The sequence below is a fragment of the Xanthobacter sp. SG618 genome (assembly GCF_012932745.1).
In the GTDB taxonomy this organism is placed as follows: Bacteria; Pseudomonadota; Alphaproteobacteria; order Rhizobiales; family Xanthobacteraceae; genus Xanthobacter; species Xanthobacter flavus.
Genome location: NZ_JABBHL010000001.1, coordinates 1,010,508 through 1,064,819, shown reverse-complemented (window position 1 = coordinate 1,064,819; position 54,312 = coordinate 1,010,508). Strand labels below are relative to the sequence as shown.

The following is a 54,312-nucleotide window of genomic DNA, read 5'->3' as shown; positions in this document are numbered from 1 at the left end:
GGCGATCACCGGGCCGGAGGTGGAGCGGAAGCCCACCCCCATCTCGCGCGACATGATCTGCGCCAGCGTGGTCTTTCCGAGGCCGGGCGGCCCCACGAACAGCACGTGGTCCAGCGCCTCGCCGCGCGCCCGCGCCGCCTTGATGAAGATTTCCAGATTGGCGCGCGCCTGCGCCTGGCCGACAAACTCCGACAGGAGTTGCGGGCGCAGGGTGGAATCGGCGGCATCATCGCCGCGCTTTTCGCCCGAGAGGAGGCGGGTGTTCATGACGAGAGCCTTGCGCTCCTCGGGACCAGCGACTCGCGCGACTGTAGTGCCTGCCGGCCGGGTACGGAAGGGGAACGGACCGGCCCGGCGTGATCTGGATTAATGCGCGCGCGGGCCGCACGTGGAAAGCTGCCGCCTCCACCTCAGGAGGTCGCCATGGGCCGTGCCATGAAGGAGCTTCCGCTCGCGGAGGTCTATAAGCTGATCGAACCGGGGCCGGTGGTCCTGCTCACGACGGCGGCGCGGGGGCGGGCCAACGTCATGGCCATGTCCTGGCACATGATGGTGGAGTTCACCCCGCCGCTGATCGCCTGCATCGTCTCCTCCGCCGATTTCAGCTTCAGGGCGCTGCGCACCACGAAGGAATGCGTTATCGCCATTCCCGCCGTGGCGCTGGCGGAGAAGGTAGTGGCCGTGGGCAACTGCTCCGGCGAAGAGGTGGACAAGTTCTCCACCGTCGGGCTCACGGCCGTTCCCGCGGCGCTGGTTCGGGCGCCGCTGGTGGCCGAGTGCTTCGCCAACCTTGAATGCCGGGTGGTGGAGACACGCCTCGTCAACCGCTTCAACCTGTTCGTGCTGGAAGTGGTGAAGGCGTGGCGCGACCCGGCGCAGAAGGCGCCGCGCACCATTCACCATCGCGGCTACGGCACCTTCTCGGTCGATGGCGAGGAAGTGAAGATCGCCTCGCGCATGCCCTGATCGGCCTACTTGGCCAGTTCCTTGAGCCCGAGGCGGATCAGCGTCTCGGTCTTTGCGTCCTCACCGGCCGAGCGCAAAGCGGCGGCGATGGCGGCGTTGGCCTGGGGCGCGCCATAGCCGAGATTGACGAGGGCGGACATCGCATCTGCTGCCGCGCCTCCGGCGACCGGGGCCGCCGCCGGGGCGCCGCCGATGTCGGCGAGGGAAACCGAGCCCGCGCCGAAGCCGGGCATCTTGTCCTTCAGCTCGGTGATGATGCGGGTGGCGACCCGTGGCCCGACGCCCGGGGCGCGCGCGACGGTCGTCTTGTCGCCCAGCGCGATAGCCTGCGTCAGCTCCGAGGCGGTGAGGGTGGAGAGCACCGCCAGAGCCGTCTTGGTGCCGATGCCCTGCACCCCTTGCAGCAGGCGGAACCAGTCCCGCTCCGCCGCCGAGGCGAAGCCGAACAGGCGGATCGCATCCTCCCGCACATGGGTCTCGATGAACAGCGCCGCCGCCTCGCCCGCCCGCGGAAGGGCGGAGAGGGTGCGGCCGGAGCAATGGACGAGATAGCCCACGCCGTGCACGTCGATGATGGCGTGGTCCTCGTTCAGTTCGTCCACCACGCCTTTGAGCTTCCCGATCATGTGCGACCCTTCAGCCCGTGGCTGCGGTGAAAAAGACGAAGGTGGCGAGCGCGCCGAGGCCGGTGCGAACCATATGCAGCTGCCCCCAATTGGCGATGAGCCGGCGCGTGTGCGGCCCGGCCTCTTCTTCCCGCGCGCCCATGAGCGCCCGGTTGGTGGGCATGATGCCGACCAGCGTGAACGGCCAGTTGGCGAGCATCAGCACCGCGCCGGCGAGCCAGCGCCAGTCATTGTCCGTGGCGAAGGCGGCGGCGCCCAGCAGGGCGCCAGCCAAAGCCAGCGTCGCCTGCATGGCGAAGCCGCGCCGATAGGCCGGCTTCCATTGGGCCAGCGCCGCGCCATCCGGCAGCATCAGCCGCGCCGGCTGCTCCACCGCATTGATATAGAAGGCGGCGCCGGTGAAGACGGCCGCCGTGACGAGCGCCAGCTGTCCATAGATCATGGCGAGCATCCCCTGGGGTCGCCGGGGAGTTTACAGCGCCGCGCGCGCACGCGCAGCCGCACCGCGATGGTGGGCGTGCGTGATGGCGATGGCGAGGGCGTCGGAGGCGTCGTCGGTCTCGGGCGTCGCCTTCGGCAGGAGGATGCCGATCATCATGCGCACCTGCGCCTTTTCGGCCCGGCCGGCGCCCACCACGCTCTTCTTCACCAGCAGCGGCGCGTATTCGGCGACAGGCAGCCCCATCTGCGCCGGGGCCAGCATGACGACGCCGCGCGCCTGGCCGAGCTTCAGGGTCGATGACGGGTTCATGTTCACGAACGTCTCCTCCACCGCCGCCTCGGCCGGGGCGAAGCGCAGGAGAACATCCACCAGACCGCGATGCAGGAAGGCCAGCCGCTCGGCCATCTCGCCCGCCTCGGGGGGGAGGATGGTGCCGCAGGCGACGAAGGAGAGGCGCGAGCCCAGCACGTCGATGACGCCCCAGCCCGTGCGGCGAAGGCCCGGGTCGAGGCCGAGGATGCGAATCGCGTTCAGGTCCATGGGGCCAAGGTGCGCCAGCGGGCGAACCGGGGAAAGGGGATGCCGGGAGACCGGCACCCCATCCCTCAGCGCGTGGTGCCGGCGGAGCTTGCGACCCGCGTCGCAGCCTTGGCCGGGGCGGCACCGGCCACCACATCGGGGGCCTGCTCCTGCCATTCCGGCTTGATGGTCACCGTATTGGCGGCGGCCACCGGCGTCGCGGGAACGAAGGCGGTGGAGGCCTGCTGGGCCTTGGCCAGCACGGCGGGATCGGCGTCGCGGCTCAGGATGTCGCGCTTGCGGGCGCTGTCCTCGTCGCCCTGACGGGCGGCGAGATCGAGCCACTTCCAGGCTTCCGCTGCGTCGGCGCTCACGCCGAGGCCTCGGGCATAGATGACGCCCAGATTGTACTGGCTGTCGCGATGGCCGAGATCGGCGGCGGAGCGGAACCATTTGAGCGCGCCGGCCCAGTCCGGCTTGCCGTTGAGGCCCGGCAGGGTGCCCTCGGACAGAAGCATGGCGAGAGCGTGCATGGCCCGCACGTTCCCCTGCTCGGCGGCCCAGGTGTAGAAGCGTCGCGCCTCGCCCATGTCCTTGCCGGCCGACTCATAGAGTGCGCCAAGCCTGAGGGCGGCCGGGGCGGAGCCCCGCTGCACCGCATAGCCGAGCCATTTGGTGGCGGCATCGAGATCGACGTCGGTGCCGCGACCTTCCGCATAGCGGCCGGCGACGAGGAAGGCGGCGGCGGGATCGCCGTCGCGGGCGGCTGTCTGCAAGGCTGACGGGCCGATGGCCGGCGGCAGTTCGGTCGGGGTCACCCCGGCGACGGCGGGCGCGGCGAGCCGGCGCAGGGCTTCGGTCAGGCCGGTGACGATCTCCGGCCCGTTGCGCACGGCCATGCCCACGCTGAGGCCGGTGAAGACGGTGGTCGCACCCGCAATCAGGGCCACCATGGCAATGTGGCGGCGCCGCGCGAACAGGCTGGCGAACACACCCGGCGTGTGCGGGCGGCGTTCGCGGGCCTTCTCGGTCTTGCGGGGACGCTTCTCGACGCGCGGACGCTCCTCCTCCGCTTCCTTTGCGTGCGCGGGGGGCGTGCCCCAGTCGACGCGGCGGTTCGGGCGCGGCCACGGCACATCGCTCGCGGCGGCGCGAAGGGTGCTTTCAAGCGGATCAGCCTCGGCGGCGTCGCCTGCGGGGCGATGTGGCGGCTGCGCCGCGGCATGGTCGGCGCGGGCCTGGGGTGCCGGCTGGTACTCCGGCTCCTGGTAGGCGGGCTCCTGGTAGGACTGGGGCTGGGGAGCCTGCTCATAGAGAGGCTCCTGATAATATCCCGGCTCCGGATATGCCGCCTCTTGATACGCGGCTTCGTGTGCCGGCGCCGTCCGGGGGGCATAGGTGCCGTCCCCTTCCTGCGCGAGGGCGACGGAAATGCTGTCGAGCTGCTGCTCCAGCTCGGTGGCGTAGAGCTCGCCGGCCCGGCGCTCCATCTCGTCCTGGCGGGCTTCGAGAGCGGCAAGACCGCGCTTCAAGCCGAGCACGGCGGAACCGTCCGGATGGTCCGACACCTTGGCCGCGACGGCTGCGGCGGCCTCATTGGCGACCGAGCGGGTATCCTCGCGGACATTGCGGACTTCTTCGCTGAGGCGCCGGAGGCCCGATTCGATCTCGTCGAGCCGGCCAAGCCGGTCATGGGCCTGACGCAGCTGGTCCGACAGGCCGGACAGGTGCCGCTCCATGGCATCGACGAGCGGATTGCCCGACCGGCCGTTCTCCTCCGCCGCGGCGAGACGCGCCGTGATGGCGCCGAGCCGCTGAGAGATTTCAAGGCCGAGCGCCGGCGAGACGCTCGCCGCCTGATCGGAAATCTGCCCGGACATCTGATCGAGCCGGGCGTGGACGCCGTTGAGCGATTCGAGAAGGGAGGTGCGCAGGTGTTCGCTTGCCTGCGCATCGCCAGCGCGGCCGCGCGCCTCCACCTCGGCGAAGCGCCGCAGGAGGGCATCGGCATTGCGCTCGAAATCGCCGGCCGCCTCGGTGAGACGCCGGGCTGCCTGTTCGCCGGCGAGGGCGACGCCCTCGGCGCAGGCGCCGAGCCGCTGGGCCAGCTTCGCCATGGCGTCCTGTCCCTGCGGACTGGTGACGAGGCGCTGCACGAGGTCGCGCATCTCGTTCATCTGGCTCTGGAGGCGGGCGACTTCCACCGGGTCCACGGCGCGGGCGCCGAGAAGGTCGATCTTGCGGCCGAGGGCATCGATGCCCGATTCGACCACCTTGAAGCGTTCGCCAAAGCGCTCGTTGCGACCCACCTGGCCCAGGCTGTCGCGGATGGAGGCGAGCTCGTCGAGGATTGCCTGGTCCGCCCCATCTCGCGTTGCGCCCGCCTCGCGCAGGTCATCGACGCGGCGGGAGAGAAGGGTGATGGCGCGGTCCATCTCGGTGACGGCCCGCTTGGGGGCTGCCGTCGCCAGACGCTCACGCAGGATGCCGATTTCTCCGCGCAGGGCCTCGATGGCCGAGGCGGGGAGATCGAAGACGTCCCATGCGGGGACGTCCGGATGATCGGCCTGCGCATGGGGATCGAAGCCGTGATGGCTTTCGAAGCCCGGGCGTGTCCGGGCCGTGCGCTCAAAACGCTCCATTCCGGCCTCCCGCGGGGCGAACGGACGACCTTGAGGTGTCAAAGTACCATGCCCCGATTCGGTGATGTCCTCAGCTCAGAATCTGGGATCAAGGTAAATTGCCGGTTAATCATGCGCGCCGCGGTGCGGCGGGGATCTGGCGGTTACGGGCGGCACAGGTGGACGCTCTCGCCGGGTCGAGAGTGCATTGCGGCGAAATCTGGCCGCATCTTCCGTCGCGATTTTCATTGCCTGCAGACCGGGTAGCGCGCCCCTACGTCCGGGCTATCTGTTCGGCACCCTCCGCTGCGGCAACCTGAGAGAGCTTAAGCGGTACTGTTTGAGCAACAAGTGCGTCTGCCTAAGTCTATGATTTTATAGACTTGTAACTGTTACTTTCCCCTACGGTAGCCCCTAGAACCTCCCCACGGCAGCGGCGCGACGGTAGGCATAGTGGCGCTGCGGCACCTCGGGCTTCGGGCTGATCATTTCCAGCCCGCCGAGACAGCCGGTTCCGCTCTTGGGGAGCGCACGTGACGTGCGTGGGGGAGCGCGGCGACCACGACATGATCGTCACCGGCCATCGTCCGCGCCACGGACTGTATGGCGATAAGGGGAATAGAGGCATGGACGCCAACACGTTCGAGAAGACTTTCGACCACGGACTGGGATCCGTCGTTCCTTCGCAGGCCCATGTGGCTACCGAGGGCTACCGCGAGGGCGTGGTCTTCACCATCGGCGACCTCTCCCGCGAGTTCGGGATCACCCTGCGCGCCCTGCGCTTCTACGAGGACAAGGGCCTCATCTCTCCCCGCCGTGATGGCATGACCCGGCTTTATTCCGAATCCGATCGCAAGCGTTTGGCTGTGATCCTGAAGGGCAAGCACCTCGGCTTCACCCTCGGGGAGATTCGGGCTCTGGTCGCGGCCCATGAAGGTGGCGAGACCGAGCTGTCTCTGTCGCGCGATCGCTGCCTGTCGCAGATCGCCCAGCTCGAGCGTCAGCGCGGCGAGATCGACACCGCCATCGCCGAGCTGAAGTCCATGGCCACGGCGTTCGCCGCCTGAGGCCGAAGGAGAGGCGGTGATGCCGCCTCTCAAGAGACCTGAATGCGAGCGGCCCGGCCTTGCCGGGCGCTCATTTTATAAAAAACCGGGGCCGGATCAGGCGCTCAGCTTCGCCAGCAGAGCGTCGGACAGCTCGAAATTGGCGGTGACGGTCTGCACGTCGTCATTGTCCTCGAGGGTCTCGACGAGGCGCATGAGCTTCTCGCCGGTCTCGTCGTCCACCGCGACGGTGTTCTGTGGCCGCCAGATGAGGGCGGCCTTGCTCGGCTCGCCGAACTTCTGTTCCAGCGCCCGCTGCACTTCGGCCAGGTTGTCCGCCGCGCAGATCACCTCGTGGCCATCCTCGCTGGAGGACACGTCGTCCGCGCCGGCCTCGATGGCCGCTTCCATCATGGTGTCGGCGTCCGCCTTGTTGGCGGCATACTCGATGCGCCCCACACGGTCGAACATGAAGGACACCGCGCCGGTTTCGGCGAGGTTGCCGCCCGACTTGGTGAAGTAGGAGCGGACTTCCGACGCTGTGCGGTTGCGGTTGTCGGTGAGCGCCTCGACGATCACGGCGACGCCGCCGGGGCCGTAGCCCTCATAGCGAATCTCGTCGTAATTCTCGGTATCTGCACCGGACGCCTTCTTGATGGCGCGGTCGATATTGTCCTTGGGCATGTTCTCGGCGCGGGCCGCGAGGATGGCGGCGCGCAGGCGCGCGTTCATGTTGGGATCCGGCAGGCCCATCTTGGCCGAGACCGTGATTTCGCGCGCCAGCTTGGAGAACAGCTTGGAGCGCATCGCGTCCTGCCGCCCCTTGCGGTGCATGATGTTCTTGAATTGTGAATGCCCGGCCATGGCCACCGTCCCGTTGTGCGGACCCGCCCCGCGCCCCGCGCAAGCGGCGCCGCCCGGACCGATCCTGTTGACTGGATCGGGCCTTATAGGCGGCCCGACGGGAAAAGGGCAAGGAAGCGGGTGCAGCATGGCGCGGCCGCACGTTTCCTGCCGCTAGGGCAGGGGGCGTCAGTCCCAGAAGGTCGGCCGGGACGGCTCCAGGCCGGCGCCGAGGCGCACGGCCGCCACCTTCACCGCAAGGCCGGTCCGGTCGTCCGTCTCCACCGCAACGCCGGACAGCGCCGCCGGGCCGGACGCCGGCTCGAACCGGCCGGAGGCGAGCTTGCGGGTGAAGCGCCGCAGCGGCTCTTCCTTGTCCATGCCGATCACGCCGTCATAGGCACCGCACATGCCCGCGTCGGTCATGTAGGCGGTGCCGCCGGAGAGGATGCGGTAATCGGCGGTGGGGACATGGGTGTGGGTGCCCACCACGAGGGAGGCGCGGCCGTCACAGAAATGACCGATGGCCTGCTTCTCGCTGGTGGTTTCGGCGTGAACGTCCACCACGATGGCATCCACCATCTCGCCCAGCGTGGCTCCGTCCAGCGCCCGGTCGAGCCCGGCGAAGGGATCGTCGAGCGGGTCCATGAAGATACGGCCCATGACATTCAACACCAGCACCCGCGCACCGTTGCGCGCCTCCACCAGCGTGGCGCCGCGGCCGGGGGTGCCGGGCGGATAGTTCAGCGGACGGACCAGGGCGGGGGCGCGCTCGATAAAGACGAGGGCGTCGCGCTGGTCGAAGGCGTGGTTGCCGAGGGTGATGGCGTCGGCGCCGGCGGCGCGCAGTTCGTCATAGATCGCCTCGGTGATGCCGAAGCCGCCGGCGGCATTCTCGCCATTCACCACAACGAGATCGAGGGACCATTGGGCGACGAGGCCCGGCAGGTGCGACACGACGCATTCGCGGCCCGAGCGGCCGACGACATCGCCAAGAAACAGAATGCGCATGAACTTTTCCGGCAGGCACGAACGAGGGGCAGCGGGCGGGCGTCAGGGGCGCGCCGTCACGCTGAAAGATTCCCTTTCCGTTATCATCATGTCCACCGGCTCGTCATGGGGTTCGGCGGGAACCTCTTCGAGCTCCTGGCACGCAAAGGCATAGCCCAGAGCCCACACGGGGCGTCGGACACGAAGCAGGGCGAGCGTGCGGTCATAGAAGCCGGCGCCGTAGCCGATGCGGTAGCCGCGCCGATCAAAGGCGGCGAGGGGCACCATCAGCACGTCAGGAACGACTTCCTCGGCATCGGCGGGCGGCTCGGGGATCCGGAAGGCGCCTGCGGGGATCAGCACGTCTTCGGCCCGCCACAGCCGGAACAGCAGCGGCTGGTCGCGGCCGAGGATGACAGGCAAAGCGAGGCGGGCGCGCCGGGCGCGCAGCTCGGCCGCAAGCGGGGCGGTGTCGATCTCATCGCGGAAGGCACAGAAGAGAGAGACAGTCAGGCCGGAGACGTCGCCCAGGGCGGCGGCGGCATGGCGCGCCGCGGCTTCGGACGCTGCGCGGCGGGCCTCCGGCCCCATGGCCGCGCGCCGTCCGAGGGCGAGGAGGCGCAGGCGCTTCTTTTCGGCGGCCAGACGTTCGCCGGCCGCATCTTCAGAGGCCATGTCGTTTGAAGCGTGTCGATGAAGGAAAGACGTGCGGAGCCACAAAAGCCGTCGGAGGTCGATCCCGGGAAACCTACAACGTAGGTGGGCGCCATATGTCCAAGCCCGGAGGCGAGGTCAGGGACAGCTCCCTTAAGGATCGATAAGGCCCCGGGGAAAAGTCTCCTAACGAGCCCCGCAGCCCCGCATTGCCAATGTAGGGACGAAAGGGGCGTGACGCCAGTCCCTTCGGCCCGAAGCTTCAGCCCATCCCCACCGTTCCGCGCTCCTTGGGCGCAAGCTCCGCCACAAGGCGTTCGATGCGTTCGGCCACGGCGTCGATGGTGCGGGCCACCTCTTCCTCGCTGGCCTCGATGCGGGCCATGGCGGAGGCGCGGGCGTCGCGCTGACTCTCGATATCGCTCTCCAGCGCCCGGATGCGGCCGCGGGCCGAGGCGAGCTCGTCCGCGATGGTGATAGCGGCCATGACCACGAGGCGCTGGTCGCCGATCTCGCCGAACGCACCGCGCAATTGCGTGATGCGGTCGTCGATGTCCCGGGCGAGGCGGATGAGGTGTTCTTCCTGCCCCTCGTCGCAGGCCATCCTGTATTGCCGGCCCGCGATGGTGACGGAGACGTGCGGCATCGCCTCAGCCGCCGTGGGTCGCGAGCACGTCGCGAATGGTGCTCATGGCCACGTCGAGGCGGCGAATGATCTCGCGCCCCGCTTCTTCCACCTCGCCGGCCTCCGCCTGGGCCACGTCCAGTTCGGCGGCGAGACGGGCGCGGTCGTTACCGAGGGCGTGGAACTGGGCCAGCAGCGCCTCCTGATGGCGATCGGCGTCGCGCCGGCGATCGATGGCGTCGGTGAGCGCATCGAGCGCGGCGTGGAGGCGCCGGGTCGCCGCCTCAATGGGGGCGTCCTGCAGCGGCGGGCGTTGCTTCAGCGCGTACATGAGCAGACTTTAGCCGAGTCGGACGGTCGGCGGAACGCCGCTCTTTCCAGTCTGTCAACATGAATGCGGCGCCCTGAGGAGGCAACCCGCAACCGGGGCGCGAGAGCGATGTTGCGCTGCACCGTGTCCGAAGCGCGATCTTGCGTCGCCGCGACGATGCAGCGCGCCCAGTGGTGTCATGCCCGCCTTGACGCGGGGAGATGAGGCAGGTTTGACAGCGCGGTGAGCCTTGGTACAAGGCGGCTCAAATGCCGGACCCTGGGTCCGGGCGGGCCGTGCCAGCTTCGCCGACGGACCCAAGCGCCGGGCCCGTGAACCCCTGAGTGCCTCTAGCCGGCCGGCTGCCGAGAGCGCCGGCACCGGAGATACGGGAATATGTCCAGCCGCACGAGCGACAGCATCACGAGTCACGACCGTCTGGCCAACGCCATCCGGTTTCTCGCGATCGATGCCGTCGAGGCCGCCAATAGCGGCCATCCGGGCCTGCCCATGGGGGCGGCGGACATCGCCACCGTGCTGTTCACGAAGGTGCTGAAATACGATCCCTCGCGTCCGTTCTGGCCGGATCGCGACCGCTTCGTGCTCTCCGCCGGCCACGGCTCCATGCTGCTTTACTCGGTGATGCATCTCGCCGGGTACAAGAAGGTGACGATCGACGAGATCAAGCGCTTCCGGCAGCTCGGCTCGCTGACGCCCGGCCATCCCGAGAATTTTGTCACCGAGGGCATCGAGACCACCACCGGCCCGCTCGGGCAGGGCATCGCCACCGCCGTGGGCATGGCCATGGCCGAGCGTCTGCTCGCCGCCCGTTTCGGTTCGGATGTGGTGGACCACTACACCTACGTCCTCGCCTCCGATGGCGACCTGATGGAGGGCATCAGCCAGGAGGCGGCCGACCTCGCCGGCCACCTGAAGCTCTCCAAGCTCATCGTCATGTGGGACGACAACAAGATCTCCATCGACGGCCCCACCTCCATCTCCGGCTCCACCAACCAGCTCGCGCGCTTCGCCGCCTCCGGCTGGGCGACGGCAGCCGTGGACGGGCATGATCCCGAGGCGATCCTCGCCGCGCTCGAGGCCGCCAAGGCCTCCGACCGGCCGACCCTGATCTCCTGCCGCACCACCATCGGCTTCGGCTCGCCCAAGAAGGCGGGCTCCGAGAAGGTTCACGGCTCGCCGCTCGGCGCCGAGGAAATCGTCGCCACCCGCGCCGCCCTCGGCTGGGAAGCGCCGGCCTTCGTGGTGCCCGAGGATGCGCTCAACGGCTGGCGCGCCGCCGGTGCCGCCGGCCGTGCCGCCCGCGAGGCGTGGGAAGCCCGCTTCGCTGCCCGCCCGGCCGAGGAGCGGACCGAATTCGAGCGCCGGGTCGCCGGCACGCTGCCCGCGGCGCTGGAAGGCGCCATCGTCGCCGCCAAGGAAAAGGCGGTGAAGGACGGCGGCGCGGTCGCCACCCGCAAGTCGTCCGAGATGGTGCTGGACTTCATCACCCCGGCGGTGCCCGAGATGGTGGGCGGCTCGGCCGACCTCACCGGCTCGAACAACACCAAGGCCAAGGGCGCGAAGTCCGTGACGCCGGACGACTTCTCCGGCTCCTTCATCCATTACGGCGTGCGCGAGCACGGCATGGCCGCCGCCATGAACGGCATGGCGCTGCACAAGGGGCTCATCCCCTTCTCCGGCGGCTTCATGGTGTTCTCGGACTATTGCCGCCCGGCCATCCGCCTCGCGGCGCTCATGGGCGAGCGGGTGATCCACGTGCTCACCCACGATTCCATCGGCCTCGGCGAGGATGGCCCGACCCACCAGCCGGTGGAACACCTCGCGGCGCTGCGCGCCATTCCCAACCTCCTCGTGATGCGCCCCTGCGACACGGTGGAGACGGCGGAATGCTGGCAGATTGCGCTACAGTCCACCGACAGGCCCTCGGCGCTCATCCTGTCGCGCCAGAACCTGCCGATCCTGCGCACCGACGCCACGGCCGTGAACCGGTCGGCGGAAGGCGCCTACGAAATCCTCGCTGCGTCCGGGCCGGCGCAGGCGAGCCTGTTCGCCACCGGCTCGGAAGTGTCCTTGGCGGTTGAAGCCGCCAAGCTGTTGGAGGCGCAGGGTGTTCCCACCCGCGTCGTCTCCATCCCCTCGTTCGAACTGTTCCTCGAAAGGCCCGCCGCAGAGCGGGCGAAGGTGATCGGGGACGCTCCGGCCAAGGTTGCGGTGGAAGCCGCGATCCGCATGGGGTGGGACGCCATCGTCGGTTCGAACGCCGCCTTCGTGGGAATGACATCGTTCGGCGCCAGCGCGCCCGCAAAGGAGCTTTACGCCCATTTCGGCATTACTGCCCAGCAGGTCGCGGCGCGCGCGCTCGACCAGCTCCGGCAGGCCTGAGGTTCGGCGCACGGCGGGCGCGAGAGGACCGCGCCGCGGGTGAACCGCAGGCGCGCAACGCAATTCAGGGAGGCCGGGCTTCAAGCCGGCTCAGGAGGACCCAATTATGAGCGTCAAGGTGGCCATCAACGGTTTCGGTCGCATCGGTCGCAATGTGCTGCGCGCCATCATCGAATCGGGCCGCACCGACATCGAGGTGGTGGCGATCAACGACCTCGGCCCGGTGGAGACGAACGCCCACCTCTTCCGCTTCGACAGCGTGCACGGCCGCTTCCCCGGCGAGGTCAAGGTCGCCGGAGATACCATCGACGTGGGCCGCGGCCCCATCAAGGTCACCGCAGTGCGCAACCCCGCCGAGCTGCCCCACAAGGAGCTGGGCGTGGACATCGCGCTGGAATGCACCGGCATCTTCACCTCGCGTGACAAGGCTGCGGCGCACCTCGCCGCTGGCGCCAAGCGCGTGCTGGTCTCGGCCCCGGCCGACGGCGCGGACCTCACCGTGGTGTTCGGCGTGAACCACGAGAAGCTCACCAGCGAGCACCTCGTCGTCTCCAACGCCTCCTGCACCACCAACTGCCTCGCCCCCGTGGCCAAGGTCCTCAACGATGCCGTCGGCATCGAGAAGGGCTTCATGACCACCATCCACTCCTACACCGGCGACCAGCCCACGCTGGACACCATGCACAAGGACCTCTACCGCGCCCGCGCGGCGGCCATGTCCATGATCCCCACCTCCACCGGCGCCGCCAAGGCGGTGGGTTTGGTGCTGCCCGAGCTGAACGGCAAGCTGGACGGCACGTCCATCCGCGTGCCCACGCCCAACGTCTCGGTGATCGACCTGAAGTTCGTCGCCAAGCGCGCGACCAGCAAGGAAGAGATCAACGAGGCGATCATCGCCGCGGCGGCGCAGGAGCTGAAGGGCATCCTCGGCTTCACCGACCAGCCCAACGTCTCCATCGACTTCAACCACAATCCCAACTCCTCCACCTTCCACCTCGACCAGACCAAGGTCATGGAAGGCACGCTGGTGCGGGTGCTCTCGTGGTACGACAACGAGTGGGGCTTCTCGAACCGCATGGCCGACACCGCAGTCGCCATGGGCAAGCTGGGCTGATCGGGAAAAAGGGGGCGCCATCATGATCGCCTTCCGCACCCTCGACGACGCCGTGGACCTCGCCGACAAGCGCGTCCTCGTCCGCGTCGACCTCAACGTTCCCATGGAGAGCGGGCGCGTCACCGACGCCACCCGTCTCAAGGCCATCCTGCCCACCATTCGGGACATCACCGGCAAGGGCGGCAAAGTCGTCCTGCTGGCGCACTTCGGGCGGCCCAAGGGCCGCGACGAAAGCCAGTCGCTCGCCCCGGTCGCCAAGGCCCTTGAGGGCGAGCTCGGCCGCAAGGTCGCCTTCGCCTCCGATTGCATCGGCGACGAGGCGAAGAGCGCCGTCTCCCGCCTCGCTTCCGGCGAGGTGATCGTGCTGGAGAACACCCGCTTCCATGCGGGCGAGGAGAAGAACGCGCCGGACTTCATCGAAGCCCTCGCGAGCCTCGGCGACATTTATGTCAATGATGCCTTCTCCACGGCCCACCGCGCGCACGCCTCCACCGAGGGGCTGGCCCGCAAGCTGCCGGCCTATGCCGGCCGCTCCATGGAAAGCGAGATCGAGGCACTGACCAAGGCCCTTGAGGCACCCCAGCGCCCCGTGCTCGCCGTTGTCGGCGGCTCCAAGGTGTCCACCAAGCTCGAACTGCTCGGCAATCTCGTGCGGAAGGTGGACATCCTGGTGATCGGCGGCGGCATGGCCAATACCTTCCTTGCCGCTCTCGGCAAGAAGGTGGGCAAGTCGCTCTGCGAGCACGACCTCGGCGATACCGCGCGGGACATCCTGGAGAAGGCCAAGGCGGCCGGATGCGAGATCGTCCTGCCGGTGGACGCGGTGGTCGCCACCGAGTTCAAGGCCAATGCCGCGCATCGCGTCGCCAGCGTCGATGACGTGAAGGACGACGAGATGATGCTGGATGCCGGTCCGGAGACGGTCGGCATCGTCAAGCAGAAGCTAGACGCGGCGAAGACCGTGGTCTGGAACGGGCCGTTCGGCGCGTTCGAGCTGACTCCGTTCGACGCGGCGACGGTGGCCGTGGCCCGCTATGTCGGCGACCTCACCCACAAGGGGAAGTTGCTCTCGGTTGCGGGCGGTGGCGACACCGTGGCGGCGCTCAACCATGCGGGGACGGCGGAGCGCTTCTCCTACGTCTCCACTGCCGGCGGTGCCTTCCTCGAATGGCTTGAGGGCAAGGCGCTTCCGGGCGTGGAGGCTCTGCGGCGCTGATATTGCGCTGCGGAATAAAATGACGAAGATTGCGCCCGCCCGGTCCTCCGCGGCGGGCGCTTTTCGGGTAGGGCTCCGGTCGGGAACCCGGTGCCGGCTCCAGGACTTGCAGGCGCGCAGACAGATGCGCCGCGGTTCGGGCGCGAAGACAATCAATCTGCCGGAGTGCCACGCTCCGGCGTCCATGCCCGCCGAGGGGCGGCAACAAGGCAGGTGAAGAACATGACGGCGGAGCTCGACGCGATCGCGCAGAAAATGGTGGCCGACGGCAAGGGCATTCTCGCGGCAGACGAGAGCGGCGGTACCATCAAGAAGCGGTTCGATGCCATCGGGGTCGAATCCACCGAGGAGAACCGTCGCGACTACCGCGAGCTGATGTTCCGCTCTCAGGGCATGGACTACATCTCCGGCGTCATCCTCTATGACGAGACCATCCGCCAGAAGGCGAAGGACGGCACCCCGCTCGTCTCCGTCATCGAGAAGTCCGGCGCCATCCCCGGCATCAAGGTCGACGCCGGCGCCAAGCCGCAGCCTTTCTGCCCGGGCGAGACCATCACCGAGGGCCTCGACGGCCTCGCCGGTCGCCTCAAGGAGTATTACGACCTCGGCGCCCGCTTCGCGAAGTGGCGCGCGGTGATCGACATCGACACCACCAAGCACATCCCGTCCTACACCTCGCTCCGCGCCAACGCCCACGCGCTCGCCCGCTATGCGGCGCTGTGCCAGGAAGCGAAGATCGTCCCGATCGTCGAGCCGGAAGTGCTCATGGACGGCGCGCACGACATCGACACCTGCTACCGCGTCACCGAATGGGCGCTGAAGACGGTGTTCGAGGAGCTGTACTACCAGCGCGTCCGCCTGGAAGGCATGGTGCTCAAGCCCAACATGATCGTGCCCGGCAAGAAGAGCCCGGCGCAGGCCTCGGTGGCCGAGGTGGCGGAGAAGACCGTGCGCGTGCTGAAGGCCTGCGTGCCCACCGCCGTGCCCGGCATCGCTTTCCTCTCGGGCGGCCAGTCGGACGAGGACGCCACCGCCCATCTCGACGCCATGGTGAAGCTCGGCGGCCTGCCGTGGAAGCTCACCTATTCCTATGGCCGCGCTTTGCAGGCCGCGCCCCAGAAGGCGTGGTCGGGCAAGCCGGAGAACGTGGCCAAAGCGCAGGCCGCCTTCGCTCACCGCGCGCACATGAACTCCCTCGCCGCTCTCGGCAAGTGGTCGGCCGAGGAAGAGCGCAAGGCCGCCTGAGCATCGGGCACATCACGTTCGGAAAGGGCCGGCTTGCGCCGGCCCTTTTCTTATGGTCTGGCGAAAGCCGACGACATTCCGCGTCCGTGCCCCCAATTCGCCGATTTCTTGGCAGACCGATCAGACCATGGCCAATCCTCCGCCCGCCACCGGCGCCCGCCTCATGCTTGTCTTCACCGTCACGCCTGCGCTTGACCCGCGCACGGTGGAGGCGGCGGTGCGCGCGGGCGATGTGGCCTGCGTGGTCCTGCGCGCTCCTGTCGGCGAAAAGCTCGATGCGGCGCGGCTCGCCGAGATCGCAGCAGCTGCCCAGCGCCATGATGCGGCGGTGCTGCTCGAAGGCTCCGAGGGGCTCGTCGCTGCCGCCGGCCTCGACGGCGTGCACGTGGCGGCCGGACCGGCGCTCGATTCGGTGCTGCGGCTGCTGAAACCCGCCGCCATCGTCGGCGCGGGCGGGCTGGTCACGCGCCATGAGGCCATGGTCGCGGGGGAGAGCGGGGCTGACTATGTCGCTTTCGGCGCGCTGGCGCCTGAGGCCGGAGACTTCTTTCGCGTGCGCGACCTCGTGGAGTGGTGGGCCGAGCTGTTCGAGGTCCCCTGCGTCGGTGTCGCCTCGACCCTCGACGAGGTGACGGCGCTCGCCGGGGCCGGCGCCGATTTCGTGGCCCTCTCCGACGCTCTGCTGGCGTCCGGTGACGGCGCGGCGAAAGTGGTCGCGGCGGCGCAGGCGCGCCTTGCAACGGGCGACGACGCGCAATGATGTCGGCCGTCCGCGCGCCCTTCCGCAAATTGAGATTTGCCGTTTCGGGCCGCGCCGTGCTGCTCGCCGTCGCGGTGGCGGGAGCCCCGTCCTTGGCCTATGCGCAGGCTCAGCCGCCGGCCGGTGGCGCGCCCTCGACCCAGCCGGCGGCGAAACCCGCCGCGAAGCCCAAGACCGATGCGAAGCCGGACGCCAAGGCCGGGAGCAAGCCCGCCACGAAGCCGGATCCAAAAGCTGCCCAGCGCCCGCGCGAACCCGTGCCCATGCCGTTACTGGGCCAGCAGATCTCCTATCCCAGCCTCGATACGCCGGGCGGTTCGGGCGATATCGCCTATGGCGCCTACCAGCGCGGCTATTACATCACTGCCTTCAACGAGGCCCTCAAGCGCGCCCGCGCCGGAAACGATCCGGCGGCGATGACGCTGCTCGGCGAGCTTTATTCCGAAGGTCTCGGGGTTCCGCTTGATCCCAAGAAGGCCATCGAGTGGTACCGCAAGGCGGCGGATGCCGGCTCGCCCGGAGCGCTGTTCGCGCTCGGCAACATGACGCTCGCCGGCCGTGGCGTTCCCATGGACGAGCCGGCTGCGGCGCAACTTTTCAAGCAGGCGGCCGAGAAGGGGAGTGCGGGCGCAGCCTACAATCTCGGCCTGCTCTATCTCCAGGGCAGGAAGATCCCCAAGGAGCCCTCTGAGGCCGCACGCTGGTTCGAGCTCGCCGCCGCCAAGGACGTGGAAGACGCCCAGTACGCCCTGGGCGTGCTGCTGAAGGAAGGCAACGGCGTCGAAAAGGACATTGCCGCCTCCGCCCGCATGATGGGGGCCGCTGCCCGACTCGGCCACATCACGGCGGAGGTGGAATTCGCCATCATGCAGTTCAACGGCACCGGCGTGGCCAAGGACGAGACCGCCGCTGCCGCCCTGTTCCGCAAGGCGGCTTTGGCCGGCAACGCCATCGCCCAGAACCGCTATGCACGGCTGCTCGCGGTCGGACGTGGCGTGACGCAGGACAAGGTGCAGGCCGCGGCCTGGCACCTGGTCGCCAAGAACCGTGGCCTCGGTGATCCGATGCTGGACGAGGTGGTGGCCAAGCTGCCGGAGCCGGACCGCAAGAAGGCCCAGACCCAGGCAGCACGCTGGGAATCCGGCCGCTCCTGACGGCTGCGATGAGCGGCAGCTACCGAGCGAGGGCGGGTTGTGGCCCTTTTGCAACGCCCGCCGCCGCCGTTGCGCTGCCTTCACCCCTGCACCTCCGCGCCATGATGACGCCACGTCCCCGCATCAGTGAAGGACGCGTCGGACGAGGGGCGTCGTCGCCTCTCCCGGCCTTTCGGGCAAACACCTCATTCACCTGCCGTGCGGGTTTCTGCACGCGGGAGAGGGAGGCGCTTACCGGCCCGAAGGGCGATGATAACGGCCCGGAAACCATGGCGAGCGGCAGTGGCCCGCATCTTCCGGTTTTCGGCCCTCGGAGCGGTCAAGAGGCCGCGTACGGAACGTTCGCTTAACCGGACGGCTTTAGACCCGAAGCCTCCGGTGCAGCGTTGAGAAGGGAGTTACCGGATGCGTTTCCTCAGCCTTGCTCGCGGCTTCCGGTTCGCGGCTCTGTTTGGCTTCGCGCTGGCGCTTGCCGCGTGCGCCAACAATCCCAACCAGAATGCCGGCGTCGGCGGCGCGGGTGGCCCTCCCGGTTCCCCTCAGGAGTTCGTGGTCGCCGTCGGCGATCGCGTGTTCTTCGAGAGCGACCAGACCGATCTCACCCCGCAGGCCCGCGCCACCCTGGACCGTCAGGCCCAGTGGCTCCAGCAGTACAACCGCTACACCTTCACCATCGAAGGTCATGCGGACGAACGCGGAACCCGCGAATACAACATCGCGCTGGGGGCCAAGCGCGCCCAGAGCGTGCGTGACTATCTCGCCTCCCGCGGCATCGACCCGGCCCGGATGCGCACCATCTCCTACGGCAAGGAACGCCCGGTGGCGGTGTGCAACGACATCTCGTGCTGGTCTCAGAACCGCCGCGCGGTGACGGTGTTGAACGGCGGCGGCGCCTGATCCTCTGTCCGAAGTCTCGCGAAGGCCGGCACCCACGGGTGCCGGCCTTTGTGCGTCCAGCTCCCGCTGAACCCCGATCGGTCCACGGCAAGTCGTTGCCGGGTCACACTTTGGACGCGATCAGCGGGGTAAAGTCACATAGGTCGAACCGGCAGTCTTTCGGCCGTGCTCCCCGCCACCAGCCCCAAGCAAAAGTCACATGAAGATGCGCCTGCGCCCGGTCGGTGTTCTTGTTCGCACCTATGCCGTCCTCTTCGGCCTTGCCTGCGCCGCGGCCCTCGGCGCGGTAGCGCCGGCGGCTGCGCAGAACGACGGGAATCTCTTCGGCAATCTGTTCAAGCCGCCCCAGCCCGCTCAGGAAGCTTCGCGCGAGGATCCAGAGCTGATGGAGCGGATGGAGCGTCTGGAATCGACCCTGCGCCAGCTCACCGGACAGGTCGAGCAACTGCAGTATCGCAACCAGCAGCTCGAGGCGCAGGTGCGCCGGCTGGAGGAGGCCGGCGGCGGCCGTCCGTCCGCTGCGCCGTCTGCGGCCGCGCCCGTGGCCGCGCCGGTCCAGGCACCGGCGGTGCTTCCGTCCGGCCGTCCGGCCGCAGCGCCAGCCGCCCCGGTACGCCGCTCCGACGCCTTCGATCCGAACATGGACCCGGCGGCACCGGGCGCGCCCCAGCCGCTCGGCTCACCCGCGAGCGCCACGCCCGCGCCGCGCGCGGTGGATGTCGCTCCCGTCCGCCCGACCGGCGGACAGCAGGTGGCCGCGCTGCCTTCGGCCGGCGCCACGGTGCGCGAGCTCTATGATGCCGGCCAGTCCCAGCTTCAGCGACAGGACTATGCCGGCGCCGAGCAGACCTTCCGCCAGATCATCCAGTCTTCGCCCAACGACCGCCTGATCGCCGACGCGACCTTCATGCTCGGCGAGAGCCTGTTCCTGCGGCAGAACTATTCCGACGCTGCGGCCTCCTTCCTCGAGGTCTCTACCAAGTATCAGAACTCCGCGCGCGCCCCCGAAGCGCTGCTGCGGCTGGGCCAGTCGCTCGCCGGCCTCGGCGAGAAGGAGACGGCCTGCGCCACCTTCCAGGAGGTGGACCGCAAATATCCTCGCACCGCCTCCTCCGTCCGGCAGGCTGTGGAGCGCGAGCAGAAGCGCGTCGGTTGCTGAGGCCGATGGCGGCGGATCCCGCAGGCCTATCTCCCGAAACCCGCTCGGCGGTCGCCGACAGCGAACTCGACGCCCTCTTTTCCAGCTTCGCCGGCCGTCCGTCCGTTCTCCTCGCTGTTTCCGGCGGGCCTGATTCCACAGCTCTGCTCCACCTCGCCGTCCGCTGGCGCGCTCGGTATCCAGGTGGCCCGCGGCTGTTTGCGGCGACGGTTGATCATGGATTGAGGCCCGCGGCAGCCGAGGAGGCGGCCGATGTGGCGCGTTTGGCCGCTCAATTGAAGGTGCCGCACCAGACGCTTCGCTGGCAGGGCGAGAAGCCTGATAGCGGCCTGCAGGAGGCGGCCCGAGAAGCGCGCTATGCGCTGCTCGCCGCCGAGGCCCGCCGGGTTGGCGCGCCGGTGCTCGCTCTGGCCCATACCCGCGACGATCAGGCGGAGACCGTGTTGTTCCGCATGGCGCGGGGCTCCGGCCTCGCCGGGCTTGCAGGAATGAGCTCCGAGACGGCGCGGAGCGGCCTTACCCTTCTGCGCCCCTTCCTCGATCTGCCGAAGGCGCGGCTCGTGGCAACGCTCGATGCGGCCCGCATCGCCTATGCGAGCGACCCATCCAATGTGGACGCCCGCTTCGCCCGCCCCCGCCTGCGCGCCCTTGCCCCCGCCTTGGAACGGGAGGGCCTCGACGCGCGCGGCCTCGCTCGCCTCGCCCGCCGGCTCGCCCGTGCCGACTCGGCCCTGGAGGCGGTGACGGACCGGGTGGAGGCGGAGCTCGTTACCGTCGAGAAATCGCACGCCGCCATCGCAGCCGCGCCGTTCGCGGCACTGCCGGAGGAAATCGCCCTCCGTCTGCTGGGCCGCTGCGTCGCGGCGCAGGGAAGGGAAGGACCGGTCGAACTGGCCAAGCTCGAGGTTCTGCTGGCCGCGCTTCTGGCCGCGCTGGCGTTGCCGGCTGCTCCATTTCGCCGCACCCTGGCGGGTGCCAGCGTGACCGTCCGGAGGGGGCGGGTGCTCGTATCCACAGCACCACCCCGACGGCCGATCGGGAGCATCGCGACGAATTCAAGTGCGCAGAAGGCGCCTGTCCTTGGCAAGACGGGGCCTCGCACCTAAATTAGGCGCAGGACGGTGCGGGAGGTTCCACCGACGGCGGTGCGGTGCGGAGGTTTTCCTTCCGTATGGTGAGGCGTCGAAGCGGGACCGCCCTTCTGTCCCCACGAGGGTTCAATGAACGCCAATCTACGCAATTTCGCCCTTTGGGTGATCATCGTCCTGCTGCTGCTGGCGCTGTTCTCGCTGTTCAACAGCCCGGGTCAGCGCACGAACGCGAACGAAATCTCCTTCTCGCAGCTCCTCAACGACGTGGACGCCGGCAAGGTGCGCGAGGTCGTGATCGAGGGGCCGAACATCACCGGCACCTATTCCGACCGTTCGGGCTCCTTCCAGACCTACGCGCCGAACGATCCCTCGCTCGTGCAGCGCCTGTACGGCAAGGGCGTGCAGATCACCGCGCGCGCGCCGTCGGACAACGTGCCGTGGTTCGTGAGCCTGCTGCTCTCCTGGCTGCCCTTCCTGGCGCTGATCGGCGTGTGGATCTTCCTGTCGCGCCAGATGCAAGGCGCCGGCGGTAAGGCCATGGGCTTCGGCAAGAGCCGCGCCAAGCTCCTCACAGAGGCGCACGGTCGCGTCACCTTCGACGACGTGGCCGGCATCGACGAGGCGAAGAGCGACCTCACCGAGATCGTGGAATTCCTGCGCGACCCGCAGAAGTTCCAGCGCCTCGGCGGCCGCATCCCGCGCGGTGTGCTGCTCGTCGGCCCGCCCGGCACCGGTAAGACGCTGCTCGCCCGCGCCATCGCGGGTGAGGCGAACGTGCCGTTCTTCACCATCTCGGGCTCGGACTTCGTGGAAATGTTCGTGGGCGTCGGCGCGAGCCGCGTGCGCGACATGTTCGAGCAGGCGAAGAAGAATGCGCCGTGCATCATCTTCATCGACGAGATCGACGCGGTGGGTCGCCACCGTGGCGCCGGTCTCGGCGGCGGCAATGACGAGCGCGAGCAGACCCTCAACCAGCTGCTGGTGGAGATGGACGGCTTCGAGGCGAACGAGGGCATTATCCTCATCGCCGCGACCAACCGTCCGGACGTGCTCGATCCCGCGCTGCTGCGTCCCGGCCGTTTCGACCGTCAGGTCATCGTCCCGAACCCGGACGTGGTCGGCCGCGAGCAGATCCTGAAGGTGCATGCCCGCAAGATCCCCGTCGCTCCCGACGTGAATCTCAAGACCATCGCCCGCGGCACCCCCGGCTTCTCCGGCGCGGACCTCGCGAACCTCTGCAACGAGGCGGCGCTGATGGCGGCCCGGCGCAACAAGCGCATGGTCACCATGGCCGAGTTCGAGGACGCCAAGGACAAGGTGATGATGGGCGCCGAGCGTCGCTCCCTCGTGATGACCGAGGAAGAGAAGATGCTCACCGCCTACCATGAGGGCGGCCATGCCATCGTCGCCCTCAATGTTCCGGCGACTGACCCCGTGCACAAGGCCACCATCATCCCGCGCGGCCGGGCGCTCGGCATGGTCATGCAGCTTCCGGAGCGCGACAAGCTCTCCATGAGCTACGAGCAGATGACCTCGCGCCTCGCCATCATGATGGGCGGCCGCGTGGCTGAGGAACTCGTGTTCGGCCACGACAAGGTGACCTCCGGTGCGGCCTCCGACATCGAGCAGGCGACCCGCCTCGCCAAGATGATGGTGACGCGCTGGGGCTTCTCCGACCTGCTCGGTCAGGTGGCGTACGGCGAGAACAACGAGGACGTGTTCCTCGGCATGTCCATGCAGCGCCACCAGAACGTTTCCGAAGCCACGGCCCAGACCATCGACAAGGAGGTCCGGCGGCTCGTGGACGAGGGCTATACCGAGGCGAAGCGTATTCTCACCGAGAAGTACGACGACCTCGAAGCTCTGGCCCGCGGCCTGCTCGAATACGAGACGCTCTCGGGAGACGAGATCGTGGACCTCCTCGACGGCAAGACGCCGAACCGGGAGAGCGTGCTCGAGCCCTCCAACCCGCGTGGCTCGGCCATCCCGACCACCAAGCGCCCCCGCCCTGGCGGTGCCGGCGGCTCCATCGAGCCTCAGCCCCAGGCCTGACCAATGATCGACCGGAAAACGCCCGCGCAAGCGGGCGTTTTTCGTTTGCGGCGGGCGTCCTCGTCCGCGGTGCGCGCCCTGCGCTGGGCTCGGAGGGCAAGTTCTGCGCGGTGCCCATCGACACAACCGGCCGCGCGAGTCATAGGCAGGGCTCATGTCCCTCCTCGCCCGCACCTCCATCGTCTCGGCGGCAACCCTCGTGTCCCGCGTGCTAGGCTTTGCACGGGATGCGGCCACGGCCGCCGTGCTCGGCGTCGGGCCGGTAGCGGATGCGTTGGCGGCGGCCATGGCGCTGCCATTGCTGGCGCGCCGGCTGCTGGCTGAAGGCGCCTTCAATCTCGCCTTCATTCCGGCGCTCGCCCGGACGAGCGGGGTCGCTGGAACGGGCGATGAAGCGGCTGGCCGGCTGGCGGGAGCGACCCTGCTTCTCCTGTGTGGCCTTCTTCTCGTGTTCGCGGCCGTCGTCGCGCTCTTCATGCCGCAGGTGATCGGCCTGATGGCGCCGGGCTTCGAGGCGGGCGGCCAGCGGGCGGACGTCGCCATCCTCTGCGGTCGTGTGGTGGTGCTCTACATCCCGCTCGCGGGTCTTGCCGCCATCTTCGGCGGCATCGCCAATGCCGCGCATCGCGTGCTGCTGCCGGCGCTGGCTCCCGCTGCGGCCAATGTCACGGTGCTCGCGGTCATCGGCGTGCTGCTCGCCAAGGGGCTGATGGAGAGCGATACCGCCGCCTTCGCCATCGCGGCGGCGCAGGTGGGGGCGGGCTGCGCCCAATTCGGTATCATGAGATTGGCCGCCAAGGGCTGTCCTGCCCAGCCGCTGTTCCGCGTTCTGAGGGTTCGGGATCTCCGGGCGGCGCTCGGCGTGTTGCGGGCGGCGTCGCCCGCCTTGCTGTTTGCCGGGCTGAGCCAGCTTCGCTTCATCATCGTGGTCGCCGCCGTCTCCGCCACCCCGGGCGCCGCCGCCGCCCTGAACTACGCGCAGCGGTTGATGGATCTCCCTTTGGGCCTCGTCGGTGCCAGCGCGGGGGCCGTCCTCGTGCCGGCGCTGCTCCGGCGGGGGAGAGCCGAGGCCGCGGACGATGCCGGCCGGGCGGTGCTGGCGGCGCTTGCCTTCGCCTTGCCGGCGGCGGTCGGGCTGGCTGTTCTTGCCGAGCCCATCGTCGTCACGCTGTTCCAGCGGGGCAGCTTCGACAGCGAAGACGCCCGGTTCACCGCCGCGCTGCTGGCCGTGCTCTCGCTGTCGCTGCCGGCGCAGGGCCTGGAGCGCATCCTCTCCGCTGCCGCTTCCACGTCCGGCCAGATCAAGGCGGCGGAGCGAATCGCGCTCGGCTCGCTGCTGCTGTGCATGGTTGCCGCTGCGGGGCTCGGAACGGTGGGCGGCCCCTTGATCGCGGCGGGGGCGGTGGCGCTGTCCGCCGTGGCGTCCATCCTGGCCCTGGGGGGCGTCCTCATCGCCCGTGGCGCGCTGCGCTTCTCGGCGCCGGTGCTGCTCTCGGCTGCCGGTCTCGCGGCCGCGAGCCTCACCATGGGGGCGGGGGTCGGCGCGCTCTCCGCGATGTGGCCCGTGCCCGAGGGGACGCTGGTGGGCACCCTGCGGCTGGCCGGGCTCGTCGCGAGCGGCGGCGTCATCTACGGCGCCGGTGCGCTCGTGGTGAAGGCGGGAGTCTCCAAGGCCTGGACGGGCCGCGTCTGAGCCAGGCAGCAGCGTTGCGGGCCGTGCCCTTGCGCCGTGCCGCCCCAGGTGGCATGACGCGCCGCATTCACTTTTGCGGGCCGTTGCCCGTGTTCAGGTCGAGCGGCGCGCCGCTCTTTGGGGAGTTCGCCATGGCGGCGGTCGCAGAACGCGTATTTTCCGGCGTGCAGCCCACGGGCAACCTGCATCTCGGCAATTATCTCGGCGCCATCAAGCGCTTCGTGGAGCTGCAGAAGAGCCACGAGTGCATCTATTGCGTGGTCGACCTCCACGCCATCACCGTTTGGCAGGACCCGGAAGAGCTGAAGCGCCACACCCGCGAGGTGACGGCCGCCTTCATCGCGTGTGGCATCGATCCCAAGGCCCACATCGTGTTCAACCAGAGCCAGGTGTCCGGCCACGCCGAACTCGCCTGGGTGTTCAACTGCGTCGCCCGCATGGGCTGGCTGAACCGCATGACGCAGTTCAAGGAGAAGGCCGGCAAGGACCGCGAGAACGCCTCCGTGGGCCTCTTCGCCTACCCGACCCTGATGGCCGCCGACATCCTGCTCTATCGCGCCACCCACGTGCCGGTCGGCGACGACCAGAAGCAGCACCTGGAGCTGACGCGCGACATTGCGCAGAAGTTCAATACGGACTTCGCCCCCTCCATCGCCGCCAACGGGCACGGCGAGGGCTACTTCCCCATCACCGAGCCGCTAATCGCCGGGCCGGCGACGCGGGTGATGAGCCTACGTGACGGCTCGAAGAAGATGTCGAAGTCGGAGGCCTCCGACTTTTCGCGCATCAACCTCACCGACGATGCCGACACCATCGCGGGTAAGGTGCGCAAGGCGAAGACCGATCCCGAGCCGCTGCCGTCCGAGGAAGAGGGCCTCAAGGGTCGTCCGGAGGCGGACAATCTCGTCGGCATCTTCGCGGCCCTGTCCGATACCGCCAAGGCGCAGGTGCTGGCGGACTATGGCAATGCCCAGTTCTCGGCCTTCAAGGCGGCGCTTGTGGACCTTGCCGTTGCAAAGCTCGGCCCCATCGGCACCGAGATGCAGCGCCTCATGGCCGATCAGGCTGCCATTGATGCCATTCTCATCGACGGTGCCGACCGCGCGCGGGTGATCGCCGACCAGACCATCCGCGACGTGAAGGACATTGTGGGCATGGTGCGCTGAGGAGCCAGCCCGGCGCGGCCTTGCCCGCGCCGGATGCCGCGCCTAAGTGTGGGGCATAGTCCCCCGCCGCCGAGGAGGCCGTGATGCCGCAGATGAACGCCACGGTCGATCCGGAAGAGGTCTCCCGCTTCGAGGCGCTCGGCGCGCAGTGGTGGGACGTGAAGGGCAAGATGGCGCCCCTGCACGCCATGAATCCCGCGCGCCTCACCTTCCTGCGTGACACGCTGGTCCGCCATTTCTCCCGGGACGCCCGGTCGCTTCGCCCGCTGAAGGGCCTCTCCCTCGTCGACATTGGCTGCGGCGGAGGCCTGCTCAGCGAGCCGCTGTCCCGCATGGGGGCCGATGTGACGGGCATCGATCCCGCCCCCGGCAATGTGGACATTGCCCGCGCCCACGCCGCGCAATCGGGTCTCACCGTGACCTATGAGGCCGAGACCGCCGAGGCGCTGGCCGAGCGGGGCGCCCGCTTCGATGTGGTGGTGGCGCTGGAGGTGGTGGAGCATGTGGCCGATGTCGGGCTGTTCGTGCGCACCGCCGGCCGTCTGGTGGCGGATGGCGGCCTGCTGGTGCTCTCCACCCTGAACCGCACACCCAAGAGCTTCGCCCTCGCCATCGTCGGCGCCGAATACGTCCTGCGCTGGCTGGAGCCCGGCACCCATCGCTGGGAGAAGTTCGTGACGCCGGAGGAACTGGAGGCGACGCTCGCTTCAGCCGGCTTTGCCGCTCGGGAGAAGGTGGGCCTCGCCTACGAGCCCTTTTCCGGCGATTTCCGCCTGACCGAGGATCTCTCGGTGAACTATTTCATGGTGGCGGAGCGCGAGGCCTAGGCCTCAGTTCCGATCTTCCGGCAGAACGGGCAGGGGGAACACCTCCACCTCGTCCTCGCGCAGGGCCTTCACCTCTTCCACAGTCGCCTCGCCGCGGATGGGACGGTGCTCGATCTCCCCGTCATGCATCTTGCGGGCGAGGTCGGCGAAGCTGTCGCCGACATCATCCGAGTTGGCGACGATGTGGTCGCGCAGCTGGCGGATCAGCGTGCGCAACTCGCTGTCGGGTCGCGCCATCATCGCCACGGGCGTCGCCTCTGACGAAGGCGCTTCAGCAGCCGCACCACCGTCGGGCGCATTCGCGGGCGCGCCGACAGGCTCCCTGTCCGGCATCCCCTTGTCGGTGCGCGCGACGGACGGGGCCATCACCGCCTTGTCGACCTTGGCTGAGTTGCAGGTGGGGCAGGTGACGAGGCCGCGTGCGCGCTGGGTGTCGTAGCTGGCCGAGGATGGAAACCAGCTCTCGAACTCGTGGCCTTCGTCGCACTTGAGAGTGTAGCGGATCATGAGGAGGCACGCACCACGTGGAGGTGGCCGATCTGCCCCGGCTCGGTGATCTCGAACCGGCGGCCGTTGGCGAGCGACGGCACGCGGGCACGCGCCGCGGCGACTTCCGCCATGTCGATCTCGGCGAGGATCACGCCCGGGTCGGTGCCGCCCTCGGCGATGACTCGGCCCCAGGGGTCGACCACCAGCGAATGGCCATAGGTTTCGCGGCCATTCTCGTGTCGCCCCCCCTGCGCGGCTGCGAGGACATAGGCGCCGTTCTCGATGGCGCGGGCACGCAGCAGCACATGCCAGTGGGCTTCCCCGGTCGGCCGGGTGAAGGCGGAGGGCACGGTCAGCACCTTGGCGCCGCCCTCTGCGAGCGCCCGGTAGAGCGAGGGAAAGCGCAGGTCGTAGCAGATGGTCATGCCGAGGCGGATGCCGTCCACGTCGGTCAGGATGGCACGCTCGCCGGGCCGGTAGGCATTCGACTCGCGGTAGCTCTCGCCATTGCCGAGGTCCACGTCGAACATGTGGATCTTGTCGTAGCGGCCGGTGATCTCACCGTCCGGGTCGATGACGAAGCCACGGTTCACGGCCTTGGCGTCGGAAACCTTCAGCGCGAGGGAGCCAATATGGAGCGTGATGCCCAGTTCGCGCGTCAGCTGGCGCAGGGCTGCGAGGGTCGCGTCGTTGCCCTCTTCCTGCAGCTTCTCGAACAGGACCTTGCGATCCAGCTCCATGATGTTGGTGACTTCCGGCGTCTGGACATAGCGCGCGCCATCCCGCGCTGCCTCGCGGATGAGGGCGGCGGCCGCGTCCAGGTTCGCGGCCGGTTCGCGGCCGCTGCGCAACTGGACCAGACCGACGCGGAGGGTCTTGCCGTTGGGCGCGTCGGGCGCGGTCGGTTCCGAGGTGGTCATGGGGCTTGCTCTCTCGCTGCCGCCGGAGCCGGGATCGCCGTGTCGCGCGCGGCGCGGCGCGACATCAGACAGATATGGTCTTCCCGGCCGGAATGCACGGGGCCCGTCGTCCGCGCGCCCCGGGTCCGGGTCAGGCCGCCAGCGCGTCCAGCCGGCCGGCTTCCTCCAGAGCATAGAGGTCGTCGCAGCCGCCCACATGGGTCTCGCCGATGAAGATCTGCGGCACGGACGTGCGGCCATTGGCGCGGCGGATCATCTCCTGCTGGCCCTCGGCGTCGGTGGTCACGTCGATTTCGGTGAAGGTCAAGCCTTTGCGCCGCAGCAATTCCTTGGCGGAATGGCAGTAGGGGCACCAGCTCTTGGTATAGATTTCGATGGGCTTCATGATGTCACGACAGATGGGACGGCTCGGGGGGCGTGCCGTCACGAAAGCGTCGCATCATAAGGGGTCAGCCGAATTCGACAACCCGCGCAAACGTGAGGGCATCAATGCCGGTGGCACCGGCGCGACGGAGCGCCTGCGCACAAGCATCGAGCGTTGCGCCGGTCGTATACACGTCATCCACCAGCAGCACGCGCCGGCCCTCGATGCGATGGGCCGCGTTATGCGGCACTGCAAAAGCGCCGGCGACATTCGCGCGCCGTGCATTGCGCCCCAGAGCGGTCTGCGACGAGGTCCGGCGCCGCCGCACCAGCGCGCCGGCTTCGACGGGCAAGGCTGTGGCCGCTGCCACATGCCGGGCGAGGAGCGCCGCCTGGTTGAACTTGCGCCGCCACAGCCGGATCGGATGGAGCGGCACCGGCACGATGATCTCGGCCGAGGCCGTAAGATCGGTGCCGGCCTGCAGCATCAGCCGCGCCATGGGTGCCGCGAGATCGAGGCGGTCGGCATATTTCAGCTTGTGCACGAGGCCACGGGCCACGTCGTCGAAGGTGACGGCCGCGCGGGCGCGATCATAGGCCGGCGGATCGGCGAGCGCCTCTGCCGAGAGCCAGCCATCGCCGAACACGCGGTCGGGGTCATGGCTGAACGGCGCCCCGGTCCGCTCGCAATAGGGCCGGCTGATGAAGGAGAGCTTGCCCCAGCACGGCCCGCACAATCCCCCCGCCGCGCCGGTGATGCTGCCGCAGGCGATGCAGGTGGGCGGCAATGCGAGGCCGAGAAGCGCGGAGCCGAAGCCGCGCGCCATGGCGCCGGCTCTGCCGATCCGCTCCGAAATATCAGCTGCCGAAAGACCCATGGCTGCCCCCGGATCGATCTTCCGTCCGGGGGCGGCGCCTGTAAAGCCGCGCCTTTGCTCAACGCGGGGTGAAGGTCCGCAGCAGCAGGGCGTTGGCGATGACACTGACCGAGGAGAGCGCCATGGCCGCCGCCGCCACCATGGGCGACAGGAGCAGGCCGAGGCTGGGATAGAGCACGCCGGCCGCAATCGGCACGCCCGCCGCATTGTAGAGGAAGGCGAACAGCAGGTTGCGGCGGATGTTGGCCATGGTGGCGCGGGAGAGGGCCCGTGCGTGGGCGATACCGGCCAGGTCGCCCTTGAGCAGGGTGATGCCCGCGCTCTCCATGGCGATGTCGGTGCCCGTGCCCATGGCGATGCCCACGTCCGCCACGGCGAGAGCCGGGGCGTCGTTCACGCCGTCACCGGCCATGGCCACCACGTGACCTTCCTTGCGCAGGCGCTCGACCACCTCGGCCTTGCGGGCGGGCAGAACTTCCGCCTCCACTTCGATGATGCCGAGGCGCTTGGCCACGGCCAACGCCGTGGTCCGGTTGTCACCGGTGAGCATGACGACGCGTACGCCGTGCTGCTGGAGGCGCTTCAGTGCGGCCTCGGTCGTATCCTTGACCGGATCGGCGATGGCGACGAGGCCGGCCGCCTTGCCGTCGATGGCGACGAACACCGCTGTCGCGCCCTCTCGGCGGAAGCTCTCGGCGATCGCCGTCTGATGGTCGGTGTGAATGCCGATCTCGCTCATGTAGGCCGCATGGCCAACAGCGATCGTGTGGCCTTCCACCTGTCCGACGATGCCCTTGCCCGCCGGGCTCTCGACACCGGACGGTTCGGAGGTGACCAGCTCGCGCGCCGCCGCCTCATGCACGATGGCGGCGCCGAGGGGGTGCTCGCTCGCCCGTTCCAGCGCGGCGGCGAGGCGCAGCACCTCATCCTCGCTGCGGCCGTTGAAGGCGCGCACGGCGATCACCTTGGGCTTGCCGACGGTGAGGGTGCCGGTCTTGTCCACCACCACCACGTCCACCTTCTCCATGCGCTCCAGCGCCTCGGCGTTGCGCACCAGCACGCCGAGCTGGGCGCCGCGGCCGACGCCCACCATCACCGACATGGGGGTGGCGAGGCCGAGGGCGCAGGGGCAGGCGATGATGAGCACGCTCACGGCCGCCATCAGCGCGAAGGTGAGGCGGGGTTCGGGGCCGACCGCCATCCACACCGCGAAGGCGACGACGGCGGCTGCAAACACCAGTGGCACGAACCAGCCGGAAACCTGATCCGCCAGCCGCTGGATCGGCGCGCGCGAACGCTGCGCCTGGGCGACCATCTGCACGATCTGGGACAGCAGGGTGTCGCGGCCCACCTTCTCCGCCTTCATGGTGAAGACGCCGGAGGCGTTGACCGTGCCGCCGATGACCTTCTCGCCGGGCTCGCGGGAGACGGGTAGCGACTCGCCGGTGACGAGGCTTTCGTCCACCACGGCGCGGCCGTCCGCCACCGTGCCGTCCACCGGCACCTTCTCGCCGGGGCGCACGCGCAGGAGGTCGCCTGGGGCGACGAGGCCGAGGTCGATGGTCTCATCCGAGCCGTCGGCCCGGATGCGCAGGGCGGTCTTGGGGGCAAGCGAGAGTAGGGCCTTGATGGCGCTCGATGTCTGCTCGCGTGCGCGCAGCTCCAGCACCTGCCCGAGCGCGACCAGCACGGTGATGACCGCCGCCGCCTCGAAATAGACGGGCACCCCGCCGCCATGGGCGTGGAAATCATGCGGGAACAGGTCGGGCGCGAAGGTGCCCACCAGCGAATAGAGATAGGCCACCCCCGTGCCCATGGCGATGAGGGTGAACATGTTGAGATGCCGCGTCTTCAGCGACAGCCAGCCGCGCTGGAGGAAGGGCCATCCCACCCAGAGCACAACAGGTGTGGCGAGGACGAACTGGACGTAGTTCGAGATCTGCTGCGGCAGCGGGGACCAGCCGAAAAGGTGGCTCCCCATCTCCAGAACGAAGACGGGCAAAGTGAGGGCGAGGCCGATCCAGAAGCGGCGGGTCATGTCCACCAGTTCGTGGTTCGGCCCCTCGTCGAGGGTGACGACCTCCGGCTCCAGCGCCATGCCGCAGATGGGGCAGATGCCGGGGCCGATCTGCCGGATCTCCGGGTCCATCGGGCAGGTGTAGATGGTGCCGGCCGGGACTTCGACAGGCGGTGGGGGCGCGCTGCCGCCCACGTAGCGCACCGGATCGGCCTTGAACTTGGTCTCGCAGTAGGAGGAGCAGAAGAAATAGGGCTTCTTCTCGTGCCGGGCCGAGTATTTGGCCGTACCGGGCGACACCATCATGCCGCACACCGGGTCCTTCACCGGCGCGAGATAGGTCTCGGGCGCCGCCTCGAACTTGGTCTTGCAGCCGTTGCAGCAGAAGAAATAGGTGTGCCCCTCATGCTCGGTCGTGGGCTTGCCGGCCGCCGGGTCGGTCTTCACGTCCATGCCGCAGACCGGATCCTTCACCGTCTCGGGCAAGGCTGGCCTGGCAGCCGCCGACAGGTCGAGCGGCGGCGGTGCTTTGCCACCACAGCAATCGCCGCCGTGCGAGGAATGGTCGTGCGATGAATGATCCTGTGCCATGGCGGCTCCGCAAATCCGGTTGCCAGCGTTAGGCCGCATCGGGGCAGGTGGCCTTGCGCTGGCTCATGTTCAAGATGGCAATAAACCCCCTGGGGGTATCCTCTCTTGTCCAATATACCCGTAGGGGGTATATGGCAAGCCATGCGCAGCCCGACCAAAGAGCAAGTCCAGAAGCGCCTGAGCCGCATCGAGGGCCAGGTGCGCGGCCTCTCCCGCATGGTGGAGGAGGATCGCTACTGCATCGACATCATCACCCAGCTCTCGGCGGTCCGCGCCGCCTTGCGGCGGGTGGAGGAGGAGGTGCTGAAGGATCATGTGGGGCATTGCGTCGAGCACGCCATCCGCTCGGGCGACGCGGAGGACCAGCGTCGCAAGGTGGCGGAACTGATGGAGGTGATCGTCCGCAGCGAGCGGTGAGGGAGGGGCTCAGGCCCGTTCGATGAAGGTCAGCTCGCTCTCGTCATAGGCGCGCCGCTCGATCTCGCGGAAGCCGTCCGGTGTCACGAACAGGCCGGTGCGCTCCTCGATGATGAGCAGTGCATCCGCGGTGAGCCAGCCGCCTTCGACCGCAGCAGCGATCGCCTGTTCGGCGAGGCCCTTCCCGTAGGGCGGATCGCAGAAGACGAGGCCATAGGTCTCGCCCGGTCCCATGGGTCCGAGGCTAGTGGCGTCGCGGCGGAACACCTTGGTGACGCCAGTGAGGCCCAGCGCCTCCACATTGTCGCGGATGAGGCCTCGCGCCTCCGCCGCTTCCTCCACGAACAGCGCAAAGCGCGCCCCACGGGACAGCGCCTCGATGCCCAGTGCACCGGTGCCGGCGAACAGGTCGAGTACCCGCGCGCCGTCGCACGGATCCCCATAAGCGTGGGCGAGCATATTGAACAGGCTCTCGCGCAGCCGGTCGGAGGTGGGGCGCGTGAGGCTTGAGGACGGGCTTTTCAGAGCCCGTCCCTTGAGTCGGCCACCCACGATGCGCATGGGTCAGACGTCCGCGTCAGCGCTTGCCGCGCGGAGCGCCCGGCTTGCCGGGGCCCGTGCGTCCCGCGCCGGGCTTGCCCCCCGGCTTTCCGCCGGAAGGCCGACCACCGGGCTTGCCGAATCCCTTACCGGGGCCCTTCGCGCCGAAGCCCCCGGGCTTTCCACCCGGCCGCCCGGCAGGCTTGCCGCCACCGGGACGATCCTCGAACGAACGGGTGCGGCCGGCCGGCTTGTCGCCATAGCTGCGCTCGCGCGGCGGCCTGTCACCGAAATCGCCGCGACCTTCCGGCCGGGGCCGGGCACGGGCGGGGCGCTCGCTCTCTGCCTTGTCTCCGCCGAAGCTGCGCGCGCGGGGGGGCTTGTCGGCATAGTCGCCGCGACCTTCCGGCCTGGGCCGGGCGCGGGCGGGACGCTCGCCCTCCGCCCTCTCGCCTGCGAAGCTGCGGCCGCGTGCTGGCTTGTCACCGAAATCGCCACCACGACCCTCGGGGCGCGGACGGCGGGTCGGGCGGTCGCCCTCGGGCCTGTCCCCGCCGAAGCTGCGACTGCGGGCAGGCCTGTCACCGACATCGCCGCCACGTCCCTCAGGGCGGGAGCGGAACGGACGGTCGCCCTGGGGGCGGTCGCCTTCGCGACGGGGCCCGGAGCGCTTGACGCCGCCGTCATCCTCATAGCGGCGCGGCCGCTCGTCGCCGCCGCCGGAGCGGGTGGGGCGACGGCGGAAATCTTCCTTTTCCTCACGCGGGCCGCGTCCACGCGGCGCGTCATCGCGGAAGGAGGGGCGACCCTCGCGGCGCGGACGCTCAGCGGCACCTTCGTCCCGGCTGCGGCGGAAGGGACGGCCCTCGCCTTCGCCGGCGGCGGAACGGGCGCGGCGCGGCGCCTCGTCCTTCGGCGCACGCACGCGCTCGACCTTAACGGAGCGGCCCTTGCGGTCGGCGACCGTGCCCACCCGCTCGGTGCCATGCTCCTCGCTGGCGCGTCGGCGAACGCGCGGCGCGGCGGGGCGGATGATGTCCTCGACGGGCGCGTCGAAGTCCTCCCGCTCGCGGCTGGCGCGGCGGGCCGGCACCTTCAGCCCGCCGGCCTTGTCAGCCTCGGCCTGACGGCGTCCGGCGGGGCGGTAGGCCGGACGCACGGGCGCTTCCTCGATCTCCCGCTCCACCAGAAGGCCAGTGAAATCGGCCCCGGCTGCAGCGGCAAGGTCTGCGCCGATCTGGTCGCGCAGCACGCGGGTACGGACTTCCTCGACGCTGCCTTCGGGAATTTCGCCCAGCTGGAACGGCCCGTAGGAGACGCGGATCAGCCGGTTCACCGCGAGGCCGAGCGCGCCGAACACGTTGCGGATCTCGCGGTTCTTGCCCTCGCGCAGTGATACGGTGATCCAGGCATTGGCGCCCTGCACGCGATCGAGCTCGGCCTCGATGGGGCCGTACTCGACGCCGTCCACGGTGATGCCCTTGATGAGCGTATCGAGCTTCGCCTGGTCGATCTCGCCGTTGGCACGCACGCGATAGCGCCGCAGCCAGCCGGTCTCGGGCAGCTCCAGCACGCGGGCAAGGCCGCCGTCATTGGTAAGCAGCAGCAGGCCCTCGGAATTGAGGTCCAGCCGGCCCACGCTGACGAGGCGCGGCAGGCCCTTGGGCAGGATCTCGAACAGCGTGGTGCGGCCTTCCGGGTCGCGGTTGGTGGTCACGACGCCCTTGGGCTTGTGGTAAAGGAAGAGGCGGGTGCGCTCCCGTTCGGGGAGTGGCTCCCCGTCTATGGTGATGGCATCAGCGGGCGTGACGGTGACGGCAGGGCTGGTGAGCACCTCGCCGTTGACCGCCACGCGGCCGGCCTCGATCCATTCCTCGATCTGGCGTCGCGAGCCGAGGCCGGCGCGGGCGACGACCTTGGCGACGCGCTCTGCCTCCTTCTGAGGGGCGGCGGGAAGTTCGCGCTTCTGGCGCGGAACGCGGTTCTTGTCCTTGCGGGGCGGTGATGTGCGCGGCATGAGGGGGAGTTAGCACAGCGCAGGCTGCGCGGCGAGCGCGGCGATGGGCTGGGCAAGATCAGGGGCGGTTAAAGGCACCATGTCGGGAACCTTCATGCAGATGGCGCTCAACGAGGCGCGCGCGGCGGCCGAGCGGGGCGAGGTTCCGGTCGGCGCGGTTCTCGTGCGCGGGTCGGAGGTTGTCGCCCGCAATGGCAACCGCACCCGCGAGCTGAACGACCCCACCGCCCACGCGGAGATGCTGGTGATCCGCGCGGCGGGCGCGCAGTTCAAATCCGAGCGGCTGATGAACTGCGATCTCTACGTGACGCTGGAACCCTGTGCCATGTGCGCGGCGGCGCTTTCCTTCGCGCGCATCCGCCGGCTTTATTTCGGCGCGCCCGATCCCAAGGGCGGCGCCGTGGAGCATGGTCCCCGGTTCTTCTCACAGCCCACCTGCCACCACGCCCCGGAGGTCTATGGCGGCATCGCCGAGCGGCAGGCGGCCGAGGTGCTGCGGGCCTTTTTCCAGGAACGCCGGTAGTCGGCTTACGGCCGTCCCTGCGCCAGGAAGGGCATCGCCACATCGAGCGTCGCCTTCGGGGCTTCCTCCGCCAGGAAATGGCCGGCCTCGATAGCCTGTCCTTCCACCTGCGGCGCGAACGCCTTCCAGGCCTCCAGCGGGCTCGCGCCCCGGCTCGGAATGCCGGCTGCGCCCCACAAAGCGAGCATCGGGCAGGAGAGGGTGCGCGCGGCGGCGATGTCCGCCTCATCGTGAGCGAGGTCGATGGTGGCTCCGGCCCGATAATCCTCGCACATGGCGTGCAGCCGGTCGGGCGAGGAAATCGCGGCACGATAGGCCGCCATGGCGCGCGGATCGAACGCCGACAGGTCCTTGTGCGCGGTCCAGCTCGCCATGGTCCAGTCGAGGAACCATGCGGGATTGGCGCCCACCAGCTTCTCGGGGAGGGGCTTTGGCTGAGCCAGCATCGCCCAGTGATAGACCTGCAGCGCCCGCGCCCGGTCCATGCGATGCCACATCACGTAGGTGGGCACGATGTCGAGCACCACCAGCCGGTCCAGGCGGCCGGGATGGTCCAGCCCCAGCCGGTAGGCGGCCCGGGCGCCGCGGTCATGGCCCATGACGGAGAAATGGGCGAAGCCGAGGCTTTCCATCACTTCCACCATGGCGGCGGCCATGGCGCGCTTGGAATAGGGGAAATGATCGGTGCCGCCTTCCGGCGCCGCGCTCCAGCCGTACCCGGGCAGGTCGGGGATGATGAGGGTGTGCTGCTCGGCAAGCTTCGGCGCCACGCGGTGCCACATCACGTGGCTCTGGGGGAAGCCGTGGAGCAGGAGCAGGGGCGCGCCCGTTCCCCCCTGCCGCAGAAAGATGCGGCCGGCCTTCGTGTCCACATAGTGTGAGGCAAATCCGGGAAACAGATCAGACAGATCAGACACATGAACCTCCCTTGAGCCGTCCCGTGGGCCGGGGCGGCCGGAATTGCGGACAGCTCTTCAAGACGGGATCAAGGCGGCGGGTTCCGGGATCAGTCGAACACCTTGTCGGCCGCCGTGATGAGACCGAGGCTGGGCGAGGACGCGCAGAAGCCGGCCAGCTTTTCGGCATTCTTCACGAACTTGTCCGTGTCGATCACCGGCGGGGCGTCGTCGTCCTTGTAGTAGGCGTCGAGCCACGTGAGGATGATGGTGATCGTATCCTTGTCCGCCTGCAGGAATTGCTGGCAGGTCATGGTCGAAAGATCCCATTTCTCGGCCGCCGCTGGGCCCAGGCCCGCGAACAGGACGATTGCACCGACACCCAGACATTTCAGCATCGCGCGCTCCCATGGTGCTGCGGCCCTTCGGCCTGCGGTGGCATGATGCGCCGGGGAGGGAAGCGGCACCAGCCGGAGGCCGGCACAGCGGCCGAGCACGTTCACGCGAGCGCGGATGAGGCCTCAGCGCGCGTCGAGCACGGCGGCGCAGGCGTCCGGCAGATCGGCGAGGGTGAGGGGCGGCTTGGGCTTGGAGGGTTCCTTCTCCGGCTTGGGGTGCAGCACGGCGTCGGTGAACCACCAGTCCAGCTCCGATCCGCAGCCATCGCCTGTCGGCGGGGCTTCCTGCGGCCGGCAGTCGGGGCTGGAGGCCGGGCAAGTGAGGCGGATGTGCATGTGGTAGTCGTGCCCCCAATAGGGCCGCACCTTGGCGAGGAACGAGCGGTCCCCCGTCGCCTCCCGGCAGAGCGCTTTCTTGATGGCGGCATTGACGAAAATGCGCTCCACCCGCGGCTCGACGGCGGCGGCGCGGATCACTTTCCAGGTGTCCGGCCGCCAGTTGGCGGGGTCGATGTCCTTGCGGTCGGCGCGGACCATCATTGAGGCGGACAGCTTTTCGCGCTCCTCGCGGGTGAGTTCCCGGCCGGGGCTGGGCGTCAGCCAGATGTCGGCGTCGAGGCCGATCTGGTGGGAGGCATGGCCGGTGAGCATGGGGCCGCCGCGGGGCTGGGCCATGTCGCCGACCAGAATCCCTTGCCAGCCCGACACTTTCGGCACCTGCGCGGAGAAGCGCTCGAGGAAGGCGACGAGGTCCGGATGGCCCCAGTTGCGGTTGCGCGATAGGCGCATGACCTGCCAGTTCGGACCATTGACCGGCAAGGCTTCGCCGCCGGCGAGGCAGCCCTTGGAATAGAAGCCGATGCTGCGCGCGGCCATGGGGGCCGGCTGGGTGGCGCGGCCGAACAGTTCCTTGGCCGGCACCGGGGCTGCGGGCTTGGCCGCCGGCTGGGCCTGGGCGGCGGTGCCGAGGAGGGCGATGACTGCCGCCGCGGCGAGCCGGCGCATCAGCTCGTAACCTTCTGGGCCAAAACGACGAATCCGCCATCGCTCCGTGTGCCGGGATGGGCGGGCAGGTCGGTGAGGAACAGCGTCGCGCCCGGCGCCACCAGCGCTGCAACCTGCTTGTTGATGGAGGGATCGACGCTGATCCGGGCCAGCGCATTCTGCGCCTGCCCGGCCGCAACGCCGCTGCCCTCATAGGAAACGGCGCTCCAGCGGGGCGCGGTCCCGTCCTTGCTCATGAGCACATAGACGAGATTTCCCAAGGGGTTCTGCGGATCGCGGATGGTCACCGGACCCTGCACGGCGGTCTGCGCGCCCTTGAGAACGGTGATGGTGCTGTCGGCCCGGCTGACCACCATGGAGACCGGCTCCGGGGCGGCGGTGGCATCCTGGGGGGCGCCTTCGCCGGTGGCGGAGGTGGCGAGCTGCTGCTCCAGCCCCTCGCTCATGATAAGTCCCTGATGCAAAACATCTTCTGGCGCCGAATGGCTGTCGGCGATGATGACCGGGGTGCCCAGATGGGTGATGCCGAAGACCAGCTTGGAGAAGGCCAGCGGCAGGTGCACGCAGCCGTGGGACGAGGGGTATCCGGGGAGGCCACCCGCATGCAGGGCCACGCCGGACCACGTCAGGCGCTCCGTGTAAGGCATTGATGCGTCGTTATAAAGCGAGGAATGGTGGTCCACGTCCTTGCCCAGGATCGTGAATACCCCGGTAGGGGTATCGTGCCCTTCCTTGCCGGTGGAGACGGTGGATGCCCCTATCCGGACACCGTTGCGGTAGACGAAGCACAATTGGTCCGTCAGATTTATCACGATGGCGACGAAGCCGTCCGGCGCGCGCTCGGGATACCAGACGTAAGTGCCTGGTTTCAGGGTCTTAATTTCCGCGAGATCGGGATCGTCGGCGGCGATGGCGGGCAGCATCGCATCGGCCACCATGGCACCGGCGAGGGTTGCGGCGAGCTTCAGGGTTCCGCGGCGGGAGAGGCTGAACGGGACGGCCATCGGCGATTCACCCCAGGTTCCGAATCGGGTTTCACCACGTTTTCGCCCGGGGTTCTGTGTCTGTCCAATGCTGTCAGCTCTTGAATCGACCAAATCAGCCGAGCATGGGCACCATCCGCGCCACCGCGATGCCCTCCGGCGTGATCCGGCAGACGAGGGCGAGGGCCTCCACCCCGGCGTCCCGCGCCCGGTCGAAGGCGCGCTTGTAGGCAGGGTCGAGATCGCGGGCGAGGGCGATGGAATCGGCCGAGCCGATCTGGCTGATATAGACCATCACCGCCCGCCGCCCGGCCGCCACCTCGCCGGCCAGTTCGTCCAGATGCTTCGCGCCACGGGCGGTCACGCAGTCGGGGAACTCGGCCTTGCCGGGGGCGCGCATGAGGTGGACGTTCTTCACCTCCACGAGGCAGTCGGGGCGGGCGTCGTCTTCCAGCTTGATGTCGACACGGCTGGCCTTGCCGTATTTCACCTCCCGCCGCATCCGGGCGTAGCCGGAGAGAGGCGGCACCTGGCCAGCGGCGATGGCCTCGGCAACCAGCAGATTGGGGTGCATGGTGTTGACCCCCACCCATTCCGGCCCGGCGCCGAAATCGGCCTCCACCAGCTCCCAGCTCAGGGCCAGCTTGCGGGCGGGGTTGAGGGAGCGGGAGAGGAGGACGCGGCTGCCGGGGGCATCGAGCCCCAGCATGGCGCCGGAATTGGCCACATGGGCGGTGGTCTCGGTGCCGTCGTCCAGCACCACGTCGGCAAGGAAGCGCTTGTAGCGCCGCACGAGGCGGCCCGGCAGCAGAGGGGCGGCGAACAGCATCAGGCCATCGCGCCGCCGGAGGGGGCGCGGGTCGCGGCGGCATGGCGATCGTCACTGCGGCCGGCGAGGCACATGAGGGTCTGGGTGGCGGTGGCGCAATGGATGCGCGCGCCGTCGGCCTCGGCATAGACCTCCACCTTCGCCACGGTGAGGGTGCGCCCCGCCCGCGTCACCTCGCCCACGGCCACCAGTCGCTCGCCCTTGCCGGGGGCCATGATGTTGATCTTGTACTCCACCGTCAGCACGGTCGAGTCCGGCGGAAACAGGCTGAAGGCGGCATAGCCGCCGGCGGTGTCGGCGATGGCGCCGATGGAGCCGCCGTGGAAATAGCCGTGCTGCTGGGTCACCTTGTCCGCATAAGGCAGCACGATCTCCACCCGGCCCGGCGCCACCGCGCCGAGCTCGGCGCCGAGGAGGATCATGAAGGGCTGGCGGGCGAAGCTGTCGCGCACCTTGGTCTCGAAGGCGGGGTCGCGGGGGGTGAAGGGCTCGGTCACGGTGGCCGTCATGCTGGGAAGGGGAGGGGAGGGAGCATAGCCGGGCGATGACGGCACCTCCAACTGAAAGGCGGGGCCGGCCGGTGCTGCGGAGTTTCCCCGCGTTGACACCAGCGGGGCCGGCGCCTTTGCTGCGCTGGGGTCGCGGAGTGCCGCGGCATGGGGGCCGTTCACATGAGCTACGTCTATCTTCTCATCGCCATCGTCGCCGAGGTCATCGCCACCTCGGCCCTCAAGTCGGCGGAAGGCTTCACCAAGCTCGGCCCCTCGGTCATCGTGGTGATCGGCTATGCCATCGCCTTCTTCTGCCTGTCGCTGACGCTCCGCACCCTGCCGGTGGGCATCGCCTATGCCATCTGGTCGGGCGTCGGCATCGTGCTCGTCACGGGTTTCGCCTGGATCTATTACGGCCAGAAGCTGGACCTCGCGGCGCTGATCGGCCTCGGGCTCATCATCGCCGGCGTGGTAGTCATCAATCTCCTGTCGAAGAGCGTCGCCCACTGAGGCGAAGCATCGGCGAGACGCCTACAGCTCCTCGGCGCCTTCCTTGGCGCGGGAGAGGAGCTTTTTCGCCTCGATGAGCGCGTCTTTCTCCGGGTCGTGCACCACGGCGCCGAACGCGCCGGCGAGGGCGGCGAGCACCGCCATGGCGCTCACCTCCTCGCGGATGTCTCCGGTCCACTTGATGTCGGCGGCCACGTCCCGCGCGCCCAGCACCGGGGCGAGGGCGGGATATTTGCCGCCATCCTCCCCCACGTCGCGGAAGCGCAGGGTGAAGCCGGCATCCTCGCCGTGGAGGGTGCAGGGCAGGTAGCCGGAGGTTTCCAGCGGCACATAGCCGTCATCCAGCACCAGCTTGAGCTTGAAGGCATCGAGCGCCGCCTGAAGCGCGGCACGGTCGGGCACATCGGCCCGGTTGAGATAGGCGGTACGGGCGCGCGCCATGGCGGGCAGCTCCAATGACAGGACTGAAAAGGGTGCCGGTCGAGCCGGCGGCGGATGAAACGGCGTGAGTTTAATGGAGACGCGCGGCTGACGGTATCCCGCCGCATCAGCGTGTCGCGCCTTGCGCCCCGGACAAGCGACGGCGAAAGCCGGAGCGCCGATCCGGGGTCCAGCGCAGGAGTTCCGCGCAGCGGGCAATGCGCTGAGAGCGTTGGGGTCGGACGCCTTCGTCGGTCTTTTGCGCTGGGCCCCGGCTCGCATTCTGCTGGCGCTCCATGCGTCCGGGGCGCGGGGCCGTTCCCCGGACAAGCGACGCAGCCGGAGGGCTGATCCGGGGGGCAGGGGACCAGTCCCGCGCAGCGCGGCACCCGGAAACGAAAACGGCGCCCCGGCGGTGAGGCCGGGACGCCGTGTTCAGGGCTGGAAACTGGCGCCGGGGCGCCAGCGCCGCAGGCCTCAGACGGAAATCAGGCTTCCTCGCCTTCCTCGGCGGCGAGTTCGGCGGCCACGGCGGCGCGCTCGATGGCGAGCTCGGCCTCGATCTCGGCGTCTTCGTCACGGGCGGTGCGCACGTCCTCGCCGCGGGCCTGACGCTCGGCCTCTTCCGCGTTGCGGGCGACGTTGACCTGCACGGTCACCTCGACCTCGGGGTGCAGGCTCACCGGCACCACGTGCAGGCCCAGGGTCTTGATGGGGTGGTTCAGCACGATCTGGCCGCGATCGAGGTGGAAGCCGGAAGCGGTGAAGCCGTCGGCGATGTCGCGGGTGGAGACCGAGCCGTAGAGCTGGCCGCTCTCGCCGGCCTGACGGATCATCACCACGGCCTGGCCGGCGAGCTTCTCGGCCACCGCCTCGGCGTCCTTGCGGCGCTCCAGGTTGCGGGCCTCGAGCTCGATCTTCATGGTCTCGAAGCGGTCCTTGTTCGCCTTGGTGGCGCGCAGGGCCTTGCCGTTCGGCAGCAGGAAGTTGCGGGCGAAGCCGTCCTTGACCTTCACCACTTCGCCCATCTGGCCAAGCTTGGCGACGCGCTCGAGAAGAATGACGTCCATTTTGATTCTCCTGTCTCTGATCGTTGGATTGGGTTGAATTTCAGCGGTCGTTCGCGGCGGGCGGGCTTTGCCCCGTGCCCATGCGCGAGCGGAAGTCGAACATGGCGTCGACGAAGCCGAGCACCGCCATGGCGAGGACCGGCCAGCCGAGCACGGCCGTGGTGAGCCACAGCGCGCCGAGAATGAGGAAGCGGGCCGAGTGGCCGATGGTCACGGAATGGACCACGGCGAAGCCCGCGAGCGCATAGGCGCACACCAGTGTCGCGGCCGCGGCGGAGGCGGACAGTCCCCCCATCGCCCCGGCCATGGACAAGGCGATCGCCACCGCCAGCACCAGCGAGGTGACGGGCGGCAGGCGGAAGGCCGACAACGTCGGCCACGGACGCCTGAGGCGGCCGGAGATCAGCGCGGCGCGGGTCGCGAGATAGAGGCAGACGAGCTGCGAGACCATGGACATCACCGCCGCCATGCCCGGCAGCAGGCGCGCCACGATGGCGCCCACGGCGGCGGGATCGGTCGGCTGCGCGCCCGGCAGCACCTGGCCCGAGAGCAGCGCCTCGAACGCGGCGATCACCGCCCGGCGATAGCTCTCGTAATCGCCTGCGACGGCGAACAGGGCGATGATGACGGCAAGGGTCGATACGGCGGCCGAGAGCAGCACCAGCCCGCCCACCGGGAACCACACCAGCCCGTCGCGGCCGGCGGAATCGGGCCGGGCCAGCATCGCCGCATAGGACAAGGCGAAGGCCGGTCCGCCGAGGCTGACCATGTATGTCAGGAGGAAGGTGCCGCCGAAGCCGAGGCCGAGGCCTGCCCCGCCCACCATCACGGCGACAAAGGCCGCCAGGGGCGAGAAGGCGATGCCGGCGATCATCACCGGCAGGGGCGAGAGATAGAACAGGGGCACGGCCAACGCCGATCCCGCCGCGGCTCCGGCGGCAAGAAGGGCAGATGCGAGGCCGGCAGCCACGCCTGTGAGAAGAAGGTACACCATCTCGACAAGCTGTCCCGCGGGTGCGGTTAGAGGCGGGATTTCCGCCCCAGCAGACGCTCCGGAGGTCATTCCCCGAAGCGCGTCGCTAAAGGAAGGGCGCCCTCCCGAAGGGGGCGCCCCAATCAGCAGATCAGGCGATCAGCGGATCACGAAGGGCAGCAGGCCCAGGAACCGCGCGCGCTTGATGGCGGTGGAGAGCTCGCGCTGCTTCTTGGCGGAGACCGCCGTGATGCGCGAGGGCACGATCTTGCCGCGCTCGGAGATGTAGCGCTGCAGGAGACGCACATCCTTGTAGTCGATCTTCGGCGCGTTCGGGCCGGAGAAGGGGCAGGTCTTGCGACGGCGGAAGAAGGGACGGCGCTGACCGCCGCCGGCGCCACCGGACGATGCGAAAGCCATCAGTTCTCCTCCTCGGCCTGCACTTCTTCAGTCGGACGCGGACGGCGGGGGCGATCCTCGCGGCCGCCGAAGCGGTCACCACGATCACCGCGGTCGCCACGCTCTCCGCGCTCGCCACGATCGTCCCGGTCACGCTTCTGGAGCATGGCGGACGGGCCGTCCTCGTGCTCCTCGACGCGCAGGGTGAGGATGCGCAGGACGTCCTCGTCGATGCGCTGCTGGCGCTCCAGCTCCTGCACCGCCGCCGCGGGGGCGTCGATGTTGAGCAGGGTGAAGTGGGCCTTGCGGTTCTTGTTGATGCGATAGGTGAGGGACTTCACGCCCCAATACTCGGTCTTACCGACCGAGCCGCCATTCGCCTCGATGACACCCTTGAATCGGGTGGTGAGTTCCTCGACCTGCTGCGCCGTGACGTCCTGGCGCGCGAGGAACACGTGCTCGTAGAGCGGCATGTGTTCACTGCCTTTCGGTTTCACTCTTCCGCCCACCGGCGCCAAGCCCTTCTTGCCTTTCGGAAAGGCGCGAAGCTCGGAAGGCGGGGACACGGGACGACGGACTTTCGCCCTGCCTTCCTCAACCTTGGCCAAACCCGTGGGATGGGCCGAGGCAAAAGAAGACCGTCCGTTCAGCCCCCGGCCGGGTGCGACGGAAGCGGGGCGTATAGCAGGTTTCGACGGAAAGGCAAGGCGCCCCGGCGTAGTGGGTCAGTTTGAAATTTCTTCGCCGCGCTTTTTGTAAGGGCCGCGCTTCGTGGCCGACTTGGCTTCCTCGGCTTCCACCAGCGCAACGATGTCGCCGATCTCCCAAAGGCGATCAGTGAGGCCCGCCGCCATGGCCGGGGTGACGCGCAGCTTCGCGTGGATGCGGACGAAGTTGTAATACATCATGTGGAGCGCCACAGCGTATGCGTGGTTCTCGACCTTCTTCGAGAAGGCGTTCGTCAGGCGGGTGAAGCGGCGCATATGCATCCGCATCGTGAGATTCTGGCGTTCGGCATAGGACGTGCTGACGTGCTTCGGATCGGGAGAGCCTTCAATCCGTTCCTTGCGGGCGCCGATGCACTCAGCGGGGCTATAGCGGCCACGGGCGCTTTCCGAGGCGGTGCTGTACAGCTTCACAAGCATCGCGTAGTCCACGTCCCCACCGAATGCGCCCTCCACCGCCTCAAGGTATGCCTTATGGCCGTCTGAGGTGAGCTGCACGCGGTTCGCAAGGCGCCCCGCCAGATCGTCCATGAAGGCCATCGCATATTCGCTATCACGACCGCCCACGAGCCAAGACACGATCAGCTTCGACTCGGCATCGATAGCGGTCCACGTCCATGTGTCGCCAGCTTCTTCCGGTGCCGCCTTGGCCGTCGCGACGTTCTTTTGCTTGGCATAGGTGAACGACCAAATCTCATCGACCTGGACCTGCTTCGCCTTCACGCCGCGCACGTTGGCATCGTGGTAGGCGCCGCAAGCGCGGCCGGCGTCGGTCAAGAGCTTGATGACGGTGTTCTTGCTTGCGCCGGTCAGGCGGGTGACTGACCGGATGGAATTGCCCTCGCACAGAAGGTGCAGGATGCGCGCGCGTTCTTCCGTTAAGAGCTTGTACATGCCCCCTTAACTATGCCACCTGTAGAATTAAGTCAAGCATTAGTGTCAGTTTGCCTTTTTGCGCAAACAAGCTTAGTTGTGGAGTTACGATGAACATCGACGCCCGAACCCCAGGTCAATTGATCACCGAACTGCTCAAAGAGCGGGGCTGGACGAACCGCGTGTTGGCCGTCGTGTTAGGGGTAAGCGACCCCATCGTGAGCAAGATGGCGAGCGATAAACGTCCGATCGATGCGGCCATGGCGCTCGCGCTAGAGGAGGTGTTCGGGGTCCCGGCGCAAAGGTTTGTTGATCTGCAAGGAAGCTACGACCTAGCCAAGGCCCGGATAGAATCTCGGCCGGATCCAAAGCGGGCAATGCGCGCGAGCATCTATGGCCACCTCCCGGTGGCTGAGATGATCAAGCGGGGATGGGTAGACGTGGATGACATGCGCGACCCCGATCTAGTCGAGGCCGCGCTTTGCCGCTTCTTCAAAGTAAATCGTATCGAAGACGCATCTGTCTTCGCATTCGCTGCGAAAAAAACTGAGGTTAGTAACGATGCAACGCCAGCTCAATTGGCTTGGCTGCACCGCGTCAAAACAATTGCAAGCGAAATGTTGATCGGTCAATACTCGATGCAGAGGGTAGATGATGCGATCTCTAAAATCGCTACATTTCGCTCCCACCCGGAACATATGGCGCGCGTTCCAAGAGTGCTCGCCGAAGCAGGAATTCGATTCGTCGTTGTAGAAGGGCTCCCCGGGGGCAAGATCGATGGCGTCTGTTTCTGGCTGAACGAGAAAACGCCGGTGATTGGCATGTCCCTGCGGTTTGATCGCATCGACAATTTCGCTTTTGTGCTTCGGCATGAACTTGAACATGTCCGTCGCCGCGACGGCCTTGAGATGCCAGTAATCGATATTGATGTAGGTCGTCAGCCCGACAGCGAACTAGAAGCTCAGGAGCGCTTAGCAAACGAAGCCGCACGTGAGTTCTGTGTCCCGAAGAAAGATATGGATGCTTTCATCGCACGAAAGGCTCCATATTTTTCAGAACGTGACTTAGTTGGATTCGCTAAGGTGCTTAGGGTTCATCCCGGCTTAGTCGCCGGGCAACTCCAGTTCCGGACTGGAAAATTCACTCACTTCCGGAACCACCTTGCAAGCGTTCGTGAGTTCATACTTCCCGCCGCTGAAGTCGATGGGTGGGGCAACATTCACCCAATCGAGACGTAAAGGAGCCTACCATTGGCTGGTAAAAAGCAACTCCAAAAGATCATCGCCCTATATCGTGTAATGACCGGCGAGACTGAACTCGACCCTAAAAAAATGGCCGAGTTCGCCCTAAGGAATGGAGTCGAACTTCCTAAGCCAAAGGACCCACTTGAACTATTGGCGCGAGAAATCAGCACCGCGGCGCGGGAGGAATTGCGCCGGGATGAAAAAACCAAGAGACCTTACAGGGCTTACCACTCTTTACCAATCGAGCACCCAGACGGCCAGGTTTCCTTCATCTTTATCGATATTGAGGACGCCACTCGCCCCCAAATGCACCGTTCGCTTACTAAGCGCCGCGAGCAAATGGTGGGGGACGCGGTTCACCTGATTTACGATGCCGACAGGTGGAATGCTCAGCACCCGGATTTGGAGCCTATTCAGATGGCGCTTGATTTTGGCCCCGATGTCGAGTGGCGGAAAGCGATTGATGACTCAGTGGAAGAGGAGGACGAGGGGGAAGGCGACAGGGAGGACTAGTAGGATTTTTTCCAACGTGCCTGGGCGGCGACGCTCGCAATTTCCGACCGCTCTGCTGGCGTCAGCTTCTTAGCCCGGGCGGGGCCACCCTTTACGCCAGCTTTTCTGGCGCGCGCCTCTGTCGGCGTAGGCTCGCGCACATCTACCCCGCCCGTGGCAACATCCACGATGAATTTTGCCAGCTGATTCGGATCGCGCGGGCGCTTGGGTGTTTTCGTGCTCATGGCTGATAGTCTACCATGGAGCGGCACTCCGGTGGACCCCCGTCAATCGACCCAGATTTCAAACTGACCCACTACCCGCCCCGGACAAGCGACGGCGCCGCCGGAGCGCCGATCCGGGGGCAGGGGAAACACCCGCGCAGCGGGCAAAGCCCGAGCGTGCGGGGGGCGGAAGCGCCTTCGGCGGTTCCTTGCGCTGGACCCCGGCTCGCATTCCGCGAGCGCTGCATGCGTCGGGGCGCGAGGGTGGTTCTCCCGCCCCAGTCCCTTCAGTACAGCCCGACGCTGGCCGGCGGGCGGGGCGCGGTGGAGGCCGGCTTGGTGCTGGCGGGCTTGGCGCTGACGGGCTTGGGGGCGGTGGAGGCCGGCTTGGCGCCGGTGGAGCCGGTGGTGTTGGCGGCGGCCGCCGTGCCCTGCGCCTTCGGCTTCTTCTTGGGCGCCGGGTTGAGGGAGGCGACCTTGGGCTCGGGCATCGCCTTGTTCATGGCGATGAGCTGCGAGACGGTGACGAACTTGTAGCCCTTGGCGAGGAGGTCATCGAGCGTCTTGGGCATGGCATCCACCGTGGTCGGATGGATGTCATGGGCGAGGATGATCGCGCCGGCATGCACATGGGAGACAATGCGGTCGTGGATGACGGTGGGATTGCGGTCCTTCCAGTCCAGCGGGTCCACGGACCAGTAGATGAAGGTGGAGCCGAACTTCTCGCGCAAATGCGCGCGCAGTGCCGGGGTCATGGCGCCATAAGGCGGGCGCACATTGTGGATCTTGAGGCCGGTGATCTGCTCGATGGCGGCGTTGGTGTCGCCGATCTGCTTGTCGGCGGCGGCCACCGGGATCTTGGGCAACTGGGGGTGATCCCAGGAATGGTTCGCCACCTCGTGCCCCTGCGCGATCATCTGCTTGATGATGTTGGGCGAGGCGACGGCGCGGCTGCCGAGCACGAAGAAGGTGGCCTTGATGCCACGCTGCTCTAGCATCTTCAGCAGGCGTGGCGTGGTCTCGGGGTTCGGGCCGTCGTCGAAGGTGATGGCAATGTAGGGGCCATCGACCGTCGCCGAGGAATAGGCGATGAGGTTGTGCGGGTTGGTGCCGGTCGGCTCCGCGGCGGGCGCCGCCATGCCGGAGCCCGACGACAGGTTGGCCGGGGCCGGCTCCATCATGGAGGAGGGCACCGGGCCGGTCATCAGCGCGGGCTTCGGCGGGGTGAAGCTTGAGGTGGGCGGCGCGGAAGGCGCGGTTCCGGACGGCGTCAGCGTCTGCGCGCAGGCGGGGACGATGACGGTGGCGGAGAGGAGAGCGGCGGCAAGAAGCGCCGGAAATCCCCGGATGGCCTTCACTTCAGGCTTCACGGCGGAACCACTTTCTGATGCGGACGTGCAGAACTGCGCCCAATGTCCCTCGCTCGTTATGGATAAATTGTGAAGCGGGCGTGGCCAAGCCCCGCTTTCCTTATCGTAAGGTTGGCTTGACACAGTCGCGCCGATTGACCGGGTGATTCCCCTGCCTTGACTCGCCCACAATCCCGGTGTCTCTGCGCTCCCCAATTTCCAGCCGGAGGGCCGCCCATGAGCGAAGGGTCGCGCACAACACCCCAGACCGCCTTCATTTTCCCGGGTCAGGGCAGTCAGGCCGTGGGGATGGGCAAGGCCCTCGCCGACAATTTTCCCGCCGCCAAGGCGGTCTTCGAGGAGGTGGACGCCGCCCTCGGAGACAGCCTGACCAAGGTGATGTGGGAAGGTCCGTCCGACGAGCTGACCCTGACCGCCAACGCCCAGCCGGCGCTGATGGCGGTATCCATTGCCGCGCTTCGGGTTCTCGAATCGGAAGCCGGGCTTGATCTGGCCCGCGAGGCGGCCTTCGTCGCCGGCCATTCGCTGGGCGAATATTCGGCGCTGGCCGCCGCCGGCGCCCTCACCGTCACCGAGGCGGCGCGGCTCCTGCGCATCCGTGGCCGCGCCATGCAGGATGCGGTGCCGGTGGGCCAGGGCGCCATGGCCGCCCTGCTCGGCCTCGATTACGACCAGGCCGTCGCGGTGGCGGCGGAAGCCGCCGGCGACGACGTGTGCGAGGCGGCCAACGACAACGCCCCCGGGCAGGTCGTGGTCTCCGGCACCAAGGCCGCCGTGGAGCGCGCCATCCTCATCGCCAAGGAGCGCGGGGCGCTGAAGGCGGTGCTGCTGCCGGTGTCCGCCCCCTTCCATTGCCGCCTCATGGGCCCCGCCGCCGAGGCCATGGAAGTGGCCCTCTCCGGCTCCACCGTGATGACGCCGCGCGTGCCGCTGGTGGCCAATGTGCGCGCCTCCCCGGTCACCGACCCGGCCGAGATCGTCCGCCTTCTGGTGGAGCAGGTGACGGGCACCGTGCGCTGGCGCGAAAGCGTCATCTACATGGCCGGCGCGGGCGTCACCCGCGTGGTCGAGGTGGGCGCCGGCAAGGTGCTGTGCGGCCTCGTGAAGCGCATCGACAAGCAGATCGCGGCCAGCGCCGTGGGCACGCCCGACGACGTGGCGGCCTTCATCGCCGCCCGCAACGCGGCTGCTTCCGCCGCCTGACATCTTCTCACCGACGGACGCCCTCCCCGGAAAAAATCCGGGCGAGGGCGTCCGCGCGTCGGGACACCACCCGACCAAGCCGATACAACCGGCGGCGCAAAAGCCGCGACACCCGAAAGAAACTGGGGGCTGACATGTTCGATTTGACCGGCAAGACCGCGCTCGTGACCGGTGCCACCGGCGGCATCGGCGGCGCCATCGCCAAGGCGCTGCACGCCCAGGGCGCCACGGTCGCCGTCTCCGGAACCCGCCGCGAGGCGCTCGATGCCATCGCCGCCGAGATGGGCGGCGAGCGCGTCATCGTGCTGCCCTGCAATCTCGGCAACACCGAAGAGGTGGAGAAGCTCATCCCCGCCGCCGAGGAGGCGCTGGGCGGGCATGTGGACATCCTCGTCAACAATGCCGGCATCACCCGCGACAACATCTTCATGCGCCTGTCGGATGAGGCGTGGGACCAGGTAATCGCGGTGAACCTCACCGCCGCCTTCCGCCTGTCGCGCGCCGCGGTGCGCACCATGATGCGCCGCCGCTCCGGCCGCATCATCTCCATCACCTCCATCGTCGGCGTCACCGGCAATGCGGGTCAGGGCAATTATGCCGCCGCCAAGGCCGGCATGATCGGCATGTCCAAGTCGCTGGCGCAGGAAGTCGCCTCGCGCGGCGTGACGGTGAACTGCATCGCCCCCGGCTTCATCGCCACCCCCATGACCGACGCGCTCAACGAGAAGCAGCGCGAGGGCATCCTCAAGGCCGTGCCCGCCGCCAAGCTCGGCACCCCCGAGGACATCGCCGCCGCCTGCGTCTACCTCGCCTCCAACGAGGCCGCCTACGTCACCGGCCAGACGCTGCACGTCAACGGCGGCATGGCGATGATCTGACCCGATCCCGTCGCGTCCACCCGGTACCTTCAACCGGGTGGACGTTGTACGCGGGATGGGAACTCATCTATTCTTGATGTGCGTGCGGGGGCATGGGAGGCACGCATGAGGATAGAGCGGGTGCGCGCGGGCTCTCGGCCGGCGGATGTGCCTCTGCGGCAGAAGCCGAGGGGCGCGCTGTCGCGTTTCTGGGGCCGCATTCTCGATTTCTCGCTCGTTCTGTGGGTGGTCCGGGTTCCGCTGCTGAGCGTCCTCCTCGGCCTCGCCATGATGGCCGGCGTGACGCAGGCGCAGGACGTGACCCTCGACGTCGCCATGGCGGGCGCCCCGGTGGGCGCGACAGCCGGCCTCTCCCGCGCAATCCTCTCCCTCGTCGGTGCCGTCTTCCTGCTGTGGGCCATGCCGGTGCACTACGCCGCGCGGCTGCTGGTGGAGACGGACAACGGCCTTGCCGCCAAGGTCGCCCGGCGCGATTCCGCCGCCGGCCGCCGTGGCATTGCGGGGCATGACTGGCTGATGGCGGCGATGGTGCGCGAGGTGCCCCGCCTCATCGGCGCGCTGCCCTTCTTCATCTTCGCCATCGGCGCCAACGCGGCCATCTCCAACCTGCCGACGCTGGCCGACCGCCCCGCCGTCGATGCCGCCCACCACCAGCTTGTGCTGCTCGTCTGGGCCATGCTGGCGGGGGTGCCGCTCTTCTATCTCTATTGCGTGCTGCGCGGACGGCTGACGCAGGTGCAGGCCCTCGCCGCCCTCGATCGCGCGCTCGGGCGCTGGCTGAAGCCGGTGTTCGGCCTGCTCGGCATCGCGCCCCGGCGGGACGATGCCGAGGGCCAGCTCCACGCCTCCGGCCGCCTCGCGCTCCTGGTCTACGCCCTGCTGGTGGTGGCCGTGCTGGTGGCGAGCCCGCACTGGCTCGCCGCGCGCCTGCCGCTCGCTTATGCCGTGCCGCTCATCTTCGGCGGCTGGGTGCCCATCCTCGCCTATCTGTCCTCGGTGGGGCGGCGCTTCCATGTGCCGATCCTGACCGGCCTGTTCATCGCCGGCGCCATCGGCGTCTACGTGTTCGGCGACAATCACGCGGTGCGGACCGTGACCGCCGACGAGCCGGCCTACCGCCGCACCAGCCTCGTGCAGGCCGTCCATCTGTGGATGCAGGCCAATGGCTGCGCCGGGCAGCCCTCGTCCTGTCCGCGCCCGATCATCGTCGCCGCAGCCGGCGGGGCGAGCCGGGCGGGCTTCTTCACCGCCAGCGTGATCGGCCATTTCCTCGACTATGACCAGCAGAAGCCGGCCTTCAGCTTCACCCGCGCCGACGGCTCCAAGGTGAGCCGCGTGGCGCGGGATGACGGGCGCTTCACGCCGGCCATCCAGAGCGCGCTTGATGGGAAGGACATCGCCACCCGCCTGTTCGCCATCTCCGGCGTCTCCGGCGGCTCCTACGGCGCGGCGGTGGTGGCCGCCGCCTTGTCCGCCCGCACCGGCAAGGCGCCGCCGTGCCCGGCCGAAGCGCCCGCACACTGGTTCGGCGGTGCCATCCATGGCTGGCGCGACTGCCTGGAGAGCATGACGGCGGACGACTTCCTCACCGCCACCTTCTTCGGCCTCGCCTTCCACGATCAGGTGCAGCTCTTCCTGCGCGATCGCGCGGCGCTGCTGGAGGAGGCCTGGGAGGCGAGCTTCGCCCGTCACGCGGGGGCGGCGGGCGCTCCTGCCGGCCCGGGCGCTGCCCGCCGGCTCTCAGAGCCGTTCCTGAGCGCCCCGCGCGATCCCGAGCACTGGGTGCCCTATCTCGTCCTCAACGGCACCTCGGTGGAGACCGGCCAGCGCATCATCACCACCGACCTCCTGCCCACCTACGCGGCCGCCAGCCGCTGCCCGAGCGGCGGGCCCAACGCCGAATGCCCCATCTTTACCCACGCCATCGACTTCCACAGCCTCGTGCGCTCGGACCTCGACGTGCGGCTCTCCACGGCCGCCACCAACTCGGCCCGCTTCCCGGTGATCTCGCCGCCGGGCTCCATCTACCAGGTGGACACGGACGTGGTGGACCGCATCGTGGACGGCGGCTATTTCGAGAATTTCGGGGCCGAGAGCGCGCTCGAGCTGGCGCAGGCCATTGTGGACGTGGAGCCGGCGCTCGCCCCCTTCGTCCTCGTCATCTCCAATGATCCCCAGAGCGTGCTCACCGAGGAGCGCACCGCCCGCGGCGTGGTGGTGCCCGACGCGGCCGAACACAGCGTCCTGCCCGAGGTCGCCGGCCCGTTCGGTGCCATCGGCGCGGTGCGCGGCGGACGCGGCCGGCTGGCCGTCGCCCACGCCGCCGCATGGCTCGACGCCCGCTTCGGCGGGCGCTGCCCGGTGAACCTCGTGCAGATCAAGGTCTGGCCCGAGGACAGCGCCGGCCGCTGCCCGGTGGGCACCGCCACCCCGGAGAAGATCCGGCAGGTCTCCATGAGCTGGTGGCTCTCCAAGCCCGTGCAGATGAACCTGCACGAGCAACTGGAGCCCACCGCCGACCGCTGCAACAACCGCACGGCGGTGGAGCAGGTGTGGACCGCCCTCGCCACCCGCTCGGAAGCCTGCACCGGGCCGACGCCCTGAGGGGGCGAACGCCCTATATCTCGCGATCTCCAGCGTCGGCGGGTCAAATCGTCGCGTGCCGTATTGCGGTGCGGCACGGTTGGTGTTTTCATCTCTCCGTTGCGGCGCTTCAGGCAGGGAAATTCGGGTCGCAGGGGTGGCCCGAACGCTCCTTGCGCCGCGTGCTGGTGCCGGTTCGCAAGTCATCGAAGCTCCAGCGCAGGCGTTGCCGGGAAGCGGGAAAGGATCGAGCGGACGAGCGCGGAGGCGGCCGATGGAACGGTTGCTGGAAACACTGCTGCGACGCGTCATCGTGGATGGCGCGCTGAAGGTCACGACGGCCTCGGGCCGGAGCTTCACAGTGAGTACGCCCCCCCGCGCCGGACCGCCGCCCGCGCCGCTCGCCGTCCGCTTCACCAGCGCCGAGGCCGAGCGCGGCATCATCCTCGATCCCGAGCTGAAGCTGGGCGAGGCCTATATGGACGGCACGCTGGTGATGGAGGCCGGCAGCATCGCCGATCTCCTCGCGCTGCTCATGTCCCAGCCCGCCGCCTTCAATCCGAGCGTGCCGGCCAAGGCGTTCCATGTGCTGCGGCGACTGGGCCGGCGCATCGCCCAGTTCAATCCGCCCGAGCGGTCGCGGCGCAACGTGGCGCACCATTACGACATCGACGGCCGGCTCTATTCCCTCTTCCTCGATCACGACCGGCAATACAGCTGCGCCTATTTCGAGCATGAGGGGCAGAGCCTCGACGACGCCCAGCTCGCCAAGAAGCGCCACATCGCCGCCAAGCTGGTGCTGGACCGGCCGGGGCTGAAGGTGCTGGACATCGGCTCCGGCTGGGGCGGGCTCGCGCTCTATCTCGCGGAGATGGCGGGGGCGCAGGTCTCCGGCGTCACCCTCTCACAGGAGCAACTGGCGCTGGCCACCGCCCGCGCCGACGAGCGGGGCATGTCAGGGCATGTCTCCTTCGCCCTGCGCGACTATCGGGACGTGGAGGGCCCGTTCGACCGCGTCGTCTCGGTGGGCATGTTCGAGCATGTGGGCGTGGCCCATTACGGTGAATTCTTCCGCAAGGCGAAGAGCCTCCTGAAGGAAGACGGGGTGATGCTGCTGCACGCCATCGGGCGGTCCGACCCGCCGGGCGTCACCAACCCGTTCATCGCCCGCTACATCTTCCCCGGCGGCTACATTCCCGCTTTGTCGGAGGTGACGCCGCACATCGAGAAGAGCGGGCTCGTCGTCACCGACATCGAGCTGCTGCGGCTGCACTATGCCGAGACGCTGAAGGCGTGGCGCCAGCGCTTCCTCGCCCGCCGGGAGGAGGCGGCGCGCCTCACCGACGAGCGCTTCTGCCGGATGTGGGAATTCTATCTCGCCGCCAGCGAGATGGGCTTCCGGCATCAGGGCCTGAACGTGTTCCAGATCCAGCTTGCCCGCCGGCAGGATGCGGTGCCGCTCACCCGCGGCTACATCGCCGAGGCGGAAGCGCGGCTCCGCCGGGCCGAGGCCGGCTGCGCCACGCCGCTGCGGCTCGCGGGGGAATAGCCCCCGCGAGGACCGCCCTCAGA

General features: G+C 68.5%; 56 protein-coding genes and 1 other RNA gene (2 of these 57 running past the window's edge). 24 read left to right on the top strand and 33 right to left on the bottom strand.

Annotated features, from left to right (window positions below; all coding sequences use genetic code 11):
- Positions 1-267, bottom strand: the 5' end (the start) of a protein-coding gene (ruvB, locus tag FHT36_RS05055; protein WP_169121363.1) for a Holliday junction branch migration DNA helicase RuvB. 765 nt of this gene lie to the left of the window's left edge; only the first 267 of its 1,032 coding nucleotides appear in the window; its start codon is at positions 265-267; its stop codon lies beyond the left edge, outside the window.
- Between the two features lie 168 nt (positions 268-435).
- Here ruvB and FHT36_RS05050 point away from each other — a divergent pair, with 168 nt between their 5' ends.
- A complete protein-coding gene (locus FHT36_RS05050) occupies positions 436-966 on the top strand; it encodes a flavin reductase family protein (RefSeq protein ID WP_169121514.1) in 531 nt (176 codons plus the stop codon).
- 5 nt (positions 967-971) lie between these two features.
- On the opposite strand, the gene ruvA is transcribed toward FHT36_RS05050, so the two are convergent.
- From ruvA to FHT36_RS05030, 4 genes are all read right to left on the bottom strand, one after another.
- Complete coding sequence (ruvA, locus tag FHT36_RS05045; protein ID WP_169121362.1) at positions 972-1,592, bottom strand: Holliday junction branch migration protein RuvA; 621 nt, start codon at positions 1,590-1,592, stop codon at positions 972-974.
- A 10-nt stretch (positions 1,593-1,602) separates the two neighbouring features.
- Complete coding sequence (locus FHT36_RS05040; RefSeq protein WP_081762672.1) at positions 1,603-2,034, bottom strand: DUF1772 domain-containing protein; 432 nt, start codon at positions 2,032-2,034, stop codon at positions 1,603-1,605.
- Between the two features lie 30 nt (positions 2,035-2,064).
- A complete protein-coding gene (ruvC, locus tag FHT36_RS05035; protein ID WP_024279740.1) occupies positions 2,065-2,574 on the bottom strand; it encodes a crossover junction endodeoxyribonuclease RuvC in 510 nt (169 codons plus the stop codon).
- Positions 2,575-2,639: 65 nt separating this feature from the next.
- Positions 2,640-5,195, bottom strand: a complete 2,556-nt coding sequence (locus FHT36_RS05030) for a tetratricopeptide repeat protein (protein ID WP_169121361.1) — start codon at positions 5,193-5,195, stop codon at positions 2,640-2,642.
- 605 nt (positions 5,196-5,800) lie between these two features.
- On the opposite strand from FHT36_RS05030, the gene FHT36_RS05025 reads away from it, so the two are divergent.
- Complete coding sequence (locus FHT36_RS05025) at positions 5,801-6,241, top strand: MerR family DNA-binding transcriptional regulator (protein WP_169121360.1); 441 nt, start codon at positions 5,801-5,803, stop codon at positions 6,239-6,241.
- A 96-nt stretch (positions 6,242-6,337) separates the two neighbouring features.
- Here the strand turns inward: FHT36_RS05025 and FHT36_RS05020 are convergent, their stop codons facing one another.
- The 6 genes from FHT36_RS05020 to FHT36_RS04995 form a co-directional block, all read right to left on the bottom strand.
- Entirely contained in the window at positions 6,338-7,084 is a 747-nt protein-coding gene (locus tag FHT36_RS05020; RefSeq protein WP_169121359.1) for a YebC/PmpR family DNA-binding transcriptional regulator, read from the bottom strand.
- Between the two features lie 168 nt (positions 7,085-7,252).
- On the bottom strand, positions 7,253-8,074 hold the full coding sequence (locus FHT36_RS05015; RefSeq protein WP_169121358.1) for a TIGR00282 family metallophosphoesterase: 822 nt from the start codon (positions 8,072-8,074) through the stop codon (positions 7,253-7,255).
- Positions 8,075-8,116: 42 nt separating this feature from the next.
- Positions 8,117-8,728 carry a 5-formyltetrahydrofolate cyclo-ligase gene (locus tag FHT36_RS05010; protein WP_169121357.1) on the bottom strand — a complete coding sequence of 204 codons (612 nt, stop codon included), beginning with the start codon at positions 8,726-8,728 and terminating at the stop codon, positions 8,117-8,119.
- A 32-nt stretch (positions 8,729-8,760) separates the two neighbouring features.
- A non-coding RNA gene (ssrS, locus tag FHT36_RS05005) (6S RNA) lies at positions 8,761-8,915 on the bottom strand.
- 54 nt (positions 8,916-8,969) lie between these two features.
- Positions 8,970-9,353 carry a cell division protein ZapA gene (locus FHT36_RS05000; protein ID WP_024279734.1) on the bottom strand — a complete coding sequence of 128 codons (384 nt, stop codon included), beginning with the start codon at positions 9,351-9,353 and terminating at the stop codon, positions 8,970-8,972.
- A gap of 4 nt (positions 9,354-9,357) precedes the next feature.
- On the bottom strand, positions 9,358-9,663 hold the full coding sequence (locus tag FHT36_RS04995; RefSeq protein ID WP_169121356.1) for a DUF4164 domain-containing protein: 306 nt from the start codon (positions 9,661-9,663) through the stop codon (positions 9,358-9,360).
- 375 nt (positions 9,664-10,038) lie between these two features.
- Between FHT36_RS04995 and tkt the strand changes: the two genes are divergently transcribed.
- The 13 genes from tkt (at position 10,039) to ubiG (ending at position 26,419) form a co-directional block, all read left to right on the top strand.
- Positions 10,039-12,045: a transketolase gene (gene tkt / locus FHT36_RS04990; protein WP_169121355.1), complete on the top strand. Its 2,007-nt coding sequence runs from the start codon at positions 10,039-10,041 to the stop codon at positions 12,043-12,045.
- 106 nt (positions 12,046-12,151) lie between these two features.
- A complete protein-coding gene (gene gap / locus FHT36_RS04985; protein ID WP_169121354.1) occupies positions 12,152-13,159 on the top strand; it encodes a type I glyceraldehyde-3-phosphate dehydrogenase in 1,008 nt (335 codons plus the stop codon).
- A gap of 22 nt (positions 13,160-13,181) precedes the next feature.
- Entirely contained in the window at positions 13,182-14,375 is a 1,194-nt protein-coding gene (locus FHT36_RS04980; RefSeq protein WP_169121353.1) for a phosphoglycerate kinase, read from the top strand.
- Between the two features lie 222 nt (positions 14,376-14,597).
- Positions 14,598-15,620: a class I fructose-bisphosphate aldolase gene (locus FHT36_RS04975; RefSeq protein WP_169121352.1), complete on the top strand. Its 1,023-nt coding sequence runs from the start codon at positions 14,598-14,600 to the stop codon at positions 15,618-15,620.
- A 127-nt stretch (positions 15,621-15,747) separates the two neighbouring features.
- Positions 15,748-16,380 carry a thiamine phosphate synthase gene (locus tag FHT36_RS04970; RefSeq protein ID WP_169121351.1) on the top strand — a complete coding sequence of 211 codons (633 nt, stop codon included), beginning with the start codon at positions 15,748-15,750 and terminating at the stop codon, positions 16,378-16,380.
- Positions 16,377-17,534 (top strand): tetratricopeptide repeat protein, encoded by a 1,158-nt coding sequence (locus tag FHT36_RS24655; RefSeq protein WP_169121350.1) that lies wholly within the window; start codon positions 16,377-16,379, stop codon positions 17,532-17,534. Before FHT36_RS04970 ends, FHT36_RS24655 begins: the two co-directional genes overlap by 4 nt.
- A 405-nt stretch (positions 17,535-17,939) precedes the next feature.
- Entirely contained in the window at positions 17,940-18,431 is a 492-nt protein-coding gene (gene pal / locus FHT36_RS04960) for a peptidoglycan-associated lipoprotein Pal (protein ID WP_024279727.1), read from the top strand.
- Between the two features lie 199 nt (positions 18,432-18,630).
- Positions 18,631-19,590: a tol-pal system protein YbgF gene (gene ybgF / locus FHT36_RS04955; protein WP_246702004.1), complete on the top strand. Its 960-nt coding sequence runs from the start codon at positions 18,631-18,633 to the stop codon at positions 19,588-19,590.
- A gap of 5 nt (positions 19,591-19,595) precedes the next feature.
- On the top strand, positions 19,596-20,696 hold the full coding sequence (gene tilS, locus FHT36_RS04950; RefSeq protein ID WP_169121349.1) for a tRNA lysidine(34) synthetase TilS: 1,101 nt from the start codon (positions 19,596-19,598) through the stop codon (positions 20,694-20,696).
- A gap of 114 nt (positions 20,697-20,810) precedes the next feature.
- Positions 20,811-22,733, top strand: a complete 1,923-nt coding sequence (ftsH, locus tag FHT36_RS04945) for an ATP-dependent zinc metalloprotease FtsH (protein ID WP_169121348.1) — start codon at positions 20,811-20,813, stop codon at positions 22,731-22,733.
- Between the two features lie 154 nt (positions 22,734-22,887).
- Positions 22,888-24,426: a murein biosynthesis integral membrane protein MurJ gene (gene murJ, locus FHT36_RS04940; protein ID WP_169121347.1), complete on the top strand. Its 1,539-nt coding sequence runs from the start codon at positions 22,888-22,890 to the stop codon at positions 24,424-24,426.
- A 131-nt stretch (positions 24,427-24,557) separates the two neighbouring features.
- Entirely contained in the window at positions 24,558-25,592 is a 1,035-nt protein-coding gene (gene trpS / locus FHT36_RS04935) for a tryptophan--tRNA ligase (protein ID WP_169121346.1), read from the top strand.
- A gap of 83 nt (positions 25,593-25,675) precedes the next feature.
- A complete protein-coding gene (ubiG, locus tag FHT36_RS04930; protein ID WP_169121345.1) occupies positions 25,676-26,419 on the top strand; it encodes a bifunctional 2-polyprenyl-6-hydroxyphenol methylase/3-demethylubiquinol 3-O-methyltransferase UbiG in 744 nt (247 codons plus the stop codon).
- A 3-nt stretch (positions 26,420-26,422) separates the two neighbouring features.
- On the opposite strand, the gene FHT36_RS04925 is transcribed toward ubiG, so the two are convergent.
- From FHT36_RS04925 to FHT36_RS04905, 5 genes are all read right to left on the bottom strand, one after another.
- Positions 26,423-26,926 carry a DUF1178 family protein gene (locus tag FHT36_RS04925; protein WP_169121344.1) on the bottom strand — a complete coding sequence of 168 codons (504 nt, stop codon included), beginning with the start codon at positions 26,924-26,926 and terminating at the stop codon, positions 26,423-26,425.
- Positions 26,923-27,828 carry a carbon-nitrogen hydrolase family protein gene (locus tag FHT36_RS04920; RefSeq protein ID WP_169121343.1) on the bottom strand — a complete coding sequence of 302 codons (906 nt, stop codon included), beginning with the start codon at positions 27,826-27,828 and terminating at the stop codon, positions 26,923-26,925. The genes FHT36_RS04925 and FHT36_RS04920 overlap by 4 nt, the downstream gene beginning before the upstream one ends.
- A 130-nt stretch (positions 27,829-27,958) precedes the next feature.
- A complete protein-coding gene (gene grxC, locus FHT36_RS04915; protein ID WP_169121342.1) occupies positions 27,959-28,213 on the bottom strand; it encodes a glutaredoxin 3 in 255 nt (84 codons plus the stop codon).
- Between the two features lie 64 nt (positions 28,214-28,277).
- Positions 28,278-29,018, bottom strand: a complete 741-nt coding sequence (locus tag FHT36_RS04910; RefSeq protein ID WP_246702003.1) for a ComF family protein — start codon at positions 29,016-29,018, stop codon at positions 28,278-28,280.
- Positions 29,019-29,127: 109 nt separating this feature from the next.
- Positions 29,128-31,677: a heavy metal translocating P-type ATPase gene (locus tag FHT36_RS04905; protein WP_169121340.1), complete on the bottom strand. Its 2,550-nt coding sequence runs from the start codon at positions 31,675-31,677 to the stop codon at positions 29,128-29,130.
- A gap of 141 nt (positions 31,678-31,818) precedes the next feature.
- On the opposite strand from FHT36_RS04905, the gene FHT36_RS04900 reads away from it, so the two are divergent.
- Positions 31,819-32,094, top strand: a complete 276-nt coding sequence (locus FHT36_RS04900) for a metal-sensitive transcriptional regulator (RefSeq protein ID WP_024279715.1) — start codon at positions 31,819-31,821, stop codon at positions 32,092-32,094.
- A 9-nt stretch (positions 32,095-32,103) separates the two neighbouring features.
- Here FHT36_RS04900 and rsmD read toward each other — a convergent pair whose 3' ends face one another.
- Both rsmD and FHT36_RS04890 read right to left on the bottom strand, forming a co-directional pair.
- Positions 32,104-32,655, bottom strand: coding sequence for a 16S rRNA (guanine(966)-N(2))-methyltransferase RsmD (gene rsmD / locus FHT36_RS04895; protein WP_169121339.1), 552 nt, complete (start codon positions 32,653-32,655; stop codon positions 32,104-32,106).
- Between the two features lie 16 nt (positions 32,656-32,671).
- The gene (locus tag FHT36_RS04890; protein ID WP_169121338.1) at positions 32,672-34,651 is read right to left on the bottom strand and encodes a pseudouridine synthase; all 1,980 of its coding nucleotides are present in this window, start codon (positions 34,649-34,651) and stop codon (positions 32,672-32,674) included.
- A gap of 79 nt (positions 34,652-34,730) precedes the next feature.
- On the opposite strand from FHT36_RS04890, the gene FHT36_RS04885 reads away from it, so the two are divergent.
- The gene (locus FHT36_RS04885; protein WP_169121337.1) at positions 34,731-35,174 is read left to right on the top strand and encodes a nucleoside deaminase; all 444 of its coding nucleotides are present in this window, start codon (positions 34,731-34,733) and stop codon (positions 35,172-35,174) included.
- 5 nt (positions 35,175-35,179) lie between these two features.
- Here the strand turns inward: FHT36_RS04885 and FHT36_RS04880 are convergent, their stop codons facing one another.
- The 6 genes from FHT36_RS04880 to FHT36_RS04855 form a co-directional block, all read right to left on the bottom strand.
- Entirely contained in the window at positions 35,180-36,091 is a 912-nt protein-coding gene (locus FHT36_RS04880; protein ID WP_169121336.1) for an alpha/beta fold hydrolase, read from the bottom strand.
- 89 nt (positions 36,092-36,180) lie between these two features.
- Entirely contained in the window at positions 36,181-36,468 is a 288-nt protein-coding gene (locus FHT36_RS04875) for an HdeA/HdeB family chaperone (RefSeq protein WP_169121335.1), read from the bottom strand.
- Positions 36,469-36,591: 123 nt separating this feature from the next.
- Positions 36,592-37,473, bottom strand: a complete 882-nt coding sequence (gene mepA / locus FHT36_RS04870) for a penicillin-insensitive murein endopeptidase (protein ID WP_169121334.1) — start codon at positions 37,471-37,473, stop codon at positions 36,592-36,594.
- Complete coding sequence (locus FHT36_RS04865; protein ID WP_169121333.1) at positions 37,473-38,477, bottom strand: L,D-transpeptidase; 1,005 nt, start codon at positions 38,475-38,477, stop codon at positions 37,473-37,475. The genes mepA and FHT36_RS04865 overlap by 1 nt, the downstream gene beginning before the upstream one ends.
- Positions 38,478-38,571: 94 nt before the next feature.
- Positions 38,572-39,285 (bottom strand): DNA/RNA nuclease SfsA, encoded by a 714-nt coding sequence (sfsA, locus tag FHT36_RS04860; RefSeq protein ID WP_169121332.1) that lies wholly within the window; start codon positions 39,283-39,285, stop codon positions 38,572-38,574.
- Positions 39,285-39,782, bottom strand: a complete 498-nt coding sequence (locus FHT36_RS04855; protein WP_324255492.1) for a PaaI family thioesterase — start codon at positions 39,780-39,782, stop codon at positions 39,285-39,287. The genes sfsA and FHT36_RS04855 overlap by 1 nt, the downstream gene beginning before the upstream one ends.
- 174 nt (positions 39,783-39,956) lie before the next feature.
- Here FHT36_RS04855 and FHT36_RS04850 point away from each other — a divergent pair, with 174 nt between their 5' ends.
- Complete coding sequence (locus tag FHT36_RS04850; protein ID WP_024279705.1) at positions 39,957-40,286, top strand: multidrug efflux SMR transporter; 330 nt, start codon at positions 39,957-39,959, stop codon at positions 40,284-40,286.
- Between the two features lie 21 nt (positions 40,287-40,307).
- On the opposite strand, the gene FHT36_RS04845 is transcribed toward FHT36_RS04850, so the two are convergent.
- The 6 genes from FHT36_RS04845 to FHT36_RS04820 all read right to left on the bottom strand — a co-directional run bounded on the left by FHT36_RS04845 (position 40,308) and on the right by FHT36_RS04820 (position 44,767).
- Entirely contained in the window at positions 40,308-40,727 is a 420-nt protein-coding gene (locus FHT36_RS04845; RefSeq protein WP_169121330.1) for a hypothetical protein, read from the bottom strand.
- A gap of 467 nt (positions 40,728-41,194) precedes the next feature.
- Positions 41,195-41,776, bottom strand: coding sequence for a 50S ribosomal protein L9 (gene rplI / locus FHT36_RS04840; RefSeq protein WP_169121329.1), 582 nt, complete (start codon positions 41,774-41,776; stop codon positions 41,195-41,197).
- A 40-nt stretch (positions 41,777-41,816) separates the two neighbouring features.
- A complete protein-coding gene (locus FHT36_RS04835; protein WP_169121328.1) occupies positions 41,817-42,770 on the bottom strand; it encodes a DUF2232 domain-containing protein in 954 nt (317 codons plus the stop codon).
- Positions 42,771-42,908: 138 nt separating this feature from the next.
- Positions 42,909-43,169 carry a 30S ribosomal protein S18 gene (rpsR, locus tag FHT36_RS04830; RefSeq protein ID WP_169121327.1) on the bottom strand — a complete coding sequence of 87 codons (261 nt, stop codon included), beginning with the start codon at positions 43,167-43,169 and terminating at the stop codon, positions 42,909-42,911.
- Positions 43,169-43,621, bottom strand: coding sequence for a 30S ribosomal protein S6 (gene rpsF / locus FHT36_RS04825; protein ID WP_169121326.1), 453 nt, complete (start codon positions 43,619-43,621; stop codon positions 43,169-43,171). The genes rpsR and rpsF overlap by 1 nt, the downstream gene beginning before the upstream one ends.
- A gap of 252 nt (positions 43,622-43,873) precedes the next feature.
- Complete coding sequence (locus FHT36_RS04820) at positions 43,874-44,767, bottom strand: DDE-type integrase/transposase/recombinase (protein ID WP_169121325.1); 894 nt, start codon at positions 44,765-44,767, stop codon at positions 43,874-43,876.
- A gap of 89 nt (positions 44,768-44,856) precedes the next feature.
- Here FHT36_RS04820 and FHT36_RS04815 point away from each other — a divergent pair, with 89 nt between their 5' ends.
- Together FHT36_RS04815 and FHT36_RS04810 are read left to right on the top strand one after the other, a co-directional pair.
- Positions 44,857-45,984, top strand: a complete 1,128-nt coding sequence (locus FHT36_RS04815; protein WP_169121324.1) for a helix-turn-helix domain-containing protein — start codon at positions 44,857-44,859, stop codon at positions 45,982-45,984.
- Positions 45,985-45,996: 12 nt separating this feature from the next.
- The gene (locus FHT36_RS04810; RefSeq protein ID WP_169121323.1) at positions 45,997-46,503 is read left to right on the top strand and encodes a hypothetical protein; all 507 of its coding nucleotides are present in this window, start codon (positions 45,997-45,999) and stop codon (positions 46,501-46,503) included.
- Here the strand turns inward: FHT36_RS04810 and FHT36_RS04805 are convergent.
- Both FHT36_RS04805 and FHT36_RS04800 read right to left on the bottom strand, forming a co-directional pair.
- Positions 46,500-46,727, bottom strand: coding sequence for a hypothetical protein (locus FHT36_RS04805; RefSeq protein ID WP_169121322.1), 228 nt, complete (start codon positions 46,725-46,727; stop codon positions 46,500-46,502). The genes FHT36_RS04810 and FHT36_RS04805 overlap by 4 nt on opposite strands.
- 266 nt (positions 46,728-46,993) lie before the next feature.
- Positions 46,994-48,076 carry a polysaccharide deacetylase family protein gene (locus FHT36_RS04800; RefSeq protein ID WP_169121321.1) on the bottom strand — a complete coding sequence of 361 codons (1,083 nt, stop codon included), beginning with the start codon at positions 48,074-48,076 and terminating at the stop codon, positions 46,994-46,996.
- A 216-nt stretch (positions 48,077-48,292) separates the two neighbouring features.
- Between FHT36_RS04800 and fabD the strand changes: the two genes are divergently transcribed.
- The 4 genes from fabD (at position 48,293) to FHT36_RS04780 (ending at position 54,289) form a co-directional block, all read left to right on the top strand.
- On the top strand, positions 48,293-49,279 hold the full coding sequence (gene fabD / locus FHT36_RS04795; RefSeq protein ID WP_169121320.1) for an ACP S-malonyltransferase: 987 nt from the start codon (positions 48,293-48,295) through the stop codon (positions 49,277-49,279).
- A gap of 134 nt (positions 49,280-49,413) precedes the next feature.
- Positions 49,414-50,157: a 3-oxoacyl-[acyl-carrier-protein] reductase gene (gene fabG, locus FHT36_RS04790; RefSeq protein WP_024279697.1), complete on the top strand. Its 744-nt coding sequence runs from the start codon at positions 49,414-49,416 to the stop codon at positions 50,155-50,157.
- A 120-nt stretch (positions 50,158-50,277) separates the two neighbouring features.
- A complete protein-coding gene (locus tag FHT36_RS04785; protein ID WP_169121319.1) occupies positions 50,278-52,761 on the top strand; it encodes a hypothetical protein in 2,484 nt (827 codons plus the stop codon).
- A 253-nt stretch (positions 52,762-53,014) separates the two neighbouring features.
- Complete coding sequence (locus FHT36_RS04780) at positions 53,015-54,289, top strand: cyclopropane-fatty-acyl-phospholipid synthase family protein (RefSeq protein ID WP_169121318.1); 1,275 nt, start codon at positions 53,015-53,017, stop codon at positions 54,287-54,289.
- Between the two features lie 18 nt (positions 54,290-54,307).
- On the opposite strand, the gene FHT36_RS04775 is transcribed toward FHT36_RS04780, so the two are convergent.
- Positions 54,308-54,312, bottom strand: the 3' end of a protein-coding gene (locus FHT36_RS04775; protein ID WP_210257555.1) for a sodium:proton antiporter. Its footprint extends 1,429 nt past the window's final position; the window shows 5 of its 1,434 coding nt (coding positions 1,430-1,434); the start codon falls outside the window, past its right edge; the stop codon is at positions 54,308-54,310.

What these genes read in the sequence shown, in the direction of transcription:
- FHT36_RS04975 (WP_169121352.1), top strand. Translation starts at nt 14,598, where the DNA reads ATGACGGCGGAGCTCGACGCGATCGCGCAGAAAATGGTGGCCGACGGC.
- pal (WP_024279727.1), top strand. Translation starts at nt 17,940, where the DNA reads ATGCGTTTCCTCAGCCTTGCTCGCGGCTTCCGGTTCGCGGCTCTGTTT.
- FHT36_RS04920 (WP_169121343.1), bottom strand. Translation starts at nt 27,828, where the DNA reads ATGACCACCTCGGAACCGACCGCGCCCGACGCGCCCAACGGCAAGACC.
- fabD (WP_169121320.1), top strand. Translation starts at nt 48,293, where the DNA reads ATGAGCGAAGGGTCGCGCACAACACCCCAGACCGCCTTCATTTTCCCG.
- FHT36_RS04815 (WP_169121324.1), top strand. Translation starts at nt 44,857, where the DNA reads ATGAACATCGACGCCCGAACCCCAGGTCAATTGATCACCGAACTGCTC.
- FHT36_RS04865 (WP_169121333.1), bottom strand. Translation starts at nt 38,477, where the DNA reads ATGGCCGTCCCGTTCAGCCTCTCCCGCCGCGGAACCCTGAAGCTCGCC.
- ftsH (WP_169121348.1), top strand. Translation starts at nt 20,811, where the DNA reads ATGAACGCCAATCTACGCAATTTCGCCCTTTGGGTGATCATCGTCCTG.
- FHT36_RS05025 (WP_169121360.1), top strand. Translation starts at nt 5,801, where the DNA reads ATGGACGCCAACACGTTCGAGAAGACTTTCGACCACGGACTGGGATCC.
- sfsA (WP_169121332.1), bottom strand. Translation starts at nt 39,285, where the DNA reads ATGCTGTTCGCCGCCCCTCTGCTGCCGGGCCGCCTCGTGCGGCGCTAC.
- rpsR (WP_169121327.1), bottom strand. Translation starts at nt 43,169, where the DNA reads ATGGCTTTCGCATCGTCCGGTGGCGCCGGCGGCGGTCAGCGCCGTCCC.
- ubiG (WP_169121345.1), top strand. Translation starts at nt 25,676, where the DNA reads ATGCCGCAGATGAACGCCACGGTCGATCCGGAAGAGGTCTCCCGCTTC.
- FHT36_RS05030 (WP_169121361.1), bottom strand. Translation starts at nt 5,195, where the DNA reads ATGGAGCGTTTTGAGCGCACGGCCCGGACACGCCCGGGCTTCGAAAGC.
- FHT36_RS24655 (WP_169121350.1), top strand. Translation starts at nt 16,377, where the DNA reads ATGATGTCGGCCGTCCGCGCGCCCTTCCGCAAATTGAGATTTGCCGTT.
- tkt (WP_169121355.1), top strand. Translation starts at nt 10,039, where the DNA reads ATGTCCAGCCGCACGAGCGACAGCATCACGAGTCACGACCGTCTGGCC.
- FHT36_RS04850 (WP_024279705.1), top strand. Translation starts at nt 39,957, where the DNA reads ATGAGCTACGTCTATCTTCTCATCGCCATCGTCGCCGAGGTCATCGCC.
- FHT36_RS04995 (WP_169121356.1), bottom strand. Translation starts at nt 9,663, where the DNA reads ATGTACGCGCTGAAGCAACGCCCGCCGCTGCAGGACGCCCCCATTGAG.
- ruvC (WP_024279740.1), bottom strand. Translation starts at nt 2,574, where the DNA reads ATGGACCTGAACGCGATTCGCATCCTCGGCCTCGACCCGGGCCTTCGC.
- FHT36_RS05040 (WP_081762672.1), bottom strand. Translation starts at nt 2,034, where the DNA reads ATGATCTATGGACAGCTGGCGCTCGTCACGGCGGCCGTCTTCACCGGC.
- tilS (WP_169121349.1), top strand. Translation starts at nt 19,596, where the DNA reads ATGGCGGCGGATCCCGCAGGCCTATCTCCCGAAACCCGCTCGGCGGTC.
- FHT36_RS05050 (WP_169121514.1), top strand. Translation starts at nt 436, where the DNA reads ATGAAGGAGCTTCCGCTCGCGGAGGTCTATAAGCTGATCGAACCGGGG.
- fabG (WP_024279697.1), top strand. Translation starts at nt 49,414, where the DNA reads ATGTTCGATTTGACCGGCAAGACCGCGCTCGTGACCGGTGCCACCGGC.
- FHT36_RS04890 (WP_169121338.1), bottom strand. Translation starts at nt 34,651, where the DNA reads ATGCCGCGCACATCACCGCCCCGCAAGGACAAGAACCGCGTTCCGCGC.
- ruvA (WP_169121362.1), bottom strand. Translation starts at nt 1,592, where the DNA reads ATGATCGGGAAGCTCAAAGGCGTGGTGGACGAACTGAACGAGGACCAC.
- FHT36_RS05000 (WP_024279734.1), bottom strand. Translation starts at nt 9,353, where the DNA reads ATGCCGCACGTCTCCGTCACCATCGCGGGCCGGCAATACAGGATGGCC.
- FHT36_RS04835 (WP_169121328.1), bottom strand. Translation starts at nt 42,770, where the DNA reads ATGGTGTACCTTCTTCTCACAGGCGTGGCTGCCGGCCTCGCATCTGCC.
- FHT36_RS05015 (WP_169121358.1), bottom strand. Translation starts at nt 8,074, where the DNA reads ATGCGCATTCTGTTTCTTGGCGATGTCGTCGGCCGCTCGGGCCGCGAA.
- mepA (WP_169121334.1), bottom strand. Translation starts at nt 37,473, where the DNA reads ATGCGCCGGCTCGCCGCGGCGGCAGTCATCGCCCTCCTCGGCACCGCC.
- FHT36_RS04980 (WP_169121353.1), top strand. Translation starts at nt 13,182, where the DNA reads ATGATCGCCTTCCGCACCCTCGACGACGCCGTGGACCTCGCCGACAAG.
- rsmD (WP_169121339.1), bottom strand. Translation starts at nt 32,655, where the DNA reads ATGCGCATCGTGGGTGGCCGACTCAAGGGACGGGCTCTGAAAAGCCCG.
- FHT36_RS05010 (WP_169121357.1), bottom strand. Translation starts at nt 8,728, where the DNA reads ATGGCCTCTGAAGATGCGGCCGGCGAACGTCTGGCCGCCGAAAAGAAG.
- FHT36_RS04845 (WP_169121330.1), bottom strand. Translation starts at nt 40,727, where the DNA reads ATGGCGCGCGCCCGTACCGCCTATCTCAACCGGGCCGATGTGCCCGAC.
- grxC (WP_169121342.1), bottom strand. Translation starts at nt 28,213, where the DNA reads ATGAAGCCCATCGAAATCTATACCAAGAGCTGGTGCCCCTACTGCCAT.
- FHT36_RS04820 (WP_169121325.1), bottom strand. Translation starts at nt 44,767, where the DNA reads ATGTACAAGCTCTTAACGGAAGAACGCGCGCGCATCCTGCACCTTCTG.
- FHT36_RS05020 (WP_169121359.1), bottom strand. Translation starts at nt 7,084, where the DNA reads ATGGCCGGGCATTCACAATTCAAGAACATCATGCACCGCAAGGGGCGG.
- rplI (WP_169121329.1), bottom strand. Translation starts at nt 41,776, where the DNA reads ATGGACGTCATTCTTCTCGAGCGCGTCGCCAAGCTTGGCCAGATGGGC.
- FHT36_RS04875 (WP_169121335.1), bottom strand. Translation starts at nt 36,468, where the DNA reads ATGCTGAAATGTCTGGGTGTCGGTGCAATCGTCCTGTTCGCGGGCCTG.
- FHT36_RS04925 (WP_169121344.1), bottom strand. Translation starts at nt 26,926, where the DNA reads ATGATCCGCTACACTCTCAAGTGCGACGAAGGCCACGAGTTCGAGAGC.
- rpsF (WP_169121326.1), bottom strand. Translation starts at nt 43,621, where the DNA reads ATGCCGCTCTACGAGCACGTGTTCCTCGCGCGCCAGGACGTCACGGCG.
- ybgF (WP_246702004.1), top strand. Translation starts at nt 18,631, where the DNA reads ATGAAGATGCGCCTGCGCCCGGTCGGTGTTCTTGTTCGCACCTATGCC.
- FHT36_RS04905 (WP_169121340.1), bottom strand. Translation starts at nt 31,677, where the DNA reads ATGGCACAGGATCATTCATCGCACGACCATTCCTCGCACGGCGGCGAT.
- FHT36_RS04970 (WP_169121351.1), top strand. Translation starts at nt 15,748, where the DNA reads ATGGCCAATCCTCCGCCCGCCACCGGCGCCCGCCTCATGCTTGTCTTC.
- trpS (WP_169121346.1), top strand. Translation starts at nt 24,558, where the DNA reads ATGGCGGCGGTCGCAGAACGCGTATTTTCCGGCGTGCAGCCCACGGGC.
- FHT36_RS04900 (WP_024279715.1), top strand. Translation starts at nt 31,819, where the DNA reads ATGCGCAGCCCGACCAAAGAGCAAGTCCAGAAGCGCCTGAGCCGCATC.
- FHT36_RS04805 (WP_169121322.1), bottom strand. Translation starts at nt 46,727, where the DNA reads ATGAGCACGAAAACACCCAAGCGCCCGCGCGATCCGAATCAGCTGGCA.
- FHT36_RS04780 (WP_169121318.1), top strand. Translation starts at nt 53,015, where the DNA reads ATGGAACGGTTGCTGGAAACACTGCTGCGACGCGTCATCGTGGATGGC.
- murJ (WP_169121347.1), top strand. Translation starts at nt 22,888, where the DNA reads ATGTCCCTCCTCGCCCGCACCTCCATCGTCTCGGCGGCAACCCTCGTG.
- FHT36_RS04910 (WP_246702003.1), bottom strand. Translation starts at nt 29,018, where the DNA reads ATGGCGCGCGGCTTCGGCTCCGCGCTTCTCGGCCTCGCATTGCCGCCC.
- gap (WP_169121354.1), top strand. Translation starts at nt 12,152, where the DNA reads ATGAGCGTCAAGGTGGCCATCAACGGTTTCGGTCGCATCGGTCGCAAT.
- FHT36_RS04885 (WP_169121337.1), top strand. Translation starts at nt 34,731, where the DNA reads ATGTCGGGAACCTTCATGCAGATGGCGCTCAACGAGGCGCGCGCGGCG.